The 54730-nt window shown below is 72.4% G+C and carries 60 protein-coding genes, 2 tRNA genes and 1 pseudogene (2 of these 63 cut by a window edge); 24 read left to right on the top strand and 39 right to left on the bottom strand.

Features of this window, described 5'->3' with window-relative positions; genetic code table 11:
* The 12 genes from ISU07_RS08505 to ISU07_RS08450 form a co-directional block, all read right to left on the bottom strand.
* Nucleotides 1–742 carry the 5' portion of an MFS transporter gene (locus tag ISU07_RS08505; protein WP_194706336.1) on the bottom strand. It extends 500 nt beyond the left edge of the window, so only the first 742 of its 1242 coding nucleotides appear in the window; the start codon lies at nucleotides 740–742; its stop codon lies off the left edge, out of view.
* A 51-nt stretch (nucleotides 743–793) separates the two neighbouring features.
* Nucleotides 794–1006 carry a hypothetical protein gene (locus ISU07_RS08500; RefSeq protein ID WP_194706335.1) on the bottom strand — a complete coding sequence of 71 codons (213 nt, stop codon included), beginning with the start codon at nucleotides 1004–1006 and terminating at the stop codon, nucleotides 794–796.
* A gap of 78 nt (nucleotides 1007–1084) precedes the next feature.
* Nucleotides 1085–2005: a bifunctional DNA-formamidopyrimidine glycosylase/DNA-(apurinic or apyrimidinic site) lyase gene (gene mutM / locus ISU07_RS08495; protein WP_194706334.1), complete on the bottom strand. Its 921-nt coding sequence runs from the start codon at nucleotides 2003–2005 to the stop codon at nucleotides 1085–1087.
* Between the two features lie 12 nt (nucleotides 2006–2017).
* Nucleotides 2018–2758 carry a ribonuclease III gene (rnc, locus tag ISU07_RS08490; protein ID WP_194706428.1) on the bottom strand — a complete coding sequence of 247 codons (741 nt, stop codon included), beginning with the start codon at nucleotides 2756–2758 and terminating at the stop codon, nucleotides 2018–2020.
* Entirely contained in the window at nucleotides 2739–2924 is a 186-nt protein-coding gene (gene rpmF, locus ISU07_RS08485) for a 50S ribosomal protein L32 (protein ID WP_194706333.1), read from the bottom strand. The genes rnc and rpmF overlap by 20 nt, the downstream gene beginning before the upstream one ends.
* Before the next feature lie 14 nt (nucleotides 2925–2938).
* On the bottom strand, nucleotides 2939–3334 hold the full coding sequence (locus ISU07_RS08480; protein WP_323742503.1) for a YceD family protein: 396 nt from the start codon (nucleotides 3332–3334) through the stop codon (nucleotides 2939–2941).
* A 268-nt stretch (nucleotides 3335–3602) separates the two neighbouring features.
* Nucleotides 3603–4115, bottom strand: a complete 513-nt coding sequence (coaD, locus tag ISU07_RS08475; RefSeq protein ID WP_194706331.1) for a pantetheine-phosphate adenylyltransferase — start codon at nucleotides 4113–4115, stop codon at nucleotides 3603–3605.
* A 33-nt stretch (nucleotides 4116–4148) separates the two neighbouring features.
* Nucleotides 4149–4712: a 16S rRNA (guanine(966)-N(2))-methyltransferase RsmD gene (gene rsmD, locus ISU07_RS08470; protein WP_194706330.1), complete on the bottom strand. Its 564-nt coding sequence runs from the start codon at nucleotides 4710–4712 to the stop codon at nucleotides 4149–4151.
* 10 nt (nucleotides 4713–4722) lie between these two features.
* Nucleotides 4723–6957 (bottom strand): ATP-dependent DNA helicase RecG, encoded by a 2235-nt coding sequence (locus tag ISU07_RS08465; RefSeq protein WP_323742502.1) that lies wholly within the window; start codon nucleotides 6955–6957, stop codon nucleotides 4723–4725.
* Between the two features lie 19 nt (nucleotides 6958–6976).
* Complete coding sequence (locus ISU07_RS08460) at nucleotides 6977–8626, bottom strand: DAK2 domain-containing protein (RefSeq protein ID WP_194706329.1); 1650 nt, start codon at nucleotides 8624–8626, stop codon at nucleotides 6977–6979.
* Between the two features lie 113 nt (nucleotides 8627–8739).
* Complete coding sequence (gene rpmB / locus ISU07_RS08455; protein WP_194706328.1) at nucleotides 8740–8925, bottom strand: 50S ribosomal protein L28; 186 nt, start codon at nucleotides 8923–8925, stop codon at nucleotides 8740–8742.
* 167 nt (nucleotides 8926–9092) lie between these two features.
* The gene (locus ISU07_RS08450; RefSeq protein ID WP_194706327.1) at nucleotides 9093–10040 is read right to left on the bottom strand and encodes a thiamine-phosphate kinase; all 948 of its coding nucleotides are present in this window, start codon (nucleotides 10038–10040) and stop codon (nucleotides 9093–9095) included.
* A gap of 71 nt (nucleotides 10041–10111) precedes the next feature.
* On the opposite strand from ISU07_RS08450, the gene ISU07_RS08445 reads away from it, so the two are divergent.
* On the top strand, nucleotides 10112–10348 hold the full coding sequence (locus ISU07_RS08445; RefSeq protein ID WP_151081652.1) for an Lrp/AsnC family transcriptional regulator: 237 nt from the start codon (nucleotides 10112–10114) through the stop codon (nucleotides 10346–10348).
* 59 nt (nucleotides 10349–10407) lie between these two features.
* Nucleotides 10408–10872 (top strand): DUF3515 domain-containing protein, encoded by a 465-nt coding sequence (locus ISU07_RS08440; protein WP_194706326.1) that lies wholly within the window; start codon nucleotides 10408–10410, stop codon nucleotides 10870–10872.
* 15 nt (nucleotides 10873–10887) lie between these two features.
* Here ISU07_RS08440 and ISU07_RS08435 read toward each other — a convergent pair whose 3' ends face one another.
* Nucleotides 10888–12003, bottom strand: coding sequence for a D-alanine--D-alanine ligase family protein (locus ISU07_RS08435; protein ID WP_194706325.1), 1116 nt, complete (start codon nucleotides 12001–12003; stop codon nucleotides 10888–10890).
* Nucleotides 12004–12035: 32 nt separating this feature from the next.
* Between ISU07_RS08435 and ISU07_RS08430 the strand changes: the two genes are divergently transcribed.
* Nucleotides 12036–13103 carry a trans-sulfuration enzyme family protein gene (locus ISU07_RS08430; RefSeq protein ID WP_194706324.1) on the top strand — a complete coding sequence of 356 codons (1068 nt, stop codon included), beginning with the start codon at nucleotides 12036–12038 and terminating at the stop codon, nucleotides 13101–13103.
* 160 nt (nucleotides 13104–13263) lie between these two features.
* Here ISU07_RS08430 and ISU07_RS08425 read toward each other — a convergent pair whose 3' ends face one another.
* Both ISU07_RS08425 and ISU07_RS08420 read right to left on the bottom strand, forming a co-directional pair.
* Nucleotides 13264–14274 carry an NAD(P)H-dependent glycerol-3-phosphate dehydrogenase gene (locus ISU07_RS08425; RefSeq protein WP_194706323.1) on the bottom strand — a complete coding sequence of 337 codons (1011 nt, stop codon included), beginning with the start codon at nucleotides 14272–14274 and terminating at the stop codon, nucleotides 13264–13266.
* Nucleotides 14271–15029 (bottom strand): lysophospholipid acyltransferase family protein, encoded by a 759-nt coding sequence (locus ISU07_RS08420; RefSeq protein WP_194706322.1) that lies wholly within the window; start codon nucleotides 15027–15029, stop codon nucleotides 14271–14273. The genes ISU07_RS08425 and ISU07_RS08420 overlap by 4 nt, the downstream gene beginning before the upstream one ends.
* A 68-nt stretch (nucleotides 15030–15097) precedes the next feature.
* Here ISU07_RS08420 and cofC point away from each other — a divergent pair, with 68 nt between their 5' ends.
* The gene (gene cofC, locus ISU07_RS08415; protein WP_228521507.1) at nucleotides 15098–15709 is read left to right on the top strand and encodes a 2-phospho-L-lactate guanylyltransferase; all 612 of its coding nucleotides are present in this window, start codon (nucleotides 15098–15100) and stop codon (nucleotides 15707–15709) included.
* A gap of 46 nt (nucleotides 15710–15755) precedes the next feature.
* On the opposite strand, the gene ISU07_RS08410 is transcribed toward cofC, so the two are convergent.
* The 3 genes from ISU07_RS08410 to leuC all read right to left on the bottom strand — a co-directional run bounded on the left by ISU07_RS08410 (nucleotide 15756) and on the right by leuC (nucleotide 18555).
* Nucleotides 15756–16367 (bottom strand): HU family DNA-binding protein, encoded by a 612-nt coding sequence (locus ISU07_RS08410; protein ID WP_194706321.1) that lies wholly within the window; start codon nucleotides 16365–16367, stop codon nucleotides 15756–15758.
* A gap of 168 nt (nucleotides 16368–16535) precedes the next feature.
* Nucleotides 16536–17135: a 3-isopropylmalate dehydratase small subunit gene (leuD, locus tag ISU07_RS08405; protein ID WP_194706320.1), complete on the bottom strand. Its 600-nt coding sequence runs from the start codon at nucleotides 17133–17135 to the stop codon at nucleotides 16536–16538.
* A 4-nt stretch (nucleotides 17136–17139) separates the two neighbouring features.
* Nucleotides 17140–18555, bottom strand: a complete 1416-nt coding sequence (leuC, locus tag ISU07_RS08400) for a 3-isopropylmalate dehydratase large subunit (protein ID WP_194706319.1) — start codon at nucleotides 18553–18555, stop codon at nucleotides 17140–17142.
* 81 nt (nucleotides 18556–18636) lie between these two features.
* Between leuC and ISU07_RS08395 the strand changes: the two genes are divergently transcribed.
* Nucleotides 18637–19359 (top strand): IclR family transcriptional regulator, encoded by a 723-nt coding sequence (locus tag ISU07_RS08395; RefSeq protein ID WP_194706318.1) that lies wholly within the window; start codon nucleotides 18637–18639, stop codon nucleotides 19357–19359.
* Between the two features lie 109 nt (nucleotides 19360–19468).
* Here ISU07_RS08395 and ISU07_RS08390 read toward each other — a convergent pair whose 3' ends face one another.
* A complete protein-coding gene (locus ISU07_RS08390) occupies nucleotides 19469–19948 on the bottom strand; it encodes a methylated-DNA--[protein]-cysteine S-methyltransferase (protein WP_194706317.1) in 480 nt (159 codons plus the stop codon).
* A 1-nt stretch (nucleotide 19949) separates the two neighbouring features.
* Nucleotides 19950–21440, bottom strand: a complete 1491-nt coding sequence (locus tag ISU07_RS08385; protein ID WP_194706316.1) for a DNA-3-methyladenine glycosylase 2 — start codon at nucleotides 21438–21440, stop codon at nucleotides 19950–19952.
* A gap of 128 nt (nucleotides 21441–21568) precedes the next feature.
* Here ISU07_RS08385 and ISU07_RS08380 point away from each other — a divergent pair, with 128 nt between their 5' ends.
* The 5 genes and pseudogenes from ISU07_RS08380 to ISU07_RS25055 form a co-directional block, all read left to right on the top strand.
* Nucleotides 21569–22732 (top strand): sensor histidine kinase, encoded by a 1164-nt coding sequence (locus ISU07_RS08380; protein ID WP_194706315.1) that lies wholly within the window; start codon nucleotides 21569–21571, stop codon nucleotides 22730–22732.
* Nucleotides 22729–23376, top strand: coding sequence for a response regulator (locus ISU07_RS08375; protein WP_194706314.1), 648 nt, complete (start codon nucleotides 22729–22731; stop codon nucleotides 23374–23376). Before ISU07_RS08380 ends, ISU07_RS08375 begins: the two co-directional genes overlap by 4 nt.
* 79 nt (nucleotides 23377–23455) lie before the next feature.
* Nucleotides 23456–24205 (top strand): ABC transporter ATP-binding protein, encoded by a 750-nt coding sequence (locus ISU07_RS08370; protein WP_194706313.1) that lies wholly within the window; start codon nucleotides 23456–23458, stop codon nucleotides 24203–24205.
* Nucleotides 24202–25596: an ABC transporter permease gene (locus tag ISU07_RS24740; protein WP_194706312.1), complete on the top strand. Its 1395-nt coding sequence runs from the start codon at nucleotides 24202–24204 to the stop codon at nucleotides 25594–25596. Before ISU07_RS08370 ends, ISU07_RS24740 begins: the two co-directional genes overlap by 4 nt.
* 9 nt (nucleotides 25597–25605) lie before the next feature.
* Nucleotides 25606–26286: pseudogene (locus ISU07_RS25055) on the top strand (phosphotransferase family protein); the annotation flags it as partial.
* Nucleotides 26287–26475: 189 nt separating this feature from the next.
* Here the strand turns inward: ISU07_RS25055 and ISU07_RS25050 are convergent.
* The 6 genes from ISU07_RS25050 to ISU07_RS24735 all read right to left on the bottom strand — a co-directional run bounded on the left by ISU07_RS25050 (nucleotide 26476) and on the right by ISU07_RS24735 (nucleotide 31558).
* A complete protein-coding gene (locus ISU07_RS25050; protein WP_407671396.1) occupies nucleotides 26476–26886 on the bottom strand; it encodes a hydrogenase maturation protease in 411 nt (136 codons plus the stop codon).
* A gap of 62 nt (nucleotides 26887–26948) precedes the next feature.
* Entirely contained in the window at nucleotides 26949–28259 is a 1311-nt protein-coding gene (locus ISU07_RS08350; protein ID WP_194706310.1) for a Ni/Fe hydrogenase subunit alpha, read from the bottom strand.
* The gene (locus ISU07_RS08345) at nucleotides 28256–29062 is read right to left on the bottom strand and encodes an NADH-quinone oxidoreductase subunit B family protein (protein ID WP_323742500.1); all 807 of its coding nucleotides are present in this window, start codon (nucleotides 29060–29062) and stop codon (nucleotides 28256–28258) included. Before ISU07_RS08345 ends, ISU07_RS08350 begins: the two co-directional genes overlap by 4 nt.
* A gap of 10 nt (nucleotides 29063–29072) precedes the next feature.
* Nucleotides 29073–29897: an FAD/NAD(P)-binding protein gene (locus ISU07_RS08340; RefSeq protein WP_323742499.1), complete on the bottom strand. Its 825-nt coding sequence runs from the start codon at nucleotides 29895–29897 to the stop codon at nucleotides 29073–29075.
* A gap of 35 nt (nucleotides 29898–29932) precedes the next feature.
* Complete coding sequence (locus ISU07_RS08335; protein ID WP_194706308.1) at nucleotides 29933–30388, bottom strand: cyclic nucleotide-binding domain-containing protein; 456 nt, start codon at nucleotides 30386–30388, stop codon at nucleotides 29933–29935.
* A 3-nt stretch (nucleotides 30389–30391) separates the two neighbouring features.
* Nucleotides 30392–31558, bottom strand: a complete 1167-nt coding sequence (locus tag ISU07_RS24735; protein WP_323742498.1) for a 4Fe-4S dicluster domain-containing protein — start codon at nucleotides 31556–31558, stop codon at nucleotides 30392–30394.
* 157 nt (nucleotides 31559–31715) lie between these two features.
* Between ISU07_RS24735 and hypF the strand changes: the two genes are divergently transcribed.
* Genes hypF through hypE form a run of 4 tightly spaced genes read left to right on the top strand, consistent with a single transcriptional unit; the run spans nucleotide 31716 to nucleotide 36589 of the window.
* Nucleotides 31716–34058, top strand: a complete 2343-nt coding sequence (gene hypF, locus ISU07_RS08325; protein WP_194706307.1) for a carbamoyltransferase HypF — start codon at nucleotides 31716–31718, stop codon at nucleotides 34056–34058.
* Nucleotides 34059–34069: 11 nt separating this feature from the next.
* Nucleotides 34070–34396: a HypC/HybG/HupF family hydrogenase formation chaperone gene (locus tag ISU07_RS08320; RefSeq protein WP_323742497.1), complete on the top strand. Its 327-nt coding sequence runs from the start codon at nucleotides 34070–34072 to the stop codon at nucleotides 34394–34396.
* Nucleotides 34393–35520 (top strand): hydrogenase formation protein HypD, encoded by a 1128-nt coding sequence (gene hypD, locus ISU07_RS08315; protein ID WP_194706305.1) that lies wholly within the window; start codon nucleotides 34393–34395, stop codon nucleotides 35518–35520. The genes ISU07_RS08320 and hypD overlap by 4 nt, the downstream gene beginning before the upstream one ends.
* On the top strand, nucleotides 35513–36589 hold the full coding sequence (gene hypE / locus ISU07_RS08310; RefSeq protein ID WP_228521506.1) for a hydrogenase expression/formation protein HypE: 1077 nt from the start codon (nucleotides 35513–35515) through the stop codon (nucleotides 36587–36589). The genes hypD and hypE overlap by 8 nt, the downstream gene beginning before the upstream one ends.
* Before the next feature lie 12 nt (nucleotides 36590–36601).
* On the opposite strand, the gene ISU07_RS08305 is transcribed toward hypE, so the two are convergent.
* The 6 genes from ISU07_RS08305 to ISU07_RS08280 all read right to left on the bottom strand — a co-directional run bounded on the left by ISU07_RS08305 (nucleotide 36602) and on the right by ISU07_RS08280 (nucleotide 41245).
* Nucleotides 36602–36677: transfer RNA gene (locus tag ISU07_RS08305), tRNA-Glu, on the bottom strand.
* A 117-nt stretch (nucleotides 36678–36794) separates the two neighbouring features.
* Nucleotides 36795–36866, bottom strand: a tRNA-Gln gene (locus ISU07_RS08300).
* A 46-nt stretch (nucleotides 36867–36912) separates the two neighbouring features.
* Nucleotides 36913–37875, bottom strand: coding sequence for a CPBP family intramembrane glutamic endopeptidase (locus ISU07_RS08295; RefSeq protein ID WP_323742496.1), 963 nt, complete (start codon nucleotides 37873–37875; stop codon nucleotides 36913–36915).
* Nucleotides 37872–39332 (bottom strand): glutamate--tRNA ligase, encoded by a 1461-nt coding sequence (gene gltX / locus ISU07_RS08290; RefSeq protein ID WP_194706304.1) that lies wholly within the window; start codon nucleotides 39330–39332, stop codon nucleotides 37872–37874. The genes ISU07_RS08295 and gltX overlap by 4 nt, the downstream gene beginning before the upstream one ends.
* Nucleotides 39329–40138: a fumarylacetoacetate hydrolase family protein gene (locus tag ISU07_RS08285; RefSeq protein WP_194706303.1), complete on the bottom strand. Its 810-nt coding sequence runs from the start codon at nucleotides 40136–40138 to the stop codon at nucleotides 39329–39331. The genes gltX and ISU07_RS08285 overlap by 4 nt, the downstream gene beginning before the upstream one ends.
* A 51-nt stretch (nucleotides 40139–40189) precedes the next feature.
* A complete protein-coding gene (locus ISU07_RS08280) occupies nucleotides 40190–41245 on the bottom strand; it encodes a TolB family protein (RefSeq protein WP_194706302.1) in 1056 nt (351 codons plus the stop codon).
* Nucleotides 41246–41345: 100 nt separating this feature from the next.
* Between ISU07_RS08280 and ISU07_RS08275 the strand changes: the two genes are divergently transcribed.
* A complete protein-coding gene (locus tag ISU07_RS08275) occupies nucleotides 41346–42134 on the top strand; it encodes a 3-methyladenine DNA glycosylase (RefSeq protein ID WP_194706301.1) in 789 nt (262 codons plus the stop codon).
* Nucleotides 42135–42159: 25 nt separating this feature from the next.
* Here the strand turns inward: ISU07_RS08275 and ISU07_RS08270 are convergent, their stop codons facing one another.
* Complete coding sequence (locus ISU07_RS08270; RefSeq protein ID WP_194706300.1) at nucleotides 42160–42846, bottom strand: hypothetical protein; 687 nt, start codon at nucleotides 42844–42846, stop codon at nucleotides 42160–42162.
* 109 nt (nucleotides 42847–42955) lie between these two features.
* On the opposite strand from ISU07_RS08270, the gene ISU07_RS08265 reads away from it, so the two are divergent.
* Genes ISU07_RS08265 through ISU07_RS08245 form a run of 5 tightly spaced genes read left to right on the top strand, consistent with a single transcriptional unit; the run spans nucleotide 42956 to nucleotide 46967 of the window.
* Nucleotides 42956–44911, top strand: a complete 1956-nt coding sequence (locus ISU07_RS08265) for a sensor histidine kinase (protein WP_194706299.1) — start codon at nucleotides 42956–42958, stop codon at nucleotides 44909–44911.
* The gene (locus ISU07_RS08260; RefSeq protein WP_194706298.1) at nucleotides 44899–45549 is read left to right on the top strand and encodes a response regulator; all 651 of its coding nucleotides are present in this window, start codon (nucleotides 44899–44901) and stop codon (nucleotides 45547–45549) included. Before ISU07_RS08265 ends, ISU07_RS08260 begins: the two co-directional genes overlap by 13 nt.
* Before the next feature lie 21 nt (nucleotides 45550–45570).
* Nucleotides 45571–46122: a M23 family metallopeptidase gene (locus ISU07_RS08255; protein WP_194706297.1), complete on the top strand. Its 552-nt coding sequence runs from the start codon at nucleotides 45571–45573 to the stop codon at nucleotides 46120–46122.
* A 4-nt stretch (nucleotides 46123–46126) separates the two neighbouring features.
* On the top strand, nucleotides 46127–46393 hold the full coding sequence (locus ISU07_RS08250; RefSeq protein ID WP_194706296.1) for a DUF2087 domain-containing protein: 267 nt from the start codon (nucleotides 46127–46129) through the stop codon (nucleotides 46391–46393).
* On the top strand, nucleotides 46386–46967 hold the full coding sequence (locus ISU07_RS08245; RefSeq protein WP_194706295.1) for a pentapeptide repeat-containing protein: 582 nt from the start codon (nucleotides 46386–46388) through the stop codon (nucleotides 46965–46967). Before ISU07_RS08250 ends, ISU07_RS08245 begins: the two co-directional genes overlap by 8 nt.
* Here ISU07_RS08245 and bsaP read toward each other — a convergent pair.
* Complete coding sequence (gene bsaP / locus ISU07_RS08240) at nucleotides 46943–47158, bottom strand: biotin synthase auxiliary protein BsaP (RefSeq protein WP_194706294.1); 216 nt, start codon at nucleotides 47156–47158, stop codon at nucleotides 46943–46945. The two genes, ISU07_RS08245 and bsaP, sit on opposite strands and share 25 nt — an antisense overlap.
* A complete protein-coding gene (gene bioB, locus ISU07_RS08235; RefSeq protein WP_194706293.1) occupies nucleotides 47158–48153 on the bottom strand; it encodes a biotin synthase BioB in 996 nt (331 codons plus the stop codon). Before bioB ends, bsaP begins: the two co-directional genes overlap by 1 nt.
* Before the next feature lie 101 nt (nucleotides 48154–48254).
* Here bioB and ISU07_RS08230 point away from each other — a divergent pair, with 101 nt between their 5' ends.
* Genes ISU07_RS08230 through bioD form a run of 3 tightly spaced genes read left to right on the top strand, consistent with a single transcriptional unit; the run spans nucleotide 48255 to nucleotide 51360 of the window.
* Nucleotides 48255–49538: an adenosylmethionine--8-amino-7-oxononanoate transaminase gene (locus ISU07_RS08230; RefSeq protein WP_194706292.1), complete on the top strand. Its 1284-nt coding sequence runs from the start codon at nucleotides 48255–48257 to the stop codon at nucleotides 49536–49538.
* Nucleotides 49535–50686, top strand: coding sequence for an aminotransferase class I/II-fold pyridoxal phosphate-dependent enzyme (locus tag ISU07_RS08225; RefSeq protein WP_194706291.1), 1152 nt, complete (start codon nucleotides 49535–49537; stop codon nucleotides 50684–50686). Before ISU07_RS08230 ends, ISU07_RS08225 begins: the two co-directional genes overlap by 4 nt.
* On the top strand, nucleotides 50683–51360 hold the full coding sequence (gene bioD / locus ISU07_RS08220; RefSeq protein ID WP_194706290.1) for a dethiobiotin synthase: 678 nt from the start codon (nucleotides 50683–50685) through the stop codon (nucleotides 51358–51360). The genes ISU07_RS08225 and bioD overlap by 4 nt, the downstream gene beginning before the upstream one ends.
* Here bioD and ISU07_RS08215 read toward each other — a convergent pair.
* A complete protein-coding gene (locus tag ISU07_RS08215; protein ID WP_194706289.1) occupies nucleotides 51344–51727 on the bottom strand; it encodes a VOC family protein in 384 nt (127 codons plus the stop codon). The genes bioD and ISU07_RS08215 overlap by 17 nt on opposite strands.
* 14 nt (nucleotides 51728–51741) lie before the next feature.
* The gene (locus tag ISU07_RS08210; RefSeq protein ID WP_194706288.1) at nucleotides 51742–52299 is read right to left on the bottom strand and encodes an NAD(P)H-dependent oxidoreductase; all 558 of its coding nucleotides are present in this window, start codon (nucleotides 52297–52299) and stop codon (nucleotides 51742–51744) included.
* Nucleotides 52300–52401: 102 nt separating this feature from the next.
* On the opposite strand from ISU07_RS08210, the gene ISU07_RS08205 reads away from it, so the two are divergent.
* On the top strand, nucleotides 52402–53016 hold the full coding sequence (locus ISU07_RS08205) for a TetR/AcrR family transcriptional regulator (protein ID WP_194706287.1): 615 nt from the start codon (nucleotides 52402–52404) through the stop codon (nucleotides 53014–53016).
* On the opposite strand, the gene ISU07_RS08200 is transcribed toward ISU07_RS08205, so the two are convergent.
* Together ISU07_RS08200 and cimA are read right to left on the bottom strand one after the other, a co-directional pair.
* Nucleotides 53017–54399: an amidase gene (locus tag ISU07_RS08200; protein WP_194706286.1), complete on the bottom strand. Its 1383-nt coding sequence runs from the start codon at nucleotides 54397–54399 to the stop codon at nucleotides 53017–53019.
* A 43-nt stretch (nucleotides 54400–54442) separates the two neighbouring features.
* Nucleotides 54443–54730, bottom strand: the final stretch of a protein-coding gene (gene cimA, locus ISU07_RS08195) for a citramalate synthase (RefSeq protein ID WP_194706285.1). It continues 1296 nt past the right edge of the window; the window shows 288 of its 1584 coding nt (coding positions 1297–1584); the start codon falls outside the window, past its right edge — the gene reads right to left on this strand; the stop codon is at nucleotides 54443–54445.

The following is a 54730-nucleotide window of genomic DNA, read 5'->3' as shown; positions in this document are numbered from 1 at the left end:
CCAGGACGGACCACGCGGCGCCGAAGGTGATGTTGAAGATGAAGATGGTGAGCACCAGCGTGCGTACGGCGGCGTGGTGGAGGGTCCACCGCACCCCCTCGACGATGTCGTGCCGGACGGGGCGCTTCTCGTCCGCGGTGCGGCCGTGCGGCGGCAGGACGATCCGCGACGTGAGCATCGCGCTCAGCACGATGACGGCCACCTGGCCGATGAACGGGTACGCCGTCCCGGCCGCGAAGAGGGCCGCCCCGATGGGCGGCCCGACGAGCTGGTTGATCGTGATGAACCCGACCTGCACCCGGGCGTTGGCGATGGCCAGGTCGTCGCGGTGCACGATCATCGGCAGCAGGGTGGCCGCGGTGTTGTCGACGAACACCTCCGCGGTCCCGAGCAGGAACAGCGCGACCAGCACGACCGGGATCGACACCGCGTCGGTGACGATCGTGCCCACCAGCACCAGGACGACCACGGCCCGCATCAGGTCGACGGTGATCACCAGGACCTTGCGGTCCATCCGGTCCGACAGCACGCCGGCCCACAGGCCGAAGAGGAACGGCGGCGTCCACTGCACGAACGCCGCCAGCGCCACCAGCAACGGGTCGTGGGTCTGGGAGGCGACCAGCAGCGGCCCGGCCGCGATGGCGAAGCCGTCGCCGATGTTGCTGACCCACGTGGCTCCCAGCAGCCAGCGGAAGGACGTGCCGAGGCGCCGCGGGGCGATCGTGTCGTCGAGGGATCTCACGGTCGCGCGTACATCAGGGCGGCCGGCTCGACCGCCCTCATGGGTCGCCGGTCAGACCGGCTGCATCTCCTTGAGCTCTTCGCTCTGGAGGTCGAGAAGAGCAGCGGCCGCCGCGGCTTGCGCCAGGTGGTCGTTCTCGTCCTGCAGGCGGGCAACGAGCTCTTCCAGGTCACGCACGCGCATGCGGAGACGCATGTTCTCCGACGAGAGGTTCGCGGCGGTCCGCTGGTCGCTGTGGAAGGTGCCGAGCAGCGCCTTGGCCATGTAGTAGAAGCCTTCCGGAATACGGGTGACGACCCGATGAGGGGCCGTCTTCAAGGGTGACACTCCGGGCGCGTCCGGTCAATCCGGCGCGGCACCCGATTGGACCCGTCTGACGGGGCCGGTGCGGCGGGTCGTGTGTCTGGTCGTGCGTCGGGGCGCCGGCTGGCAGACGGGGCAGAAGTACGACGAGCGGTTCATGAACGCGACCCGCCTCATCGGGGTGCCACAGCGGTCGCACGGCTCGTCCTCGCGGCCGTACGCGTGCAGCGACCGGTCGAAGTACCCGGACTGGCCGTTCACGTTGACGTACAGCGCGTCGAACGACGTGCCGCCCTGGCCCAGGGCCGCGGTCATCACCGTCCGCGCGTGCCCGAGCAGCTCACGTACCTGGGCGGTGCTGAGCCGGTCGCCGCGCCGCTCCCCGTGGATCTGCGCCCGCCACAGCGCCTCGTCGGCGTAGATGTTGCCGACACCGGACACCAGGGTCTGGTCGAGCAGCTGACGCTTGATGCCCGACTGCCGTCTGCGGACCCGGCGCACGAACCCGTCGTCGTCGAACTCGGGGTCCAGCGGGTCGCGGGCGATGTGTGCGATCTCGGTCGGCAGCTCGGCGCCGCCCTCCGACACCAGCAGCCCGCCGAACATGCGCTGGTCGGCGAACCTCAGCTCGCGGCCGGCGAACCCGTCTCCGCCGAGCGTGAACCGCACCCGCAGGTGGCGGTCGTCCGGGGCGCCGACCGGCTGGACGAGCATCTGGCCGCTCATGCCGAGGTGGCCGAGCAGCGCGTCGCCGTTGTCGAGGGCGAGCCAGAAGTACTTGCCGCGCCGCCGGGCGGCCACCACCCGCCGGCCGGTCAGCGCCGACGCGAACCCCGTCGACCCGCGGTGGTCGCGGCGAACCGGACGCGGGTGCAGCACCTCGACGGACTCGATCGCCGCGCCGACGACGTGCGACTCGAGTCCGAGGCGGACGACCTCGACCTCCGGGAGCTCGGGCACGCGGGCTCCGGCTCAGTCGTCGGCGGAGGCCGCGGAGGACAGCTGGGAGAGCTCGCCGTACGCCGTCTCCGCGGCGGCCTGCTCGGCCTCCTTCTTGGAGCGGCCGACGCCGTTGCCGTAGAGGTCCTCGCCGACTCGCACCTGGGCGGTGAACGTCTTCATGTGGTCGGGGCCCTCGTCCTGGATGACGTACTCCGGGACACCGAGCCCGCGTTCGGCCGACAGCTCCTGGAGGGAGGTCTTCCAGTCCAGGCCGGCCCCCATCGCGGAGGCGGCCTCGATCAGCGGGTCGAAGAGCATGTGCACCAGCGGGGCGGAGGCGTCGAAGCCGCCGCTGAGGTGCACCGCGCCGATCACCGCCTCGACGGTGTCGGACAGGATCGAGGCCTTCGCGCGGCCGCCGGTCGACTCCTCGCCGCGGCCGAGCTTGACGTGCTGGCCGAGACCGATGTCGCGGCCCACGTCGGCCAGGGCGCGCGCGTTGACCACGGCGGCGCGCAGCTTGGCCAGCCGGCCCTCGGAGAGGTCCGGGTGGATGCGGTACAGCGTCTCGGTCACCACCACACCGAGCACCGAGTCCCCGAGGAACTCCAGCCGCTCGTTGGTGGGCAGCCCGCCGTTCTCGTAGGCGAACGAGCGGTGCGTGAGGGCGCGCTCGAGGAGCTCGGGCTCCAGGACCGGATCCCCGAGTGCCTCGCGGAGCGTGCCGTAGTTGGTCAGGACGACGACCGGGTCAGAGGACCTGACGACGATCGGACCGGGCGCCGTACTGGCCGCACGTGCCGCACGCACGGTGCGGCAGGTGCTTGGCGCCGCAGGCCGGGTTGGCGCACGTGACCAGGGTCGGCGCGACGGCCTTCCACTGCGAGCGACGGTGACGCGTGTTGCTGCGCGACATCTTCCGCTTCGGGACTGCCACTGTTCTCTCCTGACTTACTGACGGGTGTCGTCTTGGTGGATCTGGGCACCGGGCTCGGACATCTCCTTCAGCACTGCCCACCGCGGGTCCACCGGCTCCTCGTGCGCGTGGTCCGGGTCGTCCGCGAGCCGCGCCCCGCACTCGGGGCACAGTCCGGGACAGTCCGGGCCGCACAAGGGCTGGAACGGCAGTGCGAGCACCACCGCGTCCCGCAGCAGGGGCTCCAGGTCGAGCAGGTCGTCCTGGAGCGTGCTGACCTCGTCGTCCTCATCGGGGTCGTGCTGCTGGTCGTCGTAGACGTACAGCTCCTGGAGGTCGACCTCGATCTCGTCGGTGATCGGCCCCAGGCACCGCACGCACTCGCCCTCGAGCCCGGCTCGCGCCGTGCCCGTGACCAAGACCCCCTCCATGACCGCTTCCAGCCGCAGGTCGAGCTCGACCGGCGTACCTTCCGGGACACGGAGGACTTCGATGCCCAGATCCGCGGGCGCAGGGACCGACCGTGACACCTGATGCTGGGACCCCGGGCGGCGGCCGAGCTCGCGAGTGTCGAGCACGAGCGGCGCTCTCGGGTCCAACTTGTTCAGGTGGTTCACTTCCGGCATCCGTTGCACGCAGATCAGGCTGCAGCGTATCCGCCGAGCCCCAGCCCCGGCAAAATCCCTGGCCGACGAGGAGTCAGTCTCCGGTTGCCGCATCCCCGCTGGTCAGCCGGGCCCTGAGGGCCTCGGCGACGAAGTCCGGCACGAACCTGGTGACGTCAGCCCCGAACCCGGCGACCTCCTTGACCAGGCTCGAGCTCACGAACGACCAGCCCGCGCTGGTCGGCAGGTAGACCGTCTCGACCCCCGGGGCCAGCGTCGCGTTCATGTGCGCCATCGGCAGCTCGTAGTCGAAGTCGGTGCCGGCGCGCAGTCCCTTGACGATCGCGTGCACGTCGTTCTCGGTGCAGAAGGTCGTCAGCAGCCCCGTGAACGACGCCACCCGGACCCGCTCGATGCCGGCGCACGCGCGCTCGAGCATGGACAGCCGCTCCTCGGCGGAGAACAGCCGGCTCTTGGAGGGGTTCACGCCGACGGCGACCACGACCTCGTCGAACAGCGCGGCCGCGCGGCGCACGACGTCCAGGTGACCGAGGGTGACCGGGTCGAACGACCCGGGGCAGACGGCTCTGGTCGGTGGGTGGGGCACGGCCAGATCCTCCCAGACCAGGCGGGCGTGCCGTCAGCGGCGGGCCGCGTGGGCGTAGTGCAGCGTCGTCTCGCCGTACTTCCGCTCGCGCGTGTCCTCGAAACCCTCCGGCCACGTCGGGCCGCGCCCCCGCGAGGAGCGCTCCACGACGACCATGCCGCCCGGCACGACCCACTCGGCGGCCACGCGGTCGAGGTTGCCGTCGACCTCGTCGGCCGGGGTGGGGTACGGCGGGTCGAGGAAGACGACGTCGTACGGCGCCGAGGGCGGCCGCAGGAGCGTCGCGGCCACCGAGGCGACGACGACCTGGGCCTTGGCGAACCCGATCGCGCGGGCGTTGGTCGTGATGAGCGCGGCCGTGCGACGGTCCTGCTCGACGAGGGTGACCACGCCGGCGCCCCGCGACCACGCCTCGAGGCCGACCGCGCCGGAGCCGGCGTACAGGTCGAGGAACCGCAGACCCTGCAGCGAACCGCACCAGGACTCGATCGCCGAGAAGAGCGCCTCGCGGACCCGGTCGCTGCTCGGCCGCGTGCTCGTGCCCCGGGGGGCGTCGATACGCCGCCCCCCGGCCATTCCCCCGATGATCCTGGTCATGGGGACGGCGCTACGCCTTCTCCATGAAGTCAGACTGCCGTGATTGCTCCAACTCCGCCACTGCGGCGGCGAGAGCGGGCGCGCTCCCGAGGTCCGGGTCGCGCTCCAGGAGCCCGACCGCGGCCTGCCGGGCGGCCACGATCGTGTCCTCGTCGCGCAGCACCCGCAGCATGGTGAGGCTGGACCGGAAGCCGGACTGCGAGCTGCCGAGGACGTCCCCCTCGCGGCGCTGGTCGAGGTCGAGCCGGCTGAGCGCGAACCCGTCGGTGGTGGCCGCGACGGCATCCAGCCGCTCGCGCGCCGGCGAGCCGGCCTCGGCGTGGCTGACCAGCAGGCAGAGCCCCGGCAGCCCGCCGCGGCCGACCCGGCCGCGCATCTGGTGCAGCTGCGAGATCCCGAAGCGGTCGGCGTCCAGCAGCACCATCGTCGTCGCGTTCGCGACGTCGACGCCGACCTCGATGACGGTGGTCGACACGAGCACGTCGATCTCACCGGCGGCGAAGGCCCGCATGACGCGGTCCTTCTCGTCGGGCGGGAGCTTGCCGTGCAGCATCTCGACCCGTAGCCCGGCCAGGGGGCCGGAGGCGAGCTGCTCGACGACCTCGGTGACGGCGCTCAGCGACTGCTTCGGCGCCGGCACGGGGACCTCGTCGTCCTCGCCGACCTCGAGGACGTCGCGCTCCCCCTCCTCGAGCTCGTCGCCGGTGATGCGCGGGCACACGACGTACGCCTGGTGCCCCTTCTCGACCTCCTCGCGCACCCGCTGCCAGACCCGGTCGATCCAGGTGGGCTGCTCGGCGAGCGGCACGACGTTGGTCTGGATCGGCGCCCGGCCCGCGGGCAGCTCGGTCAGGGTCGAGACCTCGAGGTCGCCGAACACGGTCATCGCAACGGTGCGCGGGATGGGCGTCGCCGTCATCACCAGCACGTGGGGCGGGAAGCCCGCCTTGTCGGTCAGTGCCGCGCGCTGCTCGACGCCGAACCGGTGCTGCTCGTCGACGACGACCAGGCCGAGGTCGGCGAACATCACCTTGTCCTCGAGCAGTGCGTGGGTGCCCACGGTGATGCCGGCCTCGCCGCTGGCCATCCGCGACATCGCCTCCGCCCGCGCGGCCTTGCCCATCGAGCCGGTGAGCAGGGCGACGGTGGTGCCGTCGGCGGCGCCGCCCAGCATGCCGCCGGCGGCCAGGTCGCCGAGCATGGCCGTGATCGACCGGAAGTGCTGCTGCGCGAGCACCTCGGTCGGCGCCAGCAACGCGGCCTGCCCACCGGAGTCCACCACGCGCAGCATGGCCCTGAGGGCGACGACGGTCTTGCCGGAGCCGACCTCGCCCTGGAGCAGCCGGTTCATCGGGTGCGGCTGGGCCAGGTCGGCCTCGACCGCCTCGGCGACCTCGCGCTGACCCGCGGTCAGCTCGAAGGGCAGCCGCGCGTCGAAGGCCGCCAGCAGGCCGCCACCGCCGGTGCGGGCCTGGGCGCCCTGCGCATGCAGGTAGGCCCGGCGGCGTGCGAGCACCACCTGGGTGACCAGCGCCTCCTCGAACCGGTAGCGCCGCCGGGCCACCTCCACCTGGGCGAAGGTGTCCGGCGCGTGCACCAGGTCGAGGGCCGTGCGCGCGTCGACCAGGTCGTGCTCGTCCATGACGGACTCGGGGATGAGGTCGGGTACGTCGTCGACCACCGACCGCGCGAAGCTCACCGCACGCTGGATGTCCCAGGACTCCACGCCCTTGGTCTGCGGGTAGATGGGGTACAGGTCGCCGTAGCTGTCGACGACGTCGGCCTCGCCCTCCTCGGCGTTGGAGACGCCGAAGAGGATCATCTTCGGGTTGGTCAGCTGCCACTCGCCACGGAAGCTGCTCACCTGGCCGACGAACACTCCGCGGCGGCCGACCGCGAGCCGGCCCTCCTGCCAGCGCGCGGTGTGGGCACTCTTGGCGAAGAACGTCATCCGCAGCCGCGGGCCGTCGGTCTGCAGCACGGTCTCGAGGCGGAACGCCATGCGGTTGGTACGCCGGTCGCGGTACTGCTTCAGCTCGCTCCGGGCGATCTCGCCGACGACCGTGAGCACCTCGCCCTCGTGCAGGTCCGCGACGCGGGTCAGCTCGCCGGCCTTGACGTAGCGCCGCGGGAAGTGGCGCAGCAGGTCGCCGACCGTGTGCAGGCCGAGACCCTCGGCCATCCGCTTGCGCTTGGTGGCCTGGTCGCCGACCACGACGGTCAGCGGCGAGTCGACGGTGATCACGGGCCGGTTCCTCGGGTTCCTACTCGACGGACATCAGGAGCGGGTACCGCTCCTGACCGCCGTCGTACACCATGACGTCGACATGGGGGTGGCGCTCCTCCACGGCCGTCGCGGTACGGCGCGCGAGGTCGTGCCCGCCGTGGCCGGCCACCACCGTCACCAGCTCACCGCCACCGGCGAGCAGGCGCTCGAGCACGTCGGTGGCGACCGCGTCGAGGTCGTGACCGACGACGGCGAAGTCGCCGGCCACCACGCCGAGCACGTCACCCGGTTCGCACGGTCCGGCCATCGTCATCGCCTGCTTGGCCGCGATCGTGACCGCGCCGTGCCGAGCGTGCCGCGCGGTGGCGGTCATCTCCAGGACGTCCTGGTCGAAGGGCCGCCCGGGCTCGTGGACGGCCAGCGCCGCCAGCCCCTGCACCTGGGCCTCGGTCGGGATCACCGCGACCCTGATGCCCTCGTCGTCCTCGGCCTGCCGCGCGGCCGCCTGCGCGGCCCGCACGGAGTCGGGGTCGTTCGGCAGCACCACGACCTCCCGGGCTCCGGAGGCGTGGATGGCGTCGAGGATCATCCCGGTCGAGGGACGGTTGCCCGGCCCGCCCACCACCACGGTCGCACCGGCCTCCTCGAAGAGCTTCTCGAGCCCCGGCCCCGCGGCCACGGCGACGACCTGGCGGCCCGCGCGGGACGACCTACGCCGTCCCTGTGCCGCGGCCACCTGCTCGGCGAAGTGCGTCACCCGGATCCGGTACGGCCGGCCGGCCGCGATGCCGGCCTCGACCGCGGCCCCCACGTCGTCGACGTGCACGTGGACGTTCCAGAGGCCGTCGCCGCCGACGACGACCAGGGAGTCACCGAGCGTGGCCAGCCTGGCCTTGAGGCCGCCGACGTGATGGTCGTCGGCGTCGAGGAGGTACATGACCTCGTACGCCGGCCCGTCGGCCGTCAGGGCGTGCCCCTGCTGCTCCACCGGGATCGGGATGCGGTGCGACCCGATCGGCGCGGTGACCGGGACCGGCCGCCGGCCGGTCAGCGCAGTCTCGGCGGCGTCCAGGATGACGCTCAGCCCGCGGCCGCCCGCGTCGACCACGCCCGCGGCGCGCAGCACGGCCAGCTGGTCCGGCGTGCGGGCGAGCGCCTCGCGAGCGGCCGCCGCGGCAGAGGCGAAGACGTCGCGGGCGCGGGCGCCGTCGTGGCCCGCGCGCTCCTCTGCGGCCTCGGCCGCGGCGCGGACGACGGTGAGGATGGTGCCCTCGACGGGGGTGCCGACGGCGGCGTACGCGCTCTCGGTCGCCTCGCGCAGCGCGCGGGCCATGATGCTGGCGTTGCGCTCCTCACCGGTCGCAGAGGCGATGGTGGTGGCCAGGGCACCGAGCATCTGGCTGAGGATCACGCCGCTGTTGCCGCGTGCACCGAGGAGGGCGCCCTTGCGCAGGGCGGCGAGCCCGCTGAGCAGGTCCGGTGTCGCGTCCGTGGCGTCGCGGAGCGCGTCGCGGGCCGCGACGACGGTGAGGTACATGTTCGTGCCGGTGTCGCCGTCCGGCACGGGGTAGACGTTGAGGGCGTCGATCTCCTCGCGGGCCTCGGCGAGCGCGTCCACCGCGATGTCGACGAAGCGGAGCACCACCGCCAGCTCGACCGTGCCGCTGCCGCGGGGGACCTCCTCCATCTGCGGAACGTTAGTCGGAGAGGCCCGGCCCGGCCGACATGGCCGGACATGACAAGACCCCGGGGGTGTCCCGGGGTCTCGGTGGATCTGGTGGTTGGTGGCTCAGCCGCAGGTCAGCGGGTGACCTTGCCGGCCTTGAGGCACGAGGTGCACACGTGGAGGCGCTTCGGGGTGCCGTTCACCATCGCGCGGACGCGCTGGATGTTGGGGTCGAAGCGCCGGCGGGTGGCCTTCTTGGACCACGGGCGGTTGTTGCCGAAGGACGGCTTCTTGGCGCAGATGTCGCAGACGGCGGCCACGGTCTTGCTCCTGGGAGTTGATGTACGAGGGGTCGCCCGGCTTGGGGCAACCGGGAAAGACTATCCGAGACGGCAGAGGCTTCCGAAATCGTGGTTGCGGGGAACATGCGGCTCACCAGGTCTCGAGACGCTTCATCTCGGGATTCGCAGGCTCGGCCCGAGCGCGCTCAGAAATGAACCCACCCGGTGGGCCCGTCGTACTCCGCCCCGTCCACGGTGACGCCCTCACCCTCGCGGACGTCGCCCACGACGGTCCAGCCGTCGGGCACGGCTGCGGGGGCGAAGGCCGCGAGCAGCGGGTGGTCCTCGCCGCCACCGAGCACCAGGGCCATCGGGTCGCTGCCGGTGGCCGCGGCCACGGCCTGCAGGGGCTCGGGGATGTCGAAGGCGTCGCGGTGCAGGTCGATGGCCACGCCGGAGTCCCGGGCGACGTGGCCGGCGTCGGCGACCAGGCCGTCGGAGACGTCGATCATCGCGGTCGCACCGGCGGCCGCGGCGGCCGGCCCCGCGTCGTACGGCGGCTCGGGCCGGCGGTAGGCCTCCACGAGCACCCGCGGCGACCGGAAGCCGCGGCCGAGCACGGCGAGGCCGCCGGCGGCCCACCCCTGGCGGCCGCGCAGCGCGACCACCTGGCCCGGCTGGGCGCCGGAGCGCAGCACCGGAGCCTGCGTGCAGGCGCCGATCACGGTCACGGCGATGACGATCTCGGAGGCCCGCGCGAGGTCGCCGCCGACGACGCTCGCGCCGACCAGCGCGCACTCGGCCGCGAAGCCCTTCGCGAAGTCGACGGCCCACGACGCGGGCAGGTCCGGCGGGGCCGCCAGCCCGATCGTGAGCGAGTGCGCGGTGCCGCCCATCGCGTTGACGTCGGAGAGGTTCTGCGCGGCGGCACGGTGGCCGACGTCCTCGGCGCTCGCCCAGTCGCGGCGGAAGTGACGGCCCTCGACGAGCAGATCGGTCGAGACGACGACGTGGCCCGTGCGCACGCGAAGGACCGCGGCGTCGTCGCCGGGACCCACCAGCACGTGCTCGCCCTGCGGGAACAGCCCGGCGAGCTCGGCGATCAGCGCGAACTCCCCCACATCGGCCAGCGTCTGTCCGTCCGGGATCGTCATGCGCCTATCTCACCAGTCGCGGTCGCCTGTAGGTTTGCCAACGCACGGTCCCCCGGAGACGAGGAGTCAACATGGTCGTCCAGGCCTACATCCTGATCCAGACCGACGTGGGCAAGGCGGCCGACGTGGCCCGGGCCATCGCCCAGGTGAAGGGCGTGACCCTCGCCGAGGACGTCACCGGCCCGTACGACGTGATCGTGCGCGCCGAGGCCCGCAACGTCGACGAGCTCGGCAAGCTGGTGGTCTCGAAGGTGCAGAACCTCGACGGCATCACCCGCACCCTCACCTGCCCGGTGGTGCACATCTGACCAGGCCGTCCCCGAGATCGGCACGACGCCCCGGTCCCGCCAGGGCCCGGGGCGTCGGCGTGCTCGCCGCTCTGCTGCTGGTCGCCCCCCTGGCCGGCTGCGCCGACGAGCCGGTCACGCTCGACTCCCCCGAGGTGTCGGCGGCGGACCTGCAGACGTGCAACACCTTCCTCGACGACCTGCCCAACAGGCTGGCCGGTCACGACCGCCGCAAGGTCAACCCCGCGGCCGCCCTCGGCCGGGCCTGGGGCGACCCGGCGATCATCGTGCGGTGCGGGGTCGGCGTACCGGACGGCTTCGACCAGTTCTCCTCCTGCGAGGTCGCCAACGGCGTCGGGTGGTTCGTGCCCGACGAGCAGTTCGACGACCAGGAGGCCGACGCGACGCTGACGGCCGTCGGCTACCGGCCGATCGTGTCGGTGACGGTGCCCGGGAAGTACCGGCCGTCGGGGCCGGCCGCCGCGATCGCGGACCTGGCACAGCCGGTCAAGGACCACCTGGAGCTGGTCCAGGACTGCAAGTAGGGCTCGGCCCGACCGTCAGCGCAGACCGGTGTCGCGCCGGAGCGCCAGCTCGATGAGCCGGTCGACGAGCGCCGGGTAGTCGAGGCCGGAGGCGGCCCACATGCGCGGGAACATCGACAGCGGCGTGAACCCGGGCATCGTGTTGATCTCGTTGACGACGATCCCCCCGCCGGGGAACACGAAGAAGTCCACGCGGGCCAGGCCCTCGCAGCCGACGGCCTCGAACGCCCGCGCCGCCAGGTCGCGGAGCTCGGCGGCGACGTCGTCGGCGAGGTGGGCAGGTACGTCGAGCTCGGTGTGCTCCTCGGGCAGGTACTTGGCCGCGAAATCGTAGAACTCGTGGTCGCCGGTGATCCGGATCTCCGCCGGCAGGCTGGTCTCGGGCGACCCGTCGAGGGCCTGGAGCACGCCGCACTCGATCTCACGCGCACCCTCGGCGGCCACCTCGACCAGCGCCTTGGGGTCGTGGCGGTGCGCCTCCTCGATGGCGTCGGCGAGCTCGCCGGCGTGGTGGACCTTGGAGATGCCGATGGACGAGCCGCCGCGGGCGGGCTTCACGAACAGCGGGTAGCCCAGATCCGAGACCCGGTGGGTGACCCGGTCGGGGTCGCGGTACCACTCCCGCGCGGTCACCGTCACCGACGTCATCACCGGGAGCCCGGCAGCCGCGAGCACGACCTTCATGTACGCCTTGTCCATGCTCACCGCGGAGGCGAGCACGCCGGCGCCGACGTACCTCACCCCGGCCATCTCGAGCATCCCCTGGATCGTGCCGTCCTCGCCCCAGGGTCCGTGCAGCAGGGGGAAGACGACGTCCACCTCGCCCAGCGTCGTCGGCGGCTGTGACGGCTCGTGGACGACCAGGTCCGTGGTGCCGGACTCTCGGGCGAGCATCACCGAGGCACGCGCGCCGTCGACCTCGGGCAGCTTGTCGGGACCCAGGATCTGCAGGGTCTCCGGGTCACCGGACTCCAGCACCCAGCGGCCGTCGGTGGCGATGCCGATCGGCACGACGTCGTACTTGGTGCGGTCGATGGCCTGCAGCACGCTGCCCGCGGTGACGCAGGAGATGGCGTGCTCGCTGGACCGACCGCCAAACACGACAGCGATGCGCTTCTTGGGCTGGCTCATCGCCAGCCAACCTAGCGGCCTACGTTGGGCGCATGCCCGGTGACACCCCAGCCCTCTCCCCCGCGACGGTCGTCGTGCACGCGGGGCGGCCGCCGCACGAGGCCGACCAGCCGCTGAACGCGCCGATCCAGATGGCGTCGACGTACGTCGCGGGCGGCGCCCTCGAGTACGGGCGGTACGCGAACCCGACCTGGTCGGCGTTCGAGGAGGCGCTCGGCGCGCTCGAGGGCGGGCGTGCGCTGGCGTTCTCGTCCGGTCTCGCGGCCGTGTCGACGGTGCTCGACCTCGTCGGACAGGACGGTGTGGTGGTCGCGCCGCGGCACGCGTACCTCGGCAGCATCGGCCAGCTCGGCGAGCTCGAGGCACGGGGTCGGTTGAAGGCCGTGCTGGTGGACATCGCCGACACCGACGCCGTGATCGCCGAGCTGGACGACGCGGCGCTGCTGTGGATCGAGTCGCCGACGAACCCGGCGCTGGAGGTCGCCGACGTGCAGCGGCTCGTCGAGGCCGGCCACGAAGCCGGGGCGTCGGTCGTCGTCGACAACACGTTCGCCACTCCGCTGATGCAGAAGCCGCTCGAGCTCGGCGCCGACATCGTCCTGCACTCGGTCACCAAGTTCCTCGCGGGCCACAGCGACGTGGTCATGGGCGCGCTGGTGGTGCAGGACCAGCAGCTGTACGACGTGCTGAAGGGCCGCCGCGACCTGGTCGGCGCGATCCCCGGCACGCTGGAGTCGTGGCTGGCCCTGCGCGGGCTGCGCACCCTGCACCTGCGGGTCGAGCGTTCGCAGGCGAACGCCGCCGAGCTGGCCCGTCGGCTGTCCGAGCACGGCGCCTTCGCCGAGGTCCGCTACCCCGGCTTCGGCGCCGTCATCGCCGTGGTGCTGCCGACCGCCGAGGCCGCCGACGTGCTCACGCACTCCACGTCGCTGTGGGTGCACGCCACGTCCCTCGGCAGCGTCGAGTCGACGTTCGAGCGGCGCCGCCGGTGGAAGGGCGAGGCCACGACGATCCCCGAGGGCCTGGTGCGGATGTCGGTCGGCATCGAGGACGTCGAGGACCTGTGGGCCGACCTGGAGCAGGCATTGGAGCGCACCTAGCTTGCGACGGTGCGCTCCCATGCCTGGGCCAGGTCATGGGTGGTCGAGCAGCGACTGCGCCTGAGCTTGCGAAGGCGCAACGGAGCGTGTCGAGACCCAGTCAGGTGCAGCGGTCTCGACACGCCGCTCGTCCCTCACGGCGGCTCGACCAGCATGGACGTCAGTCCGTCTCGGCCTTGGTGTCCCGGGCGATGAAGGACTCCATCGTGTCGGCGGCGGTCATCCTGCCGGCGACGACGGCGTCGATGGCCTCGGCGATCGGGACGTAGACACCCTCGCGCTGCGCCAGCGCGTGGATGGAGGCGCACGACTTGGCGCCCTCGGCGACCTGGCGGGTCGAGGCGTAGATCTCCTCGACGGTCATGCCCTTGCCGAGCTTCTCGCCGAAGGAGCGGTTGCGCGACAGCGGCGAGGAGCAGGTGGCGACCAGGTCGCCCAGTCCTGCCAGACCCATCAGCGTCATCGGGTTCGCGTCGAAGGCGCGGGCCAGGCGGGCGGTCTCGGCCAGGCCGCGCGTGATGAGGGACGCGGTGGTGTTGTCGCCGAACCCGAGTCCGACGGCCATCCCGACGGCGATGCCGACGACGTTCTTGTAGGCGCCGCCGATCTCGCAGCCGACCACGTCGACCGACGTGTAGGGCCGGAACATCGAGCCGTGCACGCGGTCCTGCACCATCCGCGCGACCGACTCCTCGGTGCACGCCACGACCGACGCAGCAGGCTCGCGGCGCGCGATCTCCTTGGACAGGTTGGGCCCGCTGATCACCGCGATCCGCTCGGGACCGGCGCCGGTGACCTCGGCGATCACCTCGCTCATCCGCTGGAGGGTGCCGAGCTCGACGCCCTTCATCAGCGACACCAGCACCGAACGGTCGGGCAGGACCGAGGCCCAGTCCTCGAGGTTCGCGCGCAGGGTCTGCGACGGTACGGCGAGCACGACGATGTCGGCGCCGGCCGCGGCCTGCTCGGGGTCGTGGGTGGCCGTGACGTGCTCGGGCAGCAGGATGCCGGGGAGGTAGTCGGGGTTCTCGCGCGTCTCGCTGATGGCCTTGGCGACCTCCTCGCGCCGCGCCCACAGCGTGACCTGGTTGCCGGCATCGGCCAGCACGATCGAGAACGCCGTGCCCCACGATCCGGCCCCGAAGACGGCCACCTTGTGGTCGGGGTTCACGACTTGTCCTGTTTGCGCGGGTCGCCGGTGAGCTTCACGCCGGCCTTGCGCGGGTCGAACCGCACGGCCGGCGCCTGCTCGCCGCGGATCTGCTCGACGAGCTCGGTGACGGCGGCCATGATCCGGTCGGTCGCGGCGTTGATCACCTGCTGGGTCCTCGGCAGGGCGACGAGGTCGTCCAGCGGCACCGGGGGACCTGCTGTCATCTGGATGTGCTTGCGCGGGAACGGGTGCGGCGTCTTGGTGTACGGCGGCAGCAGCTCGTGCGCACCCCACTGGCCGACGGGGATCACCGGGCAGCCGGTCTCCAGAGCGATGCGCGCAGCGCCGGACTTGCCGGTCATCGGCCAGAGGTCCGGGTCGCGCGTCAGCGTGCCCTCGGGGTAGACCACGACGCACTCGCCGGCACGGACCGCGGCGACGGCGGCGTCGTACGCGCCCTTGGCGTTGCGGCTGAGCCGTTCGACGGGGATCTGGCCGGCGCCGCGCAGGAACTTCCCGAGCGCCTTGTTCTTGAAGAGCCCGGACTTCGCGAGGTACCTCGGCAGCCGGCCGTGGTCGTAGAGGAAGTGCGCGGCCGTCAGCGGGTCCAGGTGCGAGATGTGGTTGAACACCACGATGCAACCGCCGGTCGCGGGGATGTTCTCGCCGCCCTTCCACGTGCGCTTGGTGGTCGCCAGCAGGGCAGGTTTCACGACGGGCACGGCCAGGTTGTACGCCCAGCCACGGGGCTGCTGCAGGTCGCGGACGGTCACGCGCGAAGGCTACTCGGTGCGACGGGCCAGCCGATGGCGTGAAAGCGCTGCCTGGAAGGATCGTCGCGATGAATCCCTCGTACGTCGTGCTGCTGCCGGTGAAGCCGCCCGGACGCGGCAAGACGCGTCTGGGCGAGCTGCCCCGCGACGTGCTCGCGGCGGCGTTCGCGATGGACACCGTCACCGCCTGCCTGGCCGCCGCGTCGGTCGCCCGCATCCTCGCCGTCACCGACGACGCGTCGTTCGCGAGGAGCCTGTCGGCGATGGGGTGCGAGGCGATGCCGGACGGGGTGTCCGGAGACCTCAACGCCAGCCTGGCGCTCGCCTCCGCGGAGGCCGAGCGCCGCTGGCCCGGCCTCGTCCCGGTCGCGCTCTGTGCCGACCTGCCGTGCCTGACCCCGGAGGACCTCGACGCCGCGCTGACCCAGGAGCCCGGCCGGCCGAGGTACGTCGCGGACACGTCCGGCCAGGGCACGACGCTCTACACCGCACCGCCCGAGGAGTTCGCGCCCAGGTTCGGGCCGAGCTCCGCGGTGCACCACGCCGACGGTGGCGCGTGGCCGGTCGCGGGTGACCTGCAGTCACTGCGCCTCGACGTCGACGACGCCGACGACCTCGCGGCGGCGTACGCCCTCGGCGTCGGCGGGCACACCGCGAAGGTGCTGGCCGAAATAGCCTGAGGGCGGCACCGCCTCTCGGCGGCCCGCCCTCAGGAAGGGTGGTGCGTCAGGACTTCTTGGCGGCCTTCTTCGCGGGCGCCTTCTTGGCCGGAGCCTTCTTGGCCGGAGCCTTCTTGGCGGCGGCCTTCTTGGCCGGAGCCGTGGTCTTCTTGGCCGCCGACGTGGTCTTAGCCGCGGTCTTCTTGGCCGGAGCCGCCTTCTTCGCCGTGGTCTTCTTGGCCGGAGCCACCTTCTTCGCCGGCGCCGCCTTCTTCGCCGACGACGTGGCCTTCGACGTGGTCTTGGTGGCCGTCTTCTTGGCCGGCGCTGCCGCCTTGGTCGCCGTCTTCTTGGCCGGAGCCGCAGCGGCCACCTTGGTCGCCGCGATCTTCGGCAGCTTCTTGGCGCCCGACACGACGTTCTTCAGGTCGGCACCTGCGGTGAACTTCGGCACCGCGGTCTTCTTGGCCTTGATGCGGGCCCCGGTCTGGGGGTTGCGGACCCAGCGGGCCTCACGCACGCGCTTCTCGAACGAGCCGAAGCCGGTGATGGCGACCTTCTCGCCGCGGGCGACCTCGCGCGTGATGGTGTCGAGAACGGACTCCAGCGCCTGCTGCGCCGCCTTCCGGTTCCCCTCGTAACGCGCGGCGAGCGCGTCGATGAGCTGTGACTTGTTCACAAGCTTCCCTTCCAATGAACCAATGGGGCCGAGCCGATGCTCGACTTTCACCAACGCACGCTAGGTAAACCACGGTCAGGTGACAATCGCCACGCCGGTGTTTCGCGGTGAAATATGCCCGTTTGGCCCTCAACACAGGGGTTTTCGGCCTCCAGAGGGCCGAAAGCCCTACAACGTGGCGGGTTTGAAGCCCGGACGGCGCGACTCGTACGCCGCGATCTCGTCCTCGTGGGAGAGCGTGATGCCGATGTCGTCGAGGCCCTCGAGCAGCCGCCAGCGCGTGTAGTCGTCGATGTCGAAGGAGTCCTCGATCGCGTCCTCGCCCTCGCCGGCGCGGACCGTCCTCGACTCGAGGTCGACGGTGATCGTCGTGCCCGGCTGCGACTCGAGCAGGTCCCACAGCCGGCCGACGACCTTGTCGTCGACCTGCGCCGCGAGCAGGCCGGCCTTGCCCGAGTTGCCCCGGAAGATGTCGCCGAACCGCGGCGAGATCACGACGCGGAACCCGTAGTTCTGCAAGGCCCAGACGGCATGCTCGCGCGACGAGCCGGTGCCGAAGTCCGGGCCGGCGACGAGCACCGAGCCCTCGTCGTACGGCTTGCGGTTGAGCACGAACGACGGGTCGTTGCGCCAAGCCGCGAACAGCCCGTCCTCGAAGCCGTCACGCGTGACGCGCTTGAGGTAGACGGCCGGGATGATCTGGTCGGTGTCGACGTTGTTGCGACGCAGCGGGACGCCGATGCCGGTGTGGGTCGAGAACTTGTCCATGACCTCAGCCCTTCCCGTCCGTGTCGAGGTCCGCCGGCGACGAGAGCGTCCCGCGGATCGCGGTGGCGGCTGCGACGGGCACCGACACGAGGTGTGTGCGGCCGCCCTTGCCCTGACGACCTTCGAAGTTGCGGTTCGAGGTGGACGCGCTCCGCTCCCCCGGCGCGAGCTGGTCGGGGTTCATGCCCAGGCACATCGAGCACCCCGCACCGCGCCACTCGGCGCCGGCCTCCTTGAAGATCACGTCGAGACCCTCGTCCTCGGCCTGCAGGCGGACCCGTGCCGAGCCGGGTACGACGAGCAGGCGGGTGTTCTCGTCGACCTGCCGGCCCTGCATGATCGCGGCGGCGGCGCGCAGGTCCTCGATGCGACCGTTGGTGCACGAGCCGATGAAGACCGTGTCCACCTTGATGTCGCGCATCGGCGTGCCGGCCTGGAGCCCCATGTACTCCAGGGCCTTCTCCGCGGCGATGCGGTCGGTGTCGTCGTCGAAGTCCTGCGGCGACGGCACGGCCGCGGCCAGGGGTACGCCCTGGCCGGGGTTGGTGCCCCAGGTGACGAACGGCGTGACCGCGCTCGCGTCGAGCTCGATCTCCCGGTCGAAGGTGGCGTCGTCGTCGGTGACGAGGGTGCGCCAGTAGGCGACGGCGGCGTCCCAGTCCTCGCCCTTCGGTGCTTCCTTGCGGCCCTCGAGGTAGTCGAACGTCGTCTGGTCGGGCGCGATCAGCCCCGCCTTCGCACCCCACTCGATGCTCATGTTGCAGATCGTCATCCGGGCCTCCATCGAGAGCGCCTCGATGGCGGGACCGCGGTACTCCACGACGTACCCCTGGCCGCCGCCCGTGCCGGTCTGCGCGATGAGCGCGAGCACCAGGTCCTTGGCGGTGACGCCCTCGGACAGCTCGCCGGTGACGTTGACGGCCATCGTCTTCGGGCGCGCCTGCGGCAGCGTCTGCGTCGCGAGCACGTGCTCGACCTCGCTGGTGCCGATGCCGAACGCGAGCGCGCCGAACGCGCCGTGGGTGCTGGTGTGCGAGTCGCCGCACACGATCGTCAGGCCGGGCTGGGTGAGGCCGAGCTGCGGGCCGATGATGTGCACGATGCCCTGGTCGAGGTCGCCGAGTGAGTGCAGCCGGATGCCGAACTCCTCGGCGTTGCGGCGCAGCGTCTCCACCTGGGTACGACTGACCGGGTCGGCGATCGGCTTGTCCCAGTCCAGGGTCGGGACGTTGTGGTCCTCGGTCGCCAGCGTGAGGTCGGGGCGGCGTACGGTCCGGCCGGCGAGACGCAGGCCGTCGAAGGCCTGCGGAGACGTCACCTCGTGGATGAGGTGGAGGTCGATGAACAGGAGGTCCGGCTCGCCGTCGGCCCGGCGGACGACGTGCTCGTCCCAGACCTTCTCGGCCAGGGTCTTGCCCATGAGTTGCTCCTTTGCGACTCGTCGCAGTGTGTCCACATCCTAGACTTGCCAATCCATTATCTGAGACGGCAGTATTGCCATATGGACAACTCGAGCGGCGTCGGCGTTCTCGACAAGGCCGCCCTGGTGCTCACGGCCCTGGAGTCGGGCCCGGCCACGCTGGCCGGTCTGGTGACCGCCACCGGCCTGGCCCGACCCACCGCGCACCGGCTCGCCGTGGCCCTCGAGCACCACCGGTTGGTGGCGCGCGACATGCAGGGCCGGTTCGTGCTGGGACCGCGTCTGTCCGAGCTGTCCGCCGCCGCCGGCGAGGACCGCCTCCTGGCCACCGCCGGCCCGGTGCTGGCGCGGCTGCGCGACATCACCGGCGAGTCCGCGCAGCTGTGGCGGCGCCAAGGCGACTACCGCGTCTGCGTGGCGGCTGCCGAGCGCCCCTCGGGCCTGCGGGACACGATCCCGGTCGGCTCGCAGCTGACCATGCGGGCCGGCTCGGCCGCGCAGATCCTGCTCGCGTGGGAGGACCCGGAGCGCATGCACCGCGGCCTGCAGAACGCCGCCTTCTCCGCAGCCGCCCTGTCCGGCATCCGCCGGCGCGGCTGGGCGCAGTCGGTCGGCGAGCGCGAGCAGGGCGTGGCCTCGGTGTCCGCCCCCATCAAGTCCCCCGGCGGCAAGGTGATCGCCGCGGTGTCGGTGAGCGGCCCCCTCGAGCGCCTCTCCCGCCAGCCCGGCCGCATGCACGCCCCTGCTGTGCTGGCCGCCGCCGAGCGGCTGTCGGAGTCGCTGCGCCGGGCGGCGGCGGAGTAGGTCGCCTGGGGTGCTGATAATCGCGCGATCGCGCGGTTACAGCAGACTCCGCGGCGGAGAACCTGCAGTTTCCGCGCGATCGCGCGATTTCTGGCACCCCCAGCCCGGCTCAAAACAGCGCGTCCTGCTCGAGCTCGAGCAAGGCCTGCTTGCGCTCGAGCCCGCCGGCGTACCCGGTCAGCGTGCCGTTGGCGCCGATGACCCGGTGGCACGGGATGACGATCGGGATCGGGTTCGAGCCGTTGGCGAGACCGACGGCCCGGGAGGCGGCGTTGGAGCGGCCGAGGCGGTGGGCGATCTCGCCGTACGACGCGGTGTCGCCGTAGGCGATCTTCTGCAGCTGGTCCCAGACGGCCGTCTGGAACGCGCTGCCGTCCGGGGCGAGCGGGAGGTCGAACTCCTTGAGCTCGCGGGCGAAGTACGCGCGCAGCTGGGTCACTGCTTCGACCAGGAGCGGGTGGTCGTCCTGGCGGGCCCCCCGCGGTCGCCCGTCGTGGTCGCGGAACGGCGAGAACTCGATCGCGCTGATCGCGCCGTCGCGCTCGACGATGCGGAGGTCGCCGACGGGGCTGTCCATCACGGTGTACATGTCACTTCTCCTGGGTGCTGGTGGTGAGGCTGGGGCTGAGGGTTCGCCACAGGTGGACCTGGGCGTAGGAGCGCCAGGGTCGCCAGGCCTCGGCGAGGCCGGCGGCGGTCGACGGGTCGCGGCCGAGGGCCACGAGCGCGTCGCGGGTGCCGATGTCGGCGGGGAGGAAGACGTCGGGGTCGCCCAGCGCCCGCAACGCGATGTAGTCGGCCGTCCACGGGCCGATGCCCGGGATCGCCAGCAGGGCCTGCCGGGTCTCGTCGCGGCCGGCGCCGCGGTCGAGGACCACGTCGCCCTCGGCGAGTGCCCGGCAGAGCGCGACCAGCGCGCGGCCCCGCGAGCGCGGCATCGGCAGGTCCTCGGGGTCGAGCGACGCGAGGGTCGCCACGTCCGGGAAGAGGTGCGTCAGCCCGCCGTCGGGTCGCGCCACCGGCTTGCCGAGCTCGGCCGTCAGCCGCGCGGCGATGGTGCGGGCGGCACCGACGGTGACCTGCTGGCCGAGCACGGCACGGACGGCGATCTCGTTGCCGTCGACGTGACCCGGCACGCGCAGCCCGGGCCGGGCGGCGACCACCGGCGCGAGGAGCGGGTCCGCGCCCAGCACCTGGTCGACGGCGACCGGGTCGCAGTCGGCGTCGAGCAGGCGGCGTACGCGCTCCACTCCCGCTGCCGTGTCGCGCAGGTCGTCGAGGGCGAAGGTCGCCGTGACGAACGCCGTCTCGCCGGCCCGGTCGTGGTCGTCGATCTCGAGCCGGACGGTGCCCGTGCCGTGCGGCAGGCCGAGGGTCCGGGCGTACCACCCGTCGCCGGCCGTCTCGACGCCCGGCACCGCGCGCAGGGCGAGGAAGGCGAGGAGGTCGCGACCGGCGTACGGCGTGCGGACGGCCAGCCGCATCGACACGGTCCCCGTCGACGGCAGGCCGCCTCGGCGGCCACGCAGCTCGGTGGGCGACAAGGCGTAGACCTCGCGGATCGTCTCGTTGAACTGGCGGATGCTCGCGAACCCCGCCGCGAACGCGATCTCGGCGAACTGGAGGTCGGTGGTCTCGATGAGCACCCGCGCGGTCTGCGCGCGGCGGGCACGGGCCAGGGCCAGCGGCCCGGCGCCGAGCTCCGCGGTGAGCAGCCGGCCGAGGTGTCGCGGCGTGTAGCCGACGCGGGCGGCCAGGCCGTCCACGCCGTCGCGGTCCACGACACCGTCGGAGATCAGCCGCATCGCGCGGCCGGCGACGTCGGCCGCCACGTCCCACTCGGGGCTGCCCGGCGTCGCGTCGGGCAGGCACCGCTTGCAGGCCCGGAAGCCCGCGGCCTGGGCGGCCGCCGCCGTCGGGTGGAACTCGACGTTGCGGGCCGCCGGCGTGCGGGCCGGGCACGACGGACGGCAGTAGATGCCGGTCGTGCGCACCGCGGTGTAGAACATGCCGTCGAAGCGCCGGTCCCGGGAGCTCACCGCGCGGTAGCAGACCTCGGGGTCGAGCCTGGTCGGTGTCATGGCTCCATCCTGCCTGCCGTCACCGACACTATCTGGCGGGAAACGGACACCGCCATCGGCGGCTTCCGGACATCCTCCGCGCACCCCTGTGGAGCTGTCCTTGCCCGACCGGCGGCCATACTCGGCCCGTGACCGTCGTGGCCGACCTGTGGGGTGACGCGCACGGGCCCGGCCGCCGGGCGGTGCTCGCCGACGTCGCCGCGGGTGCCGCGTTCGCGGTGGTGGTCGGGCTCGTCCAGCTGCTGCTGCTCTCCTGGACGTGGCCTGCCGCCGTGCTGCTGGGGGTCGCGCTCGCCGTACGCCGCGTGGCGCCACTCGTGATGGTGGCGGTCGCCGTGCTCGCGTCGCTCGCCCAGCTCGTCAGCGGCCACATCGCCTTCGTCGCCTGCCTGGCGTATGCGCCGTTGTTCGCGACCCTGGGCGGGCACCGCGACCCCCGCCTGCGGCGGCTCGGCCTGGTGTGCGCCGTCGTCGCCGTCATGGTCGCGGGCACGTGGGCGTGGTCGCAGGTCGGCGGGGACCAGCCGACCGACGGACACCTCACGAGCACGCTCGCGCTGGCCGCGCCGACGGCGGTGCTGGTGCTGGGGTCGTGGGCCGTCGGGTACCTGCGGTGGCAGCGCCGGCAGGCCGTGCAGGCCCGGGCGGACGCGACGGTCCAGTCGGTCGAGCGACGCCGGCTGAGTGACCTCTACGAGCAGGAGCAGGAGCGAGCGCGGATCGCGGCCGACATGCACGACCTGGTCGCCCACTCGTGGGCGGTGGTGGCCGCGCAGGCGGACGGGGCGAGGTACGTCGCGGGCACCGACCCCGGCCGGGCCCAGGAGGCGCTCGCGGTGATCGGCGACACGGCGCGCTCGGCCATGGACGACGTACGGGTCCTGCTGGCCCGCTTGCGCGAACCAGGCGGCGCCGACGAGCTCGCCTTCGAGAAGCCCGACGCGCTGGTGGCCCGGATGCACGCGTCCGGCATGGACCTGCGTGTCGAACGGCACGGCGACCCGGTCGCGGAAGGTCTCCTCGCGATGACCGCCCGGCGCGTGCTCACGGAGTCGCTGACCAACGCCCTCAAGCACGGCGACCTCACGCGGCCGGTCGAGGTCGCGGAGGACTGGCGCGACGGCTACCGGCTGCGGGTCGCCAACGCCGTCGCCACGGAAGACCTGCAGGGCCAGGGCCACGGGCTCCTCGGCATGGCCGAGCGGGTCGCGGTCGTCGGCGGGACCCTCACCGCCGAGCGGCGGGGCGACCAGTGGGTCGTCGAGGCGCACGTACCCGCGGGGACGCGATGACCATCCGCGTCGCGCTGGTCGACGACCAGACGCTGTTCCGGGCGGGCATCGCCATGCTCGTCGGCTCGCAGCCCGACCTCGAGGTCGTCGGCGAAGCCGGCGACGGTGCCGACGTCGTCGGCCTGGTCGAGCGGTGCCGGCCGGACGTGGTGCTGATGGACGTGCGGATGAGCACCGTCGACGGGGTGACCGCGACCCGCGACCTCGTGGCGGCGTACGGCGAGCAGGCTCCGAGGATCCTCGTGCTCACGACCTTCGACCACGACGAGGCGGCGGCGTCGGCCATCGAGGCGGGGGCGAGCGGGTTCGTGCTGAAGGGCGCCGAGCCGGAGTTCCTGCTGGCGTCGGTGCGCGCCGTCGCCGCAGGCAACCAGGTGGTGGCGGCCGGAGCCACCCGTGCCCTGTGGGAGCGGTTCCGGGCCCGGCCGACCCAGACGCCGGGTCCGGAGTACGACGCCCTCACCGAGCGCGAGCGGGAGATCCTGCTGCGCGCCGCGCAGGGCCTCTCCAACGCCGAGATCGCCGCGGTCGAGGTGCTGGCCGAGGGCACCGTGAAGACCCACGTCTCCCGGATCCTGGCGAAGCTCGGCCTGCGCGACCGGGTCCAGCTCGTCGTCTACGCCTACGAGCACGGGCTGGTCTGACGGCGTACCTCTCGAGATGTACGCCGGGTGACCACCTGCGCCGGATGTGCTGAGGCCGGTCGCTTCCTAGCGTCGAGGCATGACCTCAGGAGCACCCATCGTCGCCTTCCGCGACGTGACCAAGACCTACGGCGAGGGCGCCGGCCAGGTCCGCGCGCTCGACGCCGTGACCGTCGACATCGAGCCCGGACAGTTCACCGCGGTGATGGGGCCCTCGGGCTCCGGCAAGTCCACGTTCATGAACCTCGCCGCCGGGCTCGACGACCCGACCTCGGGCGAGGTGTGGGTCGCCGGCCAGCCGGTCCACGCCCTGGACGACGACGCCCGCACGCTGCTGCGACGTACCCACGTCGGCTTCGTCTTCCAGGCGTTCAACCTGGTGCCGACGCTGACGGCGCAGGAGAACGTGCTGCTGCCGTTCGAGCTCGCCGGCCGCCGGCTCTCGGGCGACGAACGCTCGTGGGTCGACACCCTGATGCACAGCCTCGGCCTGGCCGACCGGGCCACGCACCGGCCCGGCGAGCTGTCCGGCGGGCAGCAGCAGCGCGTTGCCATCGCCCGCGCACTGGCCTCGCGCCCGCAGATCGTGGTGGCCGACGAGCCGACCGGCAACCTGGACACCCGGTCGTCGCGCGAGGTCCTCAGCCTGCTGCGGACCGCTGCCCGGGAGTACCACCAGACGATCGCGATGGTGAGCCACGACCCGGTCGCCGCGTCGTACGCCGACCGCATCCTCGTCATCGCCGACGGCCGGATCGTGGGCGACCACGGCCCGATGGCGCCCCAGCAGATCGCGGACCTGCTCATCTCCTTCGAGGTCGCGGCGTGACGTCGCGTGGTCTGGTGCTCGGCTCCCCTCGCGAGCTCGGGACGGTGGGCCTGGTGTCGGGGTTGTGCGGCGCGTACGCCGCGGTCCTGATCATGACCGCCGTCATCCTGTCGGCGACCGCCCGCGAGCCCGGCGACGCGATGGCCGCGCTGCTCGGGGTGGTCGCCACGGTCTTCATCGGCATCGCGGTGTACGTCGCGGCGATCGTCATCGTCAACGCGGTCGACACCGTGCTCGCCGGCCGGCTGCCGCAGATCGCGCTCCTGCGCTTGCTGGGCGCTCGCGGTCGCTCGCTCCGCACGGCCGTGATCCGGGGCACCACCCTGACCGGCATCGCCGGCGCCCAGGTCGGCACCGTCCTCGGCACCGTCGTCGCCGACGCCTTCCGGGTCCTGCTGGTGTCGCGCGGCACGATGCCCGACGTCGAGTACCCGGTGGTCACCCCGCTCCTGGTCCTGCCCGTCCTCACGATGGCGCCGGCGTGCGCCCTGGCGGGATGGGTGGGGTCGCGTCGCATCCTGCGGGCGTCACCGGCGGGGGCGCTGACCGACTCCGCGGTCGCGGTGCCGCTCCACCGGCGTATGTCGGTGCTGCGGGTCGTGGTCGCGGTCCTGCTCCTGGCAGGCGGCGCGCTGCTGCTCGTGCTGGCGATGGCTCTGGGAGAGGGCAGCACGGCGGCCGGTCTCATCGTCGCGTTCGCCGGGTCGGTGACGGCAGGCACGGGGCTGCTGGTCGGGGCACGGTTCGTGATCCCGGGCCTGGTCCGGGCCTCGGGACGGCTGCTCGGTGGCGGTCCGGTCGCCCGGGTGGCCGGCCGCAACGCGGTGCTCGACCCGCTCCGCACGACGCGCTCGACGATGGGGCTGGTCGTCGGGGTCACCCTGGTCACGACCTTCGCGTCGGGGCTGCGCGCGCTGCAGCGCTCCGTCGACTCGTGGGAGGGACTCTCGCCGGAGCAGCAGGTGCAGACCCACCAGGTCCTCACCACGACGACCGCCATCACGGTGGCGATCGTGGTGATCTCCTCGGTGATCTCCGCGGTCGGGTTCGTGAGCACGATGTCGCTGACCGTCATCCAGCGCCGCCGTGAGATCGGCCTGCTGCGGACCCTCGGCCTGACGCGGCACCAGGTCCGCCGGATGATCACGCTCGAGGCAGCCGCGCTCTCGGGCACCGCCGTCGCCCTGGGGATGGCGCTCGGTCTGGTGTTCGGTTCGGTCGGGGCGCAGTCGCTGGTCGGCTCGCAGACGGACGGCTTCGTGTGGGGGCTGCCCTGGGGCATCCTCGCCGTGATCGCGGTCGCCGGGGTGCTCCTCGTGCTCGCCTCGGCGAGGCCCCCTGCCCGCCGGGCCATCCGGGTCAGCCCGATCGAGGCCCTGCGGGTGCCCTAGGTTCGTCCGGTGGACCTCGGCGAGCTGACCCCGCTCGAGGGTGGCTGGTCGGGGCAGACGTTCCTCGCCACCGCATCCGACGGCCGGCGGGTGGTGGTGCGCCGGTACGACGAGGGGCACGTGCCCGTCGTCGACGCCGCCGTCCTGCGCCGGGCGGCCCGGATCGTGCCGGTGCCCGAGGTGCTGGACGTGGCCCCTGGGCGGCTGGTCACGGCGTACGTCGCGGGCGTCCGCGGCGACCTGCTGGTGCCGACCCTGTCCGACGACGACCTGGCTCGGCTCGGCGCCGACGTCGGCCGGATCGGCGCGCTGCTGGCGTCGGTCGAGCTGCCGACGTCCGGCGTGTTCGTGGACGAGGACCGGACGGTCGAACCGTTCACCGGGACGCTGCCCGAGTGGGTCTCGTCCCATGCCGCCGGGTGGTCGCACTGGTCGGCGTCGGAGGTCGACGGCCTGCGGGCGCTCGCCGAGGAGGCGGAGGCGCGGCTCGCGGCCGTCGGGCGGTTCAGCCTGGTGCACAGCGACCTGAACCCGAAGAACCTCGTCGTCGACCCGTCCTCGCTCAGCGTGGCCGCGCTCCTCGACTGGGAGTTCGCGCACGCCGGCAGTCCCTGGACCGACCCCGGCAACGCGGTCCGGTTCGAGCGGCAGCCGGCCTGGGTGGAGGCCGTCGTGGCGGCGTACGACGAGCCCCACGCCCTCGACCTGGCCCGCCGCGCGGACCTCTGGGCGTTGGTGGAGCTGGCCTCCCGACGGGGGCAGAACCCCGTCGCCGTCGCCGCCCACGACCTGCTGCGCGCGATCGCCGCCGCCCGGGACGTGCACGCCTGGAGTGGGTGGCGGTGCGTGAGTGTGGGTTCGCGTCGTCGGAACCAACACTCACGCACCGCCTCCTGGGAGCACCGCCATGATCTCGGCGACCGTCGCCTCCACCGCTCCGGCGACCGAGCTCGACATCGCCGCCCCGTGCACGAAGGTCGAGCCCTCGACGCAGACGAGCACGAGACTCGGCGGAAGGGTGCCCATGACGCCGGCCAGGCCGACGACGGTGTCGATGCCCAGGGCATGCGTGCCGCCCTGGCCGGATGAGCGCCAGCCGTCCTGCATCGGGCCGGCCTTGCCTGCGCCGAGGTGGAGGACCTGGATCGTGCCCGGCGGAGCGCCGGAGCGCACCGCGTCGACGACCACGACGAGCGCCCGGCCCGCCCAGAGGTGCATGAGGTCGGCCGGCTGATCGGACTCGACCACCTCGACCTCCGGTCCGCAGCGTTCGGCCACGGTCCGTGCCACCTCGGGGCCGATGGCGTCGTCACCCCGGTCCACGCGCCCCAGGCCGATGACGAGAGGCAGGATCACGCCCTGTCCACGGTCAGGTCGAGGAAGTGGGTGGCACACGAGATGCACGGGTCGTAGTTGCGGATCGCCTGCTCGCACACGTGCTGCAGCGCGTGGTCGTCCAGGTCGGCCCAGTCGGCCGCCATCGTCCGGAGGTCGGCTTCGACGGCCGCCTGGTTCTGCGAGGTGGGCGGCACGATCCTCGCGTCGGTGATCAGCCCGGAGCGATCGAGCGCGTATCGATGGAACAGCACACCCCGCGGTGCCTCCGAGGCGCCGCAGCCGACGCCGGCTCGCGGCGGCACCTCGACGTACGACGGAGCATCACCACGCCAGCCCTCGATGATGCGGATGGACTCCGAGAGCGCCTCGACGAGCTCCACGGCGCGGACCACGATGGAGCGGAACGGGTTGCGGCACTCGTCGCCGAGTCCGGCGGCCGCCGCGGCCTCCTTCGCGGTCGGCGAGAGCCGGTCGGAGTTCAAGGCGTAGCGCGCCAGCGGACCCACGACGTACGGCGCGTCGTCCCAGCTCACCGTGGCGTGCAGGGCGTTGCTGTGCGCGACATGGTGCTCGACGATGCGTTCGGGGAACTCCTCGACCGCGAAGTCGTTGCCCAACGACGTCACGACTGTCCCGGCCTCGATGGGGTAGCCGGTCTCGGCTCGCAGGGAGAGGTACTCGTATGGCTGCTCGAAGTCGGGCACGTCGAAGCCGGCCACCAGGCTCACCGTGGCCACCGCGTCCGCGAGGGCGCCTTCGAGCACGGGCAGCAGGCCGCGCATCCGCGCCGCGTCGGGCCAACGGTAGAAGCCGCCCACCCGCACGTTGACCGGGTGCACCGATCGGCCTCCGACCACCGTCATCAGCTCGTTGCCGGCCTTCTTCAGCCGCAGCCCGCGCTGCACGACGTCCGGGTGGTCGGCCGCCATCTCGATCGCACCGTCGTAGCCGAGGAAGTCGGGTGCGTGCAGAAGGAACACGTGCAGCGCGTGGCTCTCGATCCACTCGCCGCAGTAGAGGAGCCGGCGCATCTCGCGAACCTCGTCCGAGACGGTGACGCCACAGGCCTGCTCCACCGCCCAGCAGGCGCTGGTCTGGTAGGCGACCGGGCAGATCCCGCAGATCCGGGCGGTGATGTCCGGAGGCTCGGTGTAGGACCGACCGCGCAGGAAGGCCTCGTAGAAGCGCGGCGGCTCGTAGATGCGCAGCTGGACGTCCTCGACCTCACCGTCGCGGTAGGAGATGTGCATCGCACCCTCGCCCTCGACGCGCGCCAGGCTGCCGACGCGCAGCACCCGGCCTCCGTCGGTGAGTCGGTGGGTCATGACGTCCTCCGTGGGGTTCCTGCCGGCGCCTCGTGGCGCTCGCTCTCCTCGCGGAAGGCCTCGGCCGCGGCGTGGAAGGTGCGGTAGAGACGCACGATCTGGGGCTCGTCCATGCCGTGCCGGCTCAGCACCTGGGCCATCGAGGCCGTGTTGGGCGAGTCCTGCGGCCCGAAGCATCCGTAGCAACCCCGGGCGAACGTGGGGCACAGGGCACCGCAACCCGCCTGGGTCACGGGGCCGAGACAGGGCGTTCCGTGGGCGATCGTGACGCAGACGTTGCCGCGGGCCTTGCACTCGACGCACACGCTGTGGGTCGCGACCCGTGGCCGGCGGCCCTGCAGCTCGGCGGCCAGCACCTCCAGCAGCTGGTTCTTGTCGATGGGGCAGCCGCGCAGCTCGAAGTCGACGCGGACGTGCTCGGCGATGCCCGTGGACCGCTCGAGCGTCGAGACGTACTCGGGGTGGGCGTAGACGACCGAGCGGAACTCCGCGACGTCGGCGAAGTTGCGCAGCGCCTGGATGCCACCAGTAGTGGCGCAGGCCCCGATGGTGATCAGGCGACCGGACATCTCACGGACCTGCTGGATGCGTTCGAGGTCCTCGGGCGTGGTGATCGAGCCCTCGACCAGCGACACGTCGTACGGGCCCTCGACGACTGCGCGGGTGGCCTCGGGGAAGTAGGCGATCTCCACCGCGCCGGACAAGGGGATGAGCTCGTCCTCGCAGTTGAGCAGCTGGAGCTGGCACCCGTCGCACGAGGCGAACTTCCACACCGCGAGCGTCGGACGCCGACTCTTGGTCACGGCGGCCATCTCAGAGCTCCGCCTGGGTGAGGAGCGAGGCAACCAGGCCGTAGCCCAGGACCGGGCCGTCCTGACAGATGAACAGCTCGCGCAGCTGACAGTGGCCGCACAGCCCGATCCCGCACTTCATGTTGCGCTCCATGGACACCCGGACGTCGGCCGGCGCGACCCCGCGGTCGAGGAAAGCCGCCGCCGTGTGCCGCATCATCACTTCCGGTCCGCAGACGAGCACCGTGGCGAGCTCGGGGCGGAAGACGACCCGGTCGACCAGGCCGGTCACCAGCCCAACCGGACCTCGCCACGAGTCGTCGCTTCGGTCGACGGTGACGTGTACGGCGACGCCGTGCTCGGCCGCCCAGCGTGGTAGCTCGTCGGTGAACAGCCGCTCGGCCGGCGTGCGCGCGCCGTACAGCAGGGTGACCTCGCCGTAGGCAGCCCGGTTGGCACAGATCTCGAGCACCGCGGGCCGCAGCGGGGCCAGCCCGATGCCGCCGGCGACGATCACCACGTCACGACCGCGAGCGGTCCCGACGTCCCAGCCGACACCGAACGGACCGCGCACGCCCAGGCGGGCACCGGTCTCGGCGGTGGCCAGCGCGTGCGAGACCGAGCCGACGTCGCGGATGGTGTGCTGGAGCACGCCGTCGTCGGCCGGGTCGCCACTGATGGACACCGGCACCTCGCCGACCCCGTAGGCCTGGAGCATCGTGAACTGCCCTGGCTCGAACGCGAGCGGCGCCCCGTCCATGGCCGTCAGCCAGAGCGTGGCGGTGTCGCGAGTGTCCTGACGGGTCCGCGTCACGACGAAGGACCGCGGCACCATCGGGTCCTCCACGACCACACGCTGCGAGCTGGTCGCGAGCGCGGCGTTCACGACGCGCCGTAGAGGTCGAGGAGCCGGACCCGGGCGGAGTGCAGACGCTGCGACATCACCTGCACGATCCGCTGAAGGAACGCGTAGCCGAGGTCGGGGTCGGCCGCGCACTTCTCCCTGAGGCAGCCTCCGTCGAACCGCACCGCACGGACGTGATCGACGGCGCGACCGTCGAACGTCCAGCGGTACGGCGGCACGAGCCAGGACCAGCCGAGCACCTCGCCCTGCTCGGCCGTGTCGAGGACGGCCGCACCCGTCGGCAGCCGCATCTCCAGCGCCACCCTGCCCTCGCGGATGACGAAGAACGAGTCGGCCGGTTCGCCCTCGCGGAAGAGGTACTCCCCGGGCCGGGCGTGCATGTTGACGGCGCAGCCCGCCAGCAGCGCCAGGGCGTCGGAGTCCAGGCCCGCGAAGAACGGGTGGCCGGGCAGGTCCTCGGCGATGGTCCGCATGGGTCAGGACTCCTCCCGCAGCACCGCGGCCTGCTCGGTGATGTCGATGCCGGCAGGGCACCATGCGATGCAGCGACCGCAGCCGACGCACCCCGAGGTACCGAACTGGTCGATCCAGGAGCCGAGCTTGTGCGTCATCCACTGCCGGTAGCGCGCCTTCGTGGTCCGGCGGACCGAGCCGCCGTGGAGGTAGGAGTGCTGGGAGTCGAAACAGGAGTCCCAGACCCGCTCACGCTGCATCGAGTCGCCGGCGAGGTCGGAGACGTCCTCGACGTCGGTGCAGAAGCAGGTAGGACACACCATCGTGCAGTTCTGGCACGAGAGGCAGCGGTCGGCGACCTCGTCCCACATCGGGCTGTCGGCGCTGGCGTAGAGCAGGTCCTTGAGTCCCTCCGTGTCGAGCCAGCGTCCCATCCGCCCGACGGCCGACTCGGTCACCGACGCCGCATCGGACCGGTCGCGTTCGTCGGCGATCCGGCCGCCCACCTCGCGGAGCACCTCGACACCACGCTCGGACGCGGCCTCCAGCAGGAAGCGGTGGCCGGTCGCGTCGAGGAGCTCGGTCATGGCCAGGTCGAAGGGTGCGCCGCGTCCGGCGGTCGGCCGCGGACCGGTGCCCATCGAGACGCAGAAGCACGTCCCGGCCGGGTCGCTGCAGCTCACCGCCACGACGAAGGCGTCGGCGCGCCGGACGGCGTACGACGCGTCCGCGAACCGCCGGCCCAGCAGCACCGTGTCGTGGATACCGAGCGCGTGCAGGTCGCACGAGCGGACGCCGACCACGGCGTAGGGGCCCTCGTCGTGCTGCTCACGCCGGGGCACCACGGCCCCCTCGGCATCGCGAAGCCCGCGCCAGATCACCTCGCTCGCAGGGAAGAACACCGGCTTCACCGACTGGGCACCGTTGGCGTAGCCGAAGATCATGTCGTCGTCGCGGCGTCGCAGCCGGTAGGACCCAGGAGCCTGCTCGTCGCCCCAGCCGACCGGCAGGTCGGAGACCTTGCGGACAGGTCCGTAGTCGATCGAACCGTCCTTGACCACCGGCCCGAGCACGGCGTAGCCGCGTCCCGCAAGCACGTCGATGAGGGTCTGAAGCCCCGTCAGGTCCACGGTCCGGTCGTCGCCCGGGGCGACACCCGCAGCAGGATCGACGACTGGGTTGGCGACCACGGTTCGAGTCTGTGGCCTACTGCACGTCCCGGGAAGAGGCCCGACCATCACCGGGACAATTGAGGACCAAGGTCCCGAGTCCACCTGGTCGGTAGCCCGCGGAGTCGGCGAGCCGTACATTGGCCGAATCCCACTCCGACCTTTCGCGCCCGATGCGATGCCGGCGGCCGAGACGTCCTCGCCTGATCCGGTACGCCGACGCGTCGTCGTGCGCGGCGTGGTGCAGGGCGTCGGGTTCCGACCGCATGCCTACGCGCTAGCCAGGTCGTTGCATCTCGTCGGGGCGGTCTGGAACACCGACGGGGGCGTGGTTGCCGAGGTCGAGGGCGACTCGGCCGATGTCGAGGAGTTCGCACGCCGGGTCGCCACCGACGCCCCGCCTCTCGCGGTCGTCAGCGCGGTCGAGGTCGCGGAAGTCGAGCCGCGCGGTGGCACGGAGTTCTGTATCGCGGCGTCGGAGCCGACGACCGGCCGCACGTTCGTCTCCCCGGACGTCACCGTCTGCGACGACTGCCTGGCCGACCTCAGGGACCCGGCCAACCGCCGTTACCGACATCCGTTCCTCACCTGCACCAACTGCGGGCCGCGATACACGATCACCACCGGCTTGCCGTACGACCGGCCGGCGACCACGATGGCGGGCTTCCCGATGTGCGAGGCCTGCGCGACCGAGTACGCCGACCCGGCCGACCGGCGTTTCCATGCCCAGACGATCTGCTGCCCCGGGTGCGGTCCGCGACTGCGGCTCGAGGCGCCGAGCCGGGAGACGTCGTACGGCGAGGCCGCGCTCGCCGAGGCACGGTCGCTGGTGCTCGACGGTGCGGTGGTCGCGGTCAAGGGCATCGGCGGGTACCACGTGGCCTGCGACGCGACCAACCCCGTGGCGGTGTCGATGCTGCGCAAGCGCAAGCAGCGCGGAGACAAGCCGTTCGCGGTGATGGTGCCGACCATCGACGACGCCCTCACCCTCGTCGAGGCCACGCCCGTGGAGGTGGCCCTGCTCACCGGCCGGGCCCGGCCGGTCGTGCTGGCGAAGGCCCGGCCCGGTGCATCTGTCGGTGTGGTGCTCGGAGCCGTCGCACCCGGCCAGGCCGACCTCGGCGTGATGCTTGCCTACTCGCCGTTGCACCATCTGTTGCTGGGCCTGCCCGGCGACGAGCCGGGCCCGGCCGCTCTCGTGATGAGCAGCGGCAACCTCACCGGCGAGCCGATCGTCACCGACGACGACGAGGCGCGCCGGCGGCTGAGCGGGCTCGCCGACGCGTGGCTCACCCACGACCGGCCCATCCACGTGCCGTGCGACGACTCGGTGACCCGGGCCTTCGACGAGAGCGAGGCACCGGTGCGTCGCTCCCGCGGGCAGGCGCCGCTGCCCATCACGCTGCCGTTCGAGGCTCCACCTGCGCTGGCCGTCGGCGGCGACGTGAAGAACGCCTTCTGCCTGGCGGACGGCCGGTTGGCCTGGATGTCGGGCCACATCGGTGACATGGACGACCTGGCCACGCAGTCCGCCTTCGGCGTCGCCGTCGAGCACCTGTCGATGCTGACGGGAGTCGCGCCGCGGATGGTCGCGACCGACCGCCACCCGTCGTACCGCTCCCGTCGCTGGGCTCTCGACCACTTCCCGGCGTCCGACCTGGTCGAGGTCCAGCACCACCATGCCCACGTCGCCTCGACGATGGCCGAGCACGGCCTGCCCGACGGACGGCGGGTGATCGGCGTCGCGTTCGACGGGACCGGCTACGGCGACGACGGAGCATCGTGGGGCGGGGAGTTCCTGATCGCCGACTACGGCGGCTTCGCGCGGGCCGCCCACGTCGCGTACGTCGACCTGCCCGGCGGCGACGCCGGCGTGCGCAACCCGTGCCGGATGGCGCTGTCCCACCTGCGGCGCGCCGGCGTCCCCTGGGACCCGTCCGTGCCCAGCGTGCGGGCGTGTGACGAGACCGAGCTCGGGCTGCTCGACCGGCAGCTCGCCACCGGACTGCGGTGCGTGCCGACATCGAGCATGGGCCGGCTGTACGACGCCGTGGCGTCGCTGACCGGGATCTGCCACCGGGCGGAGTACGACGCCCAGGCGGCGATGGAGCTGGAGGCCGCGGCGAGGCCGTGGGGCACCGTCGACGGCTACCGGTTCGGGACCGAGGGGGACCCTCTCGATCCGGGGCCGGTCGTGGCGGCAGTCGTCGACGACGTTGGCGCGGGAGTCGAGCGGGGGATGGTGGCCGCTCGCTTCCAGCAGGCGGTCGTCGACCTCGTCGTCGCCACGGTGCGTCGCCTGCGCGAGGAGACGAGCATCGCCACCGTGACGCTGAGTGGCGGCTGCTTCCTCAACGCCTACCTCACGGCGCAGTGCTCGGCGAGGCTCGGGACCGACGGCTTCGACGTGTTGACCCACCACGTGGTCCCGGCCAGTGACGCCGGGATCGCCCTCGGCCAGCTCGCCGTCCTGGCCCACCGCCTTCGTGACCATCCCTCCCCCCTCGAACAGGAGACGTGATGTGCCTTGCCGTGCCAGGACAGGTCCTGGAGATCGAGGAGCGCGATGGGACCCGGTTCGCGCGCGTGGACTTCGGCGGGGTGACCAAGGAGGTCTGCCTCGAGTACGTGCCCGACCTGCAGGTGGGTGAGTACACGATCGTGCACGTCGGCTTCGCCCTGCAGCGCCTGGACGAGGAGTCGGCACTGGAGACCCTCGAGCTCTTCCGTCAGCTCGGTGAGCTGAACGCCGAGTTCGGCGACCACTGGGGCATGGCCGCCGACCAGGCCGGCCTCCCTCGGCCCGACCTCGAACCCGGTCGGGGCGACGCACCAACCCACGAAGGAGCGGAGCAGTGAGGTATCTCGACGAGTTCCGGGACCCCGAGCTGGCCAAGCGCCTGCTCGACGACATCCACGCCACGGCCAAGCACCCCTGGGCGATGATGGAGGTCTGCGGCGGCCAGACCCACTCGATCATCCGCCACGGGCTCGACCAGCTGCTGCCCGACGGCATCGAGCTGATCCACGGTCCCGGCTGCCCGGTCTGCGTCACGCCCCTCGACGTCATCGACAAGGCACTGGAGATCGCCTCCCGACCCGAGGTGATCTTCTGCTCCTTCGGCGACATGCTGCGAGTGCCCGGCAGCGGGAGAGACCTGTTCCAGGTCAAGAGCGCGGGGGGCGACGTCCGCGTCGTGTACTCCCCGCTCGACGCCCTCGAGCTCGCACGGGCCAACCCGGACAGGCAGGTGGTGTTCTTCGGGATCGGCTTCGAGACCACGGCGCCGCCGAACGCCATGACGGTCTACCAGGCCGAGAAGCTCGGCGTCGAGAACTTCAGCCTGCTGGTCAGCCACGTGCGCGTGCCTCCGGCGATCGAGGCGATCATGACGTCGCCGGCGTGCCGGGTGCAGGCGTTCCTGGCGGCCGGGCACGTGTGCACGGTGATGGGCCTCGGCGAGTACCCACCGCTCGCGGAGCGCTTCGCCGTGCCGATCGTGGTCACCGGCTTCGAGCCGCTCGACATCCTCGAGGGCATCCGCCGGGTGGTGCACCAGCTCGAGGAAGGTCGGCACGAGGTCGAGAACGCCTACCCGCGAGCCGTCGCGGCCGGGGGCAACCCGGTGGCCCAGAAGATGCTCGAGGACGTCTACGAGGTGGTGGACCGGTCCTGGCGCGGGATCGGGATGATCCCGCAGAGCGGCTGGCGGCTCTCGGAGCGCTACCGCGCGTTCGACGCCGAGCACCGCTTCTCCGTCGGGGACATCCGGACGAAGGAGTCGGCTCTCTGCCGGAGCGGGGAGGTGCTGCAGGGACTGATCAAGCCGCACGAGTGTGCGGCGTTCGGCAAGGAGTGCACCCCACGCAACCCGCTCGGCGCCACGATGGTCTCCAGCGAGGGTGCCTGCGCGGCGTACTACCTCTACCGGAGGATGCACCTCCCCGGGACAGGGCCACGGGAGGTGACCCCGGTTGGCTGAGGACCTCGAGCTCACCGGCCAGCCACGCTTCGATGGCTGGACCTGCCCGCTGCCGTTGCGCAACAGCCCGACGATCGTGATGGGCCACGGCGGGGGCGGCCAGATGTCCTCGGAGCTCGTGGACCACCTGTTCCTGCCGGCGTTCGCGGACGACACCCTCCGGCAGCTCGGGGACTCGGCGGTGCTGGAGCTGCTGGGGGGTCGCATCGCCTTCTCCACCGACACGTTCGTGGTGCGGCCGCTGTTCTTCCCTGGCGGCTCGATCGGCGAGCTGGCGGTCAACGGCACGGTCAACGACCTGGCGATGAGCGGCGCCCAGGCAATCTTCCTGTCGGCGGCCTTCATCCTCGAAGAGGGCACGGACGTCGCCCAGGTCGGTGCCGTGGCGCAGCGGCTCGGGGAGGCCGCCCGGCAGGCCGGCGTACGCGTCGTCACGGGCGACACCAAGGTGGTCGAGTCGGGCCACGGCGACGGTGTCTACGTGAGCACGGCCGGCCTCGGCGTGGTCCCGGAGGGCGTGGACGTCCGGCCGGACCGAGCCGAGCCGGGTGACGTGGTCATCGTCAGCGGCGACATCGGCGTGCACGGCGTCGCCATCATGAGCGTCCGCGAGGGGTTGCAGTTCGGCACCGACATCGAGAGCGACACCCAGCCGCTCAACGGCCTGGTGGCCGAGATGCTCGCAGCGCACCGGGACATCCACGTGCTTCGTGACCCCACCCGGGGAGGCGTCGCGACGTCGCTCAACGAGATCGCCCGCGCGTCCAAGGTCGGCGTCCGGCTCGACGAGGGCCGGCTGCCGATCCCCGAGGTGGTCTCCAACGCGTGCGCCTTCCTCGGGCTCGATCCGCTGCAGGTCGCCAACGAGGGCAAGCTGCTGGCGTTCGTGCCCCGCTCGGCTGCCGACCTGGTGCTCGAGGCGATGCGTGCGCACCCCGCGGGCCTGGGCGCGTGTGTGATCGGCGAGGTCGTCGAGGACCACCCTGGCCTGGTGGCGACCACCACGGCGTTCGGCGCCTCGAGGGTGGTCGACCTGCCGGTGGGCGAACAACTGCCCCGGATCTGTTGACCCGACTTCGCGTGGTACCCCCGACCGGATTCGAACCGGCGCTACCGCCTTGAGAGGGCGGCGTGCTAGGCCGCTACACAACGGGGGCCTGATGGTGGAGCTGCGTGCTCGCGAGAGCAACGAGGAGAAACCTTAGCCGCGGCGCTGACGAGCAACAAAATCGCCGTCCCGATCAGGTCGGAACGGCGCTTGGTGGTACATCTCGCTGGGGTACTAGGACTCGAACCTAGACTAACTGAACCAGAATCAGTCGTGCTGCCAATTACACCATACCCCAAGGGTTTCGGGCCTTCTGAGGACAGCGCCTCGGGCCGCGCAGAACCTTACCGGCGGCCGGGCAGGGCGGCCAAAACGGCCGGGTCCGTGCGGTCGGTCAGGCCCATCCGGCGAGCCACGAGGAGCGCCAGGCCGAGGTAGACCAGGGACTGGGTCAGCGTCACCGGGATGCTCCACCACGAGCCGCCCGAAGGGTTCAGCGTCGAGGCCATGTCGCCGTACGCGAGGGCCAGGCCGAAGGCCAGCCAGTTGTTCAGCACGTGCATGGCGATGCCGGCCTCGAGGCCGCCGGTGAGGACGACCAGGGCCCCCGCGACCACCCCGAACGCGAACCGGTCGAAGAAGATCGGCGGGCTCTGGCCGATGCCGTGCGCCAGGCCGAAGAGGAACGCCGAGGCGACGACGGCCACCCACCGCGAGCGGAAGAGTCCACCGAACGCCTGCATCAGGTAGCCGCGGAAGGCGTACTCCTCCCCCGCCGCCTGGAGCGGCGTGAGGAGCACCAGGACGATGAGGAAGTCGCGCGTGGTCGACGTGAAGTCGTTGAGCTGCCCGCTCAGCTCCGTGCCGTCGCCCTGCGACGGCACCACCGCAGACACCAGCAGCGTGGCGACCAGCGCGACGACGGAGACGCCCAGGCAGGCGACCAGGTACGTCCAGCGGATCCGTGGCTTGATCGACGCCAGCCACCCGGGCCTGAGGCCGTGGATGACGTAGACCACGAACCAGGTGATCGGGATCGCGGCCGCCAGGGTGAGGTTGAGGTAGGCCAGGCTTGCCGGCGTCGGGTCCGCGGTGTCCGCCAACGCGGTGATGCTGTCGAGCAGGTCGGCCCCGGTGCCCACGTAGTAGAGGGCGAACGGCAGGAGCAGCAGGGCCGGCGCGACGATCAGCAGCCCGCCGAGCAGCACCGCCAGCCCGAGGGCGAAGCGCCACCAGCCGGACCTCCCTGCGGTGAGGACCAGGTGGTACGGGAGGGCGGGGAGCCGCTCCCCGGTCTCCACGCTCACGACAGCGCGGCGGACAGCCGACCGAGGCTGCGCACGCGGCCCAGGAGCTCGAGGGACTCGAACAGCGGCGGCGAGACCTTGCGGCCCGTCACGGCGATGCGCACGGGTCCGAACGCGTTGCGCGGCTTGAGCTCGAGCTTCTCGACGAGCGCGATGCGGAGAGCCTCCTCGATCGCCGCCGTGCTCCACTCGGACAGCCCGGAGAGGGCGTCGTACGCCGCCTTGACGACGCCGCGTCCCGTCTCGTCGATCTCGTCGGTCACCGTGAACGCGCTCTCGTCGACGAACAGGAACCCGAGCATGTCCACGGACTCGGTGAGCTTGTTGATCCGCTCGGCGACCAGCGGCATGGCGGCGTCGAGCACCTGCTGCTGCTCGGCGGTCGGCGGGTCGGCGACGAGGCCCGCGGCGGCGAGGTACGGGACGCAGCGGCGGCCGATCTCCTCGCCCGACAGCAGCCGCATCTGCGCGGCGTTGATCGCCTCGGCCTTTTTCATGTCGAAGCGCGCGGGGTTGGGGTTCACGTCGCCGATCTCGAAGGCCGCGACCATCTCCTCGATCGAGAACACGTCGCGGTCGCCGGAGATCGCCCAGCCCAGCAAGGCCAGGTAGTTGAGCAGGCCTTCGGGCAGGAACCCGCCCTCGCGGTAGTTGAGCAGGTTGCCCTGCGGGTCCCGCTTGGAGAGCTTCTTGTTGCCCTCGCCCATGACGTAGGGCAGGTGCCCGAACCGTGGCGTCGCCTTGGCGATGCCGAGCTCCTCCAGCGCGGCGTACAGCGCCAGCTGTCGCGGGGTGGAGGACAGCAGGTCCTCACCGCGGAGGACGTGGGTGATGCGCATCATCGCGTCGTCGACCGGGTTGACCAGCGTGTAGAGCGGGGCGCCGTTGGCGCGGGCGACGGCGAAGTCCGGGACGTGCTCGGTCTGGAAGGTGATGTCGCCGCGCACGAGGTCGTCCCACGTGAGCTCGCCGTCGGGCATCCGGAAGCGCACGACCGGCTGCCGGTCCTCGGCCCGGAAGGCCGCGACCTGCTCGTCGGTCAGCTCGCGGCAGAACCCGTCGTACCCCTGCAGCTTGGACCCCGACGCCTTGCGGCGGGCGTCGACCTCGTCGGTGGTGCAGTAGCAGTCGTAGGTGTACGACGTCTCGCGCAGCCGCCCCAGCACGTCGAGGTAGATCTCGGAGCGCTCGGACTGGCGGTACGGCGCGTAGGGACCGCCGACCTCCGGGCCCTCGTCCCAGTCGAAGCCCAGCCAGCGCATGGTGTCGAGGAGCAGCTGGTAGGACTCCTCGCTGTCGCGCGCGGCGTCGGTGTCCTCGATGCGGAACACGAAGTCGCCTCCGTGGTGGCGCGCGAACACCCAGTTGTAGAGCGCGGTCCGGGCCAGGCCGACGTGCGGGTTGCCGGTCGGGGACGGGCAGAAGCGGACGCGGACGCGGCCGGTCGGGTCGGTCATCGGGAGGTCACCCTGTTCGTCAGTGTGCCGAGGCCCTCGATCGAGACCTCGACCTCGTCGTCGATGTTCATGGGGCCGACTCCCTCGGGGGTGCCGGTGAGGATCACGTCGCCCGGCAGCAGCGTCATGGCCGCGGAGATGTGGGCGACGAGGGTCGGGATGTCGAAGATCAGGTCCTGGGTGGACCCGTCCTGCTTGAGGTCGCCGTTGAGGTACGTCTGCACCTTGCGGCCCTCGGCGAAGTCGTGCGGGTCGAGGTCGGTCTCGATCCACGGGCCGAGCGGGCAGAAGGAGTCGAAGCCCTTCGCGCGCGACCACTGGCCGTCGGACTTCTGCAGGTCGCGAGCGGTCACGTCGTTGGCGATCGTGTAGCCGAAGATCACGTCGGTCGCCTGCTCGGCGGGTACGTCGCGGCAGATGCGCCCGATCACCACGGCCAGCTCGCCCTCGTAGTCGACGCGCTGCGACTGGGACGGGTAGAAGATCGGGTCACCGGGGCCGATGACGCTGGTGTTCGGCTTGAGGAACATCAGCGGCTCGGCCGGCACCTGGCTGTCCATCTCGGCGGCATGTGCGGCGTAGTTCTTGCCGATCGCGACGACCTTGCTGCGCGGGATCACGGGCGCCAGGAGACGTACGTCGGCGAGCCGGTGCTGCTCCTCGAGCGGCTTGACCCCGGCGTACATCGGGTCGCCCGCCAGGGTGATCACGACGCTGTCCTCGGACGGCTGGCCGTACTCGTCGAGGTCGCCCGTCACCACGCCGTACAGCGGGTCGTCGCCCGTCGTGAACCTCGCGATACGCACGTCCCGACCCTACCGACGCGACGTGCGCCCCCCGGAATCAGCGGGACCGGGTCAGCCGGCGGGGGCCGGTCCCCAGTCGGGGTAGCTGTCGTACGCGCGGGTCCGGGTCACCGGCTGCTCGTCGGTGCCGTCCAGGGCCATGGTGAAGACGTCGGCGGAGTTCAGGGACCTCCCACCGGTGGCGGGCCGGCGTCCGAAGACGATGCGCGTGCCGTCGGGCGAGAACGACGACCCCAGGTAGTTGGTCACGCCGTCGTCGTCGAGGAAGGTCAGCTGGCGCAGGTGTGTCCCGTCCGGGTGCACGGTCCACAGGTTCGCGCTGCGGGTGTCCTTCTCCAGGTTGTCGTGGAACAGGATGGTGGTCCCGTCCGGCGACCAGTCCGGGGTGTCGCCCGCCCTCAGCCGGAACGGCGTGATGCGGTGCTCCCGCCCGGTGGCCAGCGTGACGACCCACAGCGCGAGGCTGCCCTTCGGCCGCGCGTCGCGGACGTTCCACCGTTGGAAGAGGATCCGGGTCCCGTCCGGCGACCACTGCGGCTCCTGGTCCTCACCCTGCGCGGGCAGGGACTTCTGGGTGATCCGGCGCACGTGCGTGCCGTCGGCCCGCATCACGTAGATCCCCATCCGCTTGAGCAAGAAGTCCTCGTTCGCCGGACCCGACCCCCTGCTGAACGCGATGCGCTTGCCGTCCGGCGACCAGGCGGGTGAGGCGTCGCAGTAGCCGCCGTCGTCGCACGACCTGGCCGGTTGCGGTCCGGCCGCGAGCCGGTGTGCGTTCGACCCGTCCGCGTCGACCACCCACACCTGTTGGGTCGGGCACAGGTCCAGGCACTCGAAGTTCTCGCGCTGGAAGAGGATGCGGGTGCCGTCCGGCGAGATGTCCGGGTTGCGGTCGACGGTGCCCTTCGGCGGGTGGGTGACCTGCCGCTCGTCGGTGCCGTCCAGGTTGATCGTGAAGATCGCGCCCCAGGTCTTGTCGGCGTTGAAGAACCGGCGGAAGGCGATGCGGCCGTTGTCTCCCGAGTACGTCGCGTACGCCGGTCCCGGGACGACCGGGGTCAGCAGGGCGGCGACGACGGTGCTGACGACAAGGATCCGGATGCGCATGAGGCCCTCCTCCTGCAGGCTCGGCGAGCCCGACCGGTGCCGACGCTAGGGAGCCGCCGCGGAGGCCACATCAGGGCTAGCCCTGAACTAGCCTGGCGCGGTGCAGGTGGAGACCGCGGATCGTGCGGCCGCGCATCGCGAGCGCCTGGCGCCGTACGTCGAGCCCCACCTGACCCGCCGCCGCGACGGCGTGAAGCACCCGGTGCACGACTTCCTCTTCACCTACTACTCCTTCTCGCCCGCGAAGCTGACGACGTGGGAGGCGGGGTGGCCGGAGTCGGGGTCGGCCGAGCAGCTGGCGCGGCTGCGGCCCCTGGTCCGCGGCACCCGTACCTTGCTGGTCGCGACCGCCGGACGGCCGGCGCACACCGGGTGCTTCGGGCTGCACGAGTGGGCGATGGTGCACGGGGCGGACGAGACGCGCCACGACGTCCCGCTCCGGCTCGGCGCCACCGGCACCGACGAGGTCGTGGAGTCGCACCGGATCGCCTGCTCGCACTTCGACGCGTTCCGGTTCTTCACCGAGTCCGCGCGCCCGCTCAACACGCTCTCGCCCGGCCGCGACGACCGGGCGGCGTACGAGCAGCCGGGCTGCCTGCACGCGACGATGGACCTCTACAAGCACGCGTTCCGGCTGTGGCCGCTCGTCGGGTCGGACCTGGTCGCGGACTGCTTCGAGCTCGCGTGGGACGTGCGTGAGGTCGACATGCGCGCCTCGCCGTACGACTTCTCCGGCCTCGGTCTCGAGCCGATCAGGATCGAGACGGCCGACGGGAAGCGGGAGTACGCCGCGTACCAGCGTGGCTTCGCAGAACGCGCGGCCCCGCTTCGGGAGCGGCTGGTCGAGGCGTGCGAGGTCTTGCTCGCGTCGTGGGCTGACCGCACGTAGTAGGCCAGCCAGGCACCGGCGGGCATCACGCCACCGTCCGTCGGAGCACCGAGACGGCCAGCGCGACGAACAGCGCCATCATCGCGATCTGCACGCAGTCGATCGCCCGGCCGGACAACGGCGTGAACTGCGCGAGAACGAGCAGCACGTAGGCCGAGATGCCGACCGCAGGGACCGCTCTGGCCCGATACAGCGCGCTCGCGAGCACCAGGCCGCCCACCGTGAAGAGCAGGAAGCCGGCCATGGTGGCACCCAGCAGGTGAAGGGGGTTGTCGTTCGCGTAGTCGACCAGAGCGCGGCCGTCGTCCTCGGCGATGCCGGACGCGAACCAGGTCAGCGTCGCGAACGCGAAGCCGCCCATGGCGAAGCAGATGCCACCGAGCGTGGTGAGCACGGCGCCGAGGAGGGCCGGAACCCGCCCGCGACCAGGGGCCAGGTGGCAGGTGATCATGCCGAGGGTGATCCCGACGACCGCGAAGGCGAGGCCGTCCGCGAGCATGCCCGCCCACGCGCCGTCGCGGACCGCGGCCAGCTTGTCGTAGCTGAGGACGTCGTCGGCGCTGCTGTCGTACCGGTCGCCCCACGGCGTGGTGATCAGCAGGACAGCGGTGGTCGTCGCAGCGACGACGAGGGCGCCGGCCACCACGCGGACGCGCGTCCGGGTGGGGTCGTACGACGTGGGCGTGGTGGCGAGCGAGCTGATGATGGTCATGCCGCGACGCTAGGAACCTCGGCCGGTCCGGCGGATCGTGGAGAGCGCCTGACCTGGCCCCCGTGCCTGCACGGAGCCGCTGCCGGCCCGGCGTCCCTACAGTGCTGCCATGCCAGCGGCCCGCCGCGTCAATGTCGCGCTCGCGCTGCTGGTCGCCCTTCTCGTGGTCGTGGCGCTCGCCTTCACGGCCGCCGAGCCCGCCGGAGCGTCGTGGGTCGCCCTCGCCATGGCCCTCGCCGTGGCCGCGCCGGCCACCGGCCTGTCGGTCCTGGTGGTCCGCAAGCCCGAAGGCAGGCAGGTCGGACTCCTCCTGGGCTTGCTCGCCCTGACGGTCGCGCAGGTCGCCGCCAAGGAGACCTGGCTGCAGTGGCTGGCCGCCGACGGCGACCCGCGCCGCTGGGGCTGGCTGGTCGCCGTGACGGCCGAGAACGCGTGGTGGGTGCTGGCCGCCTTCGGCTTGCTCCTCCTGTACTTCCCGGACGGGCGGCTGCCCTCGCCCCGCTGGCGGTGGGTGCCTGCCGCTCTGGTCGTGTGCACCGCGGCCAACCAGGCGTACGGCGCGTTCGAGGACACGCCGTTCCGGGCACCGCTCGCAGACCTCGAGCGTCCGTTCGGCCCGGTCCCGCTGTGGATCGAGGTGGTCGGGGTCCTGTTCTTCCCGATGCTCGGCCTCTTCGTCGCGTGCGCGGTGTCGATGGTGCTGCGGTACCGCCACGGGGACGCGCTCCAGCGGCAGCAGATCAAGTGGCTCGCGATCGTCGGCATCGGCGTCCCGCTGTACCCGCTGCTGTGCCTGCTGGAGATCGTGGTGTGGGGCGAGGCGGCCTGGGTCAGTGCGGCCGTCGGCATCGTCTCCCTGGTGAGCACGCCGGTCGTCGTGGCGATCGCGGTGCTGCGTCACGACCTGTACGACGTGGACAAGGCGCTCGCCCTCGCGCTCACATGGGGCCTGGTCACCGCCCTGCTGCTCACCGTCTACGCGGCCGTCTCGTCGGTGGCCGGGCTCGTCGTCGGCGGCGACTCCCACGCGGGTGTCGCGGTCGGCACCGCCGCGGCCGCCCTCGTGCTGCTGCCGGGACTGCGCGTCGTACGTCGTGAGGTCGACGCCCGCACGTACCCGCTACGGCGCGCGGCCCTCGCCGCCGTCGACGACCTGCACCGCCAGGTCAGCTCCGGACGGCGCCGGCCCGAGGAGCTGCAGGACGTCCTGCGCACCGTCCTGCGCGACCCTGGGCTCCGGGTGGGTTACCGGGTGCCGGGCTCCTCGGCGTACCTCGACGCCGTCGGCGACCCGGTCCCGGAGGACGGCGTGCCCGTGCTGCTCGACGAGGCGCGCACCGGCGTGCTGGTCCCCGATCGCGGTCCCGCCTCGGCCGAGCTGCTGCGCGAGGTCGGCACCCGCTGCGGCACGCTGGTCGAGGTGGTGCGGCTGCGGTCCGAGGTCGCGCGCGCTCTCGGCGAGGTGAGGTCCAGCCGCGCGCGGTTGCTCGAGATCGGCTACGAGGAGCGTCGGCGCATGGAGCGCGACCTCCACGACGGCGCGCAACAGCGCCTGGTCTCGTTGGGCATGCGGATGCGGCTCGCGCAGCGCCACCTCGACGACGGCACGGTCGACGTCGACGGCCTGCTGGACGAGAGCGTCGCGGAGCTCGGTACGGCGGTCGCCGAGCTCCGCCAGATCGCGCACGGCCTGCGCCCGAGCAGCCTGGACGACGGCCTGGCCGCGGCGCTGGCGAACCTGGTGCGCAGCCTGCCCCTCGCCGTCGAGATGGACGTCGACGGCGACCCGCTGCCCGACGCGGTCGCGACGACGGCGTACTACGTCGCCAGCGAGGCGATCACCAACGCCGTCAAGCACGCCGAGGCCACCCGTATCGAGCTCCACGTCGTCCGCCGGGACGGGCAGCTGCTGATCCGGGTGCGGGACGACGGACGCGGCGGTGCCCGGCTCGGCCTCAGGTCCGGGCTCGTCGACCGGGTGGCCGCACTGGGTGGTTCGGTGCACGTCGCCAGCCCCGAAGGGCACGGCACCGAGGTAGAGGCCGCGCTGCCATGCGCATCGTGATCGGCGAGGACTCGGCACTCTTCCGCGAGGGCCTCGCCCGGCTGCTCGAGGACGCAGGCCACGAGGTCGTCGGCCGGGCGGCGGACGCCACGACGCTGGTCGAGACAGTCGAGCGAGAGCGGCCGGACCTGGCGATCATCGACGTGCGCATGCCACCCGACGGCACCGACGACGGTGCCCGCGCTGCCAAGGACCTGCGTGCGCGCCTGCCCGAGCTGGCGATCGTGCTGCTGTCCCAGCACGTCGAGACGCGGCACTCCGTGGAGCTGGTGTCCGGCGGGCGGGTCGGGTATCTGCTGAAGGACCGCGTCTTCGACGTCGACGACTTCATGGACGCACTGCGCCGGGTGGCGGCCGGTGGCTCCGCGCTCGACCCCGAGGTGGTCGCCACGCTGCTCGGCCCGCGACGGCAGGACGACCCCCTGACCCAGCTCACCCCGCGCGAGCGGGAGGTGCTCGCCCTGATGGCCGAGGGCCGCAACAACGTGGGGATCGCCCGGCGCCTGGTGCTCACCGACCGGACGGTCGAGACACACATCGCCAACATCATGGCCAAGCTGGGGCTGCACGAGACCGGCGAGGAGCACCGTCGCGTGCTCGCCGTGCTGACGTGGCTGGGGGTCCGCCAACGCGGGTGAGGCGCCGGTTAGCGTGGCCGGATGCGCAGACTCGCCGCCGCCGTGGCCCTGCTCGCACTGCTGCTGCCGGGCGGCGCAGCGGTCGCGAAGCCCGACCCGCGCTGGGTGTTCTACACCGACGACACGACCTGGTACACCTCGCCGTGGTTCGGCGGCCAGCACCGGATCATGATCCCCTTCGGCTGCACCGAGGCGCCGTACTACGCACCGGATCCGCGCTGTGCCGACGAGCACGGCTTCCACCACGGCATCGACGTCGCGATGCCCTGCGGGACCAGGCTGTACGCCGCTCGCCGGGCGACCGTCGTGGACCCGGGGTCGCTGGGGCCGGCGTACGGCACCACTCCCCTGCTGCTGCACACCGACAACTGGGACCTGGTGATCGGCCACACCCGCAAGCGGTTCGTGGCACCGGGCGACGAGGTACGCCGGGGGCAGCTGGTGGCGCTGGCCTCCGACAACGGCGCGCCGGACGGGTGCCACCTGCACTTCGAGAAGCGCGCGCCCGGTGGCGGCCTGGACACCGCGACCTACCCGAGGGGGCTGCTCGACCTGACGGCCGTCGTACGGTGAACGCATGACGGACCGGGTGCTGTCGAACTTCCTGGACGCCGACGGCCGCCTGCACACGATCCCCTCCAAGCACAGCAAGCTCTTGGTGGTGCTGGACTTCCTGGCCCAGGCGTTCGAGCCGGGCGTGCGCTACCCGGAGGCACGGGTCAACGAGATCCTCGGCGAGTTCCATCCCGACTTCGCGGCCCTGCGCCGCTACCTGGTCGAGAACGGCTTCCTGGACCGCGCGGACAACCACTACTGGCGCAGCGGCGGCACGTTCGATGTCTGACTCGTTCACGGGAGAGGACTGGTACGGCGAGGAGCTGGTCGACCGCGTCTTCACGGAGGCGACGTTCAGCGACGTCGACCTGACCGAGGCGACGACGCGAGGCGTGGTGTTCGACCGCTGCACGTTCCACAACTGCCGGTTCAACGCCTCGACCCACGTCAGCACCGCCTTCATCGCCGCCGACTTCCGCCGCTGCAGCTTCTTCGACGCCACGCTCGAGGGCTGCAAGCTCGACGGGTCGGTGTTCTCCGAGTGCGTGCTGCGGCCGCTGAAGGTGGCCGGCGGCTCGTGGCGGTCGGTCACGCTGCGTGGCGCGAACCTCGCCGGCCTCGACCTGTCCGGGCTGGACCTGCGCGACGCGGACCTGTCGATGGCCGACCTCACCGGCGCGGCGCTGCGCGACGCGCGGCTCGACGGGGCGGCGGTCCGCGAGGCGGTCCTCGTGAGGGCCGACCTGCGCGGCGCCTCCCTGGGCGGCGTCGACCTGCGCGAGGCGAGGCTGGAGGAGACCCGTCTCGACCTGCCGGGCGCCGTGCACCTGGCCGAGGTCTACGGGGCGGTCGTCGAGCCCTGAGACGCTCCCGGTGAGCCCAGCGTGCCGTGCTCGACGCACGTCGCCGACCAGCCGCGCGGCGTGACCTGCACCTTGAGCCGGCGCCGGCACGACGGGCAGTACCGCGGCGGCTCCAGCTCGAGCCACCTGGCGCAGTCGGCGTGCGACGCCTCGTCGAGGGGCAGGCCGCACCGGCCGCAGTACGGCGCCACTACAGGGTCTTCGCCAGTTCCTTGATCGGCATGCGCAGGTCCGAGAGGACAGCGAGGTCCTGCTCGGGGTCGCGGCCCAGCGTCGTCAGGTAGTTGCCGACGATCATCGCGTTCACGCCGCCGAGCAGGCCCTCGCGGGTGCCGAGGTCGCCGAGGGTGAGCTCGCGGCCGCCGGCGTACCGCAGGATCGTGCGCGGCATCGCCAGCCGGAAGGCCGCCACCGTGCGCAGCGCGTCGGCGGCCTCCATGATCGGCAGGTCGCCGAAGGGCGTGCCGGGCCGCGGGTTGAGGAAGTTCAGGGGCACCTCGTCGGGGTCGAGCTCGGCCAGCTCGGCGGCCAGCTCGGCGCGCTGCTCGAGGGTCTCGCCCATCCCGACGAGGCCCCCGCAGCAGAGCTCCATGCCGGACTCGCGGACCATCAGGCAGGTGTCCCAGCGCTCCTCGTAGGAGTGGGTGGTCACGACGGACGGGAAGTACGAGCGGGCGGCCTCGAGGTTGTGGTTGTAGCGGTGGACGCCCATCGCCTTGAGGTCGTCGACCTGCTCCTGGGTGAGCATGCCGAGCGAGCAGGCCACGTTGATGTCGACGGCCGCCTGGATCGCGGCGACTCCCTCACGTACCTGGGTCATCAGCCGCTCGTCGGGACCGCGGACGGCGGCCACGATGCAGAACTCGCTGGCGCCGGTGGCCGCGGTCTCCTCGGCGGCCTTGACCAGCTGCGGGATGTCCAGCCACACCGACCGCACGGGCGAGGTGAACTGGCCGGACTGGCTGCAGAAGTGGCAGTCCTCGGGGCAGCCGCCGGTCTTCAGGCTGATGATGCCCTCGACCTCGACGTCGGGCCCGCAGTGCGTCATCCGGACCTCGTGGGCCAGGTCGAGGAGCTCCTGCACGCGGTCGTCCGGCAGCCGCAGGACCTCGACCAGCTCGTCGTACGACAGCCCCTCGCCGCGGTCGAGAACCTTGCTGCGGGCGCGCTCGAGGATGTCCGTCACGTCGAGCAAGATAGCCCGTCGGCACCGTCCCTCCGACGCCGCGGTCGGGTCCCGGACGCGGCCGCATCCGACTCCGGAGGGCCTCCGTAGACTCCGACGCGATGACCTTCCCCACCGTCGACGACCTGCTCGCGTACGACCGCGAGCACGTCTGGCACCCCTACACCTCGATGACCGACCCCGTGCCGACGCGGGTCGTGACCGGGGCCGAGGGCGTCCGGCTGCGGCTGGCCGACGGCCGTGAGGTCGTGGACGGGATGTCGTCGTGGTGGGCGGCCATCCACGGGTACAGGCACCCGGCCCTGGATGCCGCGGTGCACGCCCAGGTCGACGAGTTCGCCCACGTGATGTTCGGCGGCCTCACCCACGCGCCCGCTGTCGAGCTGGCCCGGCGCCTGGTGGAGATCACGCCCGACGGGCTCGAGCACGTGTTCTTCGCGGACTCCGGCTCGGTGAGCGTCGAGGTGGCGCTCAAGATGGTGCTCCAGCACCAGCGCGGCGCCGGCCGTCCCGAGCGCACGCGGATGCTGACGGTGCGTGGCGGCTACCACGGCGACACGTTCGGGGCGATGAGCGTGTGCGACCCGGTGGGCGGGATGCACTCGATGTTCGCCGACGTCCTTCCCGCCCAGGTGTTCGCCGACCGGCCTCCGGCCCCGGGGGGTGACGTCGCGGCCTGGGCCGAGGGCTTCCGGGAGCTGGCCGAGCGGCACGCCCACGAGCTGGCCGGCATCGTCGTCGAACCGGTCCTCCAGGGCGCCGGCGGGATGCACGTGTACGACGCGGCGTGCCTGCGCGTGATGCGCGCGGTCGCCGACGAGCACGGTCTCGTGCTGGTCCTCGACGAGATCGCCACCGGCTTCGGCCGCACGGGCACGCTCTTCGCCTCCGAGGCGGCCGGCGTCGTCCCCGACGTGATGTGCGTCGGGAAGGCGCTGACGGGCGGGTACCTGACCATGGCCGCCGTCCTCTGCACCGGCGAGGTCGCGCGAGGCTTGTCGTCCTCGGAGTCGGGCGTCCTGATGCACGGGCCGACGTACATGGGGAACCCGCTGGCCGCCGCGGTCGCGCTGGCCAACCTCGACCTGCTGGCGACCGGCGAGTGGCAGGGCCAGGTCGGACACATCGGACATGGTCTGCGGCGCGGTCTCCACGGGTGCCGGTCGCTCCCCCACGTGGCCGACGTCCGGACCGTCGGAGCCGTCGGCGTCGTGGAGCTGGCGCACCCGGTCGACGTGGACAAGGCGACCGAGGCGGCGCTCGACGCGGGCGTGTGGCTGCGGCCGTTCCGCAACCTCGTCTACACGATGCCGCCCTACATCAGCACCGACGAGGACGTCGCCCGGATCTGCGCGGCGGTCGAGGCCGCGGCGGTGGTCGGATGAACGGCCGCTGGCACACCTGGCTGGCCGAGCGTGCGGCGGTAAGGGAGTCCGGCGGGCTGCGCCGGACCCTCCGGCCGAGACGACCGGACGAGGACCTGCTGGACCTGGCGGGCAACGACTACCTCGGGCTCTCCCGGCACCCGGCCGTCGTCGCCGCGGCCGAGGCCGCCGCCCGCCGGTGGGGCGCCGGGGCCGGCGCGTCGCGGCTGGTCACCGGCTCCCTGGAGCTGCACGCCGAGCTCGAGGCCGGACTGGCCGGTTTCATGGGCCAGCCGGCCGCGCTGGCGCTCTCGACCGGGTACCACGCCAACCTCGCCGCCGTCACCGCACTGGTCGACCGCGACTGCCTCGTCGTCTCCGACGCGCACGTGCACGCCTCCCTCGTCGACGCGGTCCGGCTGAGCCGCGCCGAGGTCGTGATCGTGCGGCACAACGACCTCGCCGGCGCCTCGTCCGCCCTCGCGTCGGCCGGTGACCGCCGGGCGCTGGTCGTGGTCGAGTCGGTCTACTCGGTGCTGGGCGACGCGGCGCCGCTGGCCGACCTCGCGGCCCTCGTGACGGCGTACGACGCCATGCTGCTCGTCGACGAGGCCCACGGACTCGGGGTCGCCGGTCAGGACGGCCGCGGGCTGGTGCACGCGCAGGGGCTGGCCGGACGTCCCGACGTCCTCGTCACCGCGACCTTGTCGAAGGCGCTCGGCGCCCAGGGCGGAGCGGTCCTCGGTGGTCACGACCTGGTCGAGCACCTGGTCAACACGGCACGCCCGTTCATCTTCGACACCGGTCTCGCCCCGGCTGCTGCCGGCGCCGCTCGCGCCGCGCTCGAGCTGGTCCGGGGCGACCCGTCCCTGCCGGCGCGGGTGCGCGAGCGGATGCAGGCGCTCGCGGGGGCTCTCGACGTACCACCGGTGGCCGGCGCCGTCCTGTCCGTGCCGATGCCCTCGCCGCTCGTCGCGCTCGAGGCCCAGGCCGCGGCCCGCGCCGAGGGCGTGCTGGTCGGGTGCTTCCGGCCGCCGTCGGTGCCGGACGGCGTCTCGCGGCTGCGGATCACCGTCGGCGGCGGCATCCCCGACGCCGAGTGGGCGCGCGCCGCGGACACCGTGGGGCGTGTGGTCAAGGAGTACGGCGCGCCCGCGAGCGACGCATGAGCCGGATCGTCGTGGTGACCGGGACCGGTACCGGCGTGGGCAAGACCGTCGCGACGGCCGCCCTCGCGGTGCGCGCGGCCACGGAGGGGTCGGTCGTCGTCGTCAAGCCGGTGCAGACCGGCGTCGGCCCGGGCTCGACCGAGCCGGGCGACGCCGAGGTCGTGCATGCCCTGACCGGGTGCGCGGTCCAGGAGTTCACCGCGCTCGACGACCCCCTGGCGCCGGACACGGCCGCTCGGTTGAAGGGCGTGCGCATCCCGCCGGTGGCCGAGCACGCCGACCGGGTACGGGTGCTGGCCGGGTTCCACGACACGGTGCTGGTCGAGGGGGCCGGTGGTCTGCTGGTCCGGCTCGACACCGAGGGCGGCACCCTGCTCGACGTCGCCGTCGAGCTGGGTGCCGAGGTCGTGGTCGTGGTCGCCGCCGGGCTCGGCACGCTCAACCACACCGAGCTGACGGTGGCCGCCATGCGGTCACGTGGGGTGGAGCCCGCCGGCCTCGTCGTCGGCGCCTGGCCGTCCGAGCCGGGGCTCGCCGAGCGCCTGAACCTCGAGGACCTGCCGGCCCACACCGGCGTACCCGTCCTGGCCGTCATCCCGGACGGCGCCGGGTCGCTGGATCGAGAGACGTTCCGGGCCCAGGCCGCCCAGTGGTTCGTCACAGAGCCTGGTTGAGGAACCACCGGTGGCCGAACGGGTCGGTGAAGACGGCGACCCGGCCCGCCGGCGGGCTGTCCTCCGGACCTCGGGTCATCTCCACCCCGGTCGCGTTCACCCTCGCCACGGCGGCGTCACAGTCCGGCACTCGCAGGTGCAGGGTGACCGCCGCGCCACGGTCGGGCGCCGGCGGCGCGACGCCCGCCGACTCGAACTCGTCGGACATCATCCAGCGCGCGTCGCCGACCCCGAGCTCGCAGTGCCCGACGTGGCCGTCCGGCATCACGATCGGGTCCACGACGACCTCGGCACCGAGCGCGGCGGCGTACCACTCGATCGCTTCCCGGGAGTCGGCGACACAGATGTACGGCGTGAGGGAGCTCATGGCTCCCCATCAGATCACGCCGCGCTCGCGGTCTCCCCGCTGTGCTCGACCAGGGCGTCGAGGGCACCCAACAGCCGTCCCACGAACTCGGCGTCCTCGAGGATGTCGCCGCGGTCGACGGTCGACTCGGAGATGACGATGTCGGCGACGACCTGCGCACCGGCGACCGTGGCGGAGCGACGCGCGTCGTCGTGCGACCACTTGCCGCCGAAGCGGGTGGGCGTGGCGCCGAGGGCGGCGAACGGCTTGCCGCGCAGCGCGTTGGCGCCGTACGGGCGGGACAGCCAGTCGATCGCGTTGTTCAGGACGGCGGGCATCGTGCCGTTGTACTCCGGCGTCACCGCCAGCACCCGGTCCGCGCCGGCGACCTGCTCGCGCAGCCGCTGCGCGCCCGCGGGCACCTCGTCGTCGTGGTCGATCTCCTCGTTGTAGAACGGCAGGTCGCCGAGTCCCTCGGCGATCTCCACGACCGTCCCGGCGGGAGCCTGGTCGCGCAGCGTCTCGGCGATGCGGCGGTTGAGGGAGTCGGCGCGCAGGCTGCCGAGCAGGACGAGGACGCGGGTGTCGGACATGTACATCTCCTCGAGTGGGGTGAGGTTGGCACCGCTAGAACCGGACTGTAGTCCGGTTCTATTCCCATCGAGTCGGGACCGTCTCACAACTAGTCTGTGCGCGTGTTCGACCCGCTCCCGCTCCTCGACCAGCCGCCGCGGGAGCGCGCCGATGCGGCGCGCAACCGTGAGGCGCTGCTGGCGGCGGCGGCCCGGCTGGTGGAGCACTGCGGCGTCGACGCGGTGACGATGGACAACGTGGCCGCCGAGGCGGGCGTCGGCAAGGGCACGGTGTTCCGGCGCTTCGACAGCCGCGAGGGCCTGATGGCGGCGTTGCTCAACCGGTCGGAGACCGAGTTCCAGCGGCTGGTCATCGAGGGGCCTCCCCCGCTCGGGCCCGGCGCGCCGGCGCTCGAGCGGCTGCATGCGTTCGGGCACAGCCGGATGGAGGTGAACCTCCAGCACGCCGAGCTGATCCGGGCCGCCGGCCGCGCCGGCGAGCGGTCGTACGCCGCGATGTCGTTCGCCGCGATGCACGTGAGGTACCTGCTGTCGCAGCTCGGCGTGCGCGGCGACATCGCCTTCCTGGCCACCGCGCTGCTGGCCCCCTTGGAGATGGTCGTGCTCGTGCAGCAGACCCGCGACGAGCAGGTTCCCATCGAGCGCATCCAGCACGGCTGGGACGACCTGGTGCGGCGGATCGCCTGCCGCGAGGTCAACCAGCCGCCGTCGGGATAGTCACCAGCCCGGCGGGTGCCGGTCGAACCAGGGGGCGGCGGCCTCGACTTGGGCCGAGAGCGACAGGAGCCGCTCCTCCTCGGCGGGGCGGGCGGCCAGCATCACGCCGACCGGCAGGCCGGCCGGCGTCCAGGACAGCGGCAGCGAGATCGCCGGCATGCCGGTGACGTTCCACGCGGAGGTCCAGGGGGTGAAGGCCTTCTGGGCCTCGAAGTCCGCCGCGGGGTCGTCGTCGTTCCTGATCGCGCCGACGGGCAGCGGGGGGACGGCCAGGGTCGGGGTGAGCACCGCGTCGTACGGCGCCAGCGCCTCGAGAGCTCCGGCCGCGAGGCGGCGCAGCTCGCCGATGGCCAGCCCGAACTCCGGCCCGGAGACCGCGCGGCCGCGGTCGGTCAGCCACCGGGTCAGCGGGCGGAGGAGGTGCTCCTGCTCGGGAGGTACGACGGACAGCGCGGTGAGCACGGACCAGCACGTCTCGAAGGTGGGGACGGCGGAGTCCGGCAGCGGGACGGGGACGTCCTCGACCTCGTGGCCCAGGCTCGCGAGCAGCGCCGAGGCGTCCTCCCATGCCCGGACGCACTCCGGGTCGACGGCGGTGTCGGCGATGACTGGTTCGATGAACCTCGCGATCCGGAGCGGGCCAGGTTCCCGCTCGCACGCCGCCAGGAACGTCTCGGAAGGGGGTGGCGCCCAGGACGGATCACCCGCCCGACGACCGGCGAGCACGTCCAGCATCGCCGCCGCGTCGCGCACGGTCCGGGAGATCGCCCCGGCCGTCGCCAAACCCACCGGGTCGCCGTACATCGGGTGACCACTGACCCGCCCGCGTGAGGGCTTCAACCCCACCAGACCGCAGCACGACGCCGGGATCCGGATGGACCCACCACCGTCCGATCCCTGGGCGACGGGGACCAGTCCGGCAGCCACCGCGGCCGCCGCCCCGCCGGACGAGCCGCCGGCCATGCGGGTCCGGTCCCACGGCGTGACCGCCGGCGGCAGCCCTTCGGGCTCGGTGTAGCAGGGCGACCCGAACTCCGGTGTCGAGGTCTTGCCCAGGCTCACCAGGCCGGCCGCCCCCATCGCGAGCGCGACGCCGTCGGAGACGTCGGGCACGAAGTCCGCGAACACCGGCGACCCGAAGGTCGTGCGCACGCCGGCCGTGAGGTTGAGGTCCTTGATGGCGGTCGGCACACCCCAGAGGGCGCCGTCGCCGACGGGCAGTGCAGCGGCGCGCTCCCGGGCCTGGTCGGTCGTCCGGGTGACGAACGCGCCGACGTCGTCCACGCGGGCCGCGTAGTGCTCGACCAGCTCGAGCGGCGACACCTCGCGGCGCCGTACGGCCTGGGCCTGCTCCAGCGCCGTGAGGTCGTGCAGGTCGGTCACGCGATCACGCTAGCCCGAGGCATCGGTGATCCCGCTCGGCCGCCTACGCGCGGTGGTGCTTGCGCAGCCCGAAGGTCAGCCCGTCGACCAAGGCGCCCCATGACGCCTCGATCACGTTGTGACCCACGCCGACGGTGACCCAGGACGACTGCCCGTCCGTGGTCTCGATGAGCACCCGGGTGATGGCGTCGGTGCCGTGGCCCTGGTCGAGGATGCGCACCTTGTAGTCGATGAGCTCGAACTTGGCGACCTCGGGGTACGCCTGGCCGATCGCCTCGCGCAGCGCGAAGTCCAGCGCGTTGACCGGGCCGTTGCCCTCACCGGTGACGAC

The organism is Nocardioides islandensis, assembly GCF_015352455.1.
GTDB classification, from domain to species: Bacteria; Actinomycetota; Actinomycetes; order Propionibacteriales; family Nocardioidaceae; genus Nocardioides; species Nocardioides islandensis.
Note: the sequence above shows the minus strand (reverse complement) of the source record. Positions and strands in the feature narration are given on the sequence as shown.

Bases quoted from the DNA above. Each gene is read 5' to 3' on its own strand.
- ISU07_RS08350 (WP_194706310.1), bottom strand. From the start codon at position 28,259: ATGACCCACCGACTCACCGACGGAGGCCGGGTGCTGCGCGTCGGCAGC.
- rsmD (WP_194706330.1), bottom strand. From the start codon at position 4,712: ATGACCAGGATCATCGGGGGAATGGCCGGGGGGCGGCGTATCGACGCC.
- ISU07_RS08225 (WP_194706291.1), top strand. From the start codon at position 49,535: ATGAACGGCCGCTGGCACACCTGGCTGGCCGAGCGTGCGGCGGTAAGG.
- cofC (WP_228521507.1), top strand. From the start codon at position 15,098: ATGAATCCCTCGTACGTCGTGCTGCTGCCGGTGAAGCCGCCCGGACGC.
- ISU07_RS08215 (WP_194706289.1), bottom strand. From the start codon at position 51,727: ATGAGCTCCCTCACGCCGTACATCTGTGTCGCCGACTCCCGGGAAGCG.
- ISU07_RS08260 (WP_194706298.1), top strand. From the start codon at position 44,899: ATGCGCATCGTGATCGGCGAGGACTCGGCACTCTTCCGCGAGGGCCTC.
- ISU07_RS08395 (WP_194706318.1), top strand. From the start codon at position 18,637: ATGGACAACTCGAGCGGCGTCGGCGTTCTCGACAAGGCCGCCCTGGTG.
- ISU07_RS08335 (WP_194706308.1), bottom strand. From the start codon at position 30,388: ATGCGGACCATCGCCGAGGACCTGCCCGGCCACCCGTTCTTCGCGGGC.
- ISU07_RS08230 (WP_194706292.1), top strand. From the start codon at position 48,255: ATGACCTTCCCCACCGTCGACGACCTGCTCGCGTACGACCGCGAGCAC.
- ISU07_RS08250 (WP_194706296.1), top strand. From the start codon at position 46,127: ATGACGGACCGGGTGCTGTCGAACTTCCTGGACGCCGACGGCCGCCTG.
- bioD (WP_194706290.1), top strand. From the start codon at position 50,683: ATGAGCCGGATCGTCGTGGTGACCGGGACCGGTACCGGCGTGGGCAAG.
- ISU07_RS08270 (WP_194706300.1), bottom strand. From the start codon at position 42,846: ATGACCATCATCAGCTCGCTCGCCACCACGCCCACGTCGTACGACCCC.
- ISU07_RS08480 (WP_323742503.1), bottom strand. From the start codon at position 3,334: ATGGAGGGGGTCTTGGTCACGGGCACGGCGCGAGCCGGGCTCGAGGGC.
- ISU07_RS08450 (WP_194706327.1), bottom strand. From the start codon at position 10,040: ATGACGATCCCGGACGGACAGACGCTGGCCGATGTGGGGGAGTTCGCG.
- gltX (WP_194706304.1), bottom strand. From the start codon at position 39,332: ATGACCGACCCGACCGGCCGCGTCCGCGTCCGCTTCTGCCCGTCCCCG.
- ISU07_RS08265 (WP_194706299.1), top strand. From the start codon at position 42,956: ATGCCAGCGGCCCGCCGCGTCAATGTCGCGCTCGCGCTGCTGGTCGCC.
- ISU07_RS08430 (WP_194706324.1), top strand. From the start codon at position 12,036: ATGCCCGGTGACACCCCAGCCCTCTCCCCCGCGACGGTCGTCGTGCAC.
- ISU07_RS08245 (WP_194706295.1), top strand. From the start codon at position 46,386: ATGTCTGACTCGTTCACGGGAGAGGACTGGTACGGCGAGGAGCTGGTC.
- ISU07_RS08255 (WP_194706297.1), top strand. From the start codon at position 45,571: ATGCGCAGACTCGCCGCCGCCGTGGCCCTGCTCGCACTGCTGCTGCCG.
- ISU07_RS08210 (WP_194706288.1), bottom strand. From the start codon at position 52,299: ATGTCCGACACCCGCGTCCTCGTCCTGCTCGGCAGCCTGCGCGCCGAC.
- ISU07_RS08500 (WP_194706335.1), bottom strand. From the start codon at position 1,006: ATGGCCAAGGCGCTGCTCGGCACCTTCCACAGCGACCAGCGGACCGCC.
- ISU07_RS08445 (WP_151081652.1), top strand. From the start codon at position 10,112: ATGGTCGTCCAGGCCTACATCCTGATCCAGACCGACGTGGGCAAGGCG.
- ISU07_RS08280 (WP_194706302.1), bottom strand. From the start codon at position 41,245: ATGCGCATCCGGATCCTTGTCGTCAGCACCGTCGTCGCCGCCCTGCTG.
- leuC (WP_194706319.1), bottom strand. From the start codon at position 18,555: ATGGGCAAGACCCTGGCCGAGAAGGTCTGGGACGAGCACGTCGTCCGC.
- hypF (WP_194706307.1), top strand. From the start codon at position 31,716: ATGCCGGCGGCCGAGACGTCCTCGCCTGATCCGGTACGCCGACGCGTC.
- ISU07_RS08370 (WP_194706313.1), top strand. From the start codon at position 23,456: ATGACCTCAGGAGCACCCATCGTCGCCTTCCGCGACGTGACCAAGACC.
- ISU07_RS08385 (WP_194706316.1), bottom strand. From the start codon at position 21,440: ATGACACCGACCAGGCTCGACCCCGAGGTCTGCTACCGCGCGGTGAGC.
- ISU07_RS08435 (WP_194706325.1), bottom strand. From the start codon at position 12,003: ATGAGCCAGCCCAAGAAGCGCATCGCTGTCGTGTTTGGCGGTCGGTCC.
- ISU07_RS08375 (WP_194706314.1), top strand. From the start codon at position 22,729: ATGACCATCCGCGTCGCGCTGGTCGACGACCAGACGCTGTTCCGGGCG.
- ISU07_RS08460 (WP_194706329.1), bottom strand. From the start codon at position 8,626: ATGGAGGAGGTCCCCCGCGGCAGCGGCACGGTCGAGCTGGCGGTGGTG.
- ISU07_RS08390 (WP_194706317.1), bottom strand. From the start codon at position 19,948: ATGTACACCGTGATGGACAGCCCCGTCGGCGACCTCCGCATCGTCGAG.
- leuD (WP_194706320.1), bottom strand. From the start codon at position 17,135: ATGGACAAGTTCTCGACCCACACCGGCATCGGCGTCCCGCTGCGTCGC.